We start from the raw sequence: 57671 nt of genomic DNA, 5'->3' as shown, positions 1-57671 counted from the left end.
GCAGGTGCTGCTGATGCAGGTGGCGATCGCCGCGGGGGTGGCGGTGCTCGCGACCGGGCTCTTCCTGGCACCGCTGAGCAAACAGCTGGACCAGGAGGCGGAGCGCCGGGCGCTGGCGATCGCGCAGACCACGGCACAGGACCCGCAGATCGCCGAGGGGGTCCTGACGACCCCGCCGACCAGTGACGGCCCGGTGCAGAGGGAGGCCGAGCGGATCCGCAGGGCCACGCACGCCGAGTACATCGTGGTGCTCGACCGGAACTGGGTGCGCTGGTCGCATCCCACCACCTCGCAGATCGGCAAGGAGGTCTCCACGAGCCCCAAGGACGCCCTGGGCGGCAAGGAGGTCATGGAGATCGACAAGGGCACCCTGGGCCGCTCCGCGCGCGGCAAGGTGCCGCTGTACGACGCCGGCCACCGCATCATCGGGGCCGTCTCGGTCGGTATCGCCTACGACAGTGTGCGGGCGCGGCTGATCGGCGCGATCCCGGGGCTGTTCGCGTACGCCGGCGGGGCGCTCGCGGTGGGTGCGCTGGCCGCCTGGCTGATCTCCCGCCGGGTCCAGCGGCAGACCCGGGATCTTGCCTTCTCCGACATCTCGGCGCTGCTCGCGGAGCGCGAGGCGATGCTGCACGGCATCCGCGAGGGCGTGGTCGCCCTGGACCGCGGCGGTCGTGTCCGTCTGTTCAACGACGAGGCGCGGCGGCTGCTGGGCATCGGCGACGAGGCCGTCGGGCAGACCCCTGACGAGGCGCTCGGCGCGGGCCGTACGACGGACGTCCTGGCCGGCCGGGTGAAGGGCACGGATCTGCTCACGGTGCGCGGGCAGCGCGTGCTGGTCGCCAACCGCATGCCCACCGACGACGGCGGCGCCGTGGCCACCCTGCGCGATCGCACCGAACTGGAACAGCTGGGCCGCGAACTGGACTCCACGCGCGGGCTGATCGACGCCCTGCGCGCCCAGGACCACGAGCACGCCAACCGCATGCACACCCTGCTCGGGCTGCTGGAGCTGGAGATGTACGACGACGCCGCGGAGTTCGTCGGCGAGGTGGTCGGCGACCACCGGGCCACCGCCGAGCAGGTCACCGAGAAGATCCACGATCCCCTGCTGGCCGCGCTGCTGGTCGGCAAGGCGACCGTGGCGGCCGAGCGCGGTGTCGCCCTGTGGGTGTCGGAGGGCACCCGGCTGCCGGACCGGCTGATCGATCCGCGGGGCCTGGTCACGGTGATGGGCAACCTGGTGGACAACGCCCTCGACGCGGTCGCCGGCACGCCGCACGCGCGCGTGGAGGTCGAGTTGCGCGCCGAGGGCCGTGCGGTCGTGCTCCGGGTGCGTGACACGGGCCCCGGAATCCCGGCCGGCCAACGGGAGTTGATCTTCACCGAGGGCTGGTCCACCAAGAAACCTCCCGCCCACGGCAATCGGGGCATCGGACTCTCACTGGTGCGCCGGCTCGCCGAACGGCAGGGCGGGAGCGCGACGGTGGACGCGGCGGACGGGGGCGGCGCCGAGTTCACCGTGGTCCTTCCGGAGGCCCTGAGGGAGCCGGAGCTGGAGCCCGCGGTACGAGGGGAATCCGTCGAGCCCACCGCCGTCGCCGAGGAGGAGGCGTGATGATCGAGGTCCTGGTCGTGGACGACGACACCCGCGTCGCCCGGGTGAACGCCGCGTACGTGGCGAAGGTGCCGGGATTCCACGTCGCCGGCGAGGCGCACAGCGCGGCCGAGGCGCTGCGCCAGGTCGAGACGCTGCCGCGGCTGGATCTGGTCCTCATGGACCACTACCTGCCCGACGACACCGGGCTCGCGGTCGTACGGGAGATGCGCCGGCGCGGCCACCAGACCGACGTGATCATGGTGACGGCCGCTCGGGACGTGTCGACCGTCCAGGCCGCGATGCGCCAGGGGGCGCTGCAGTACCTGGTGAAACCGTTCGCGTTCGCCGGTCTGCGCGCCAAGCTGGAGGCGTACGCGCAGCTGCGGCGCACCCTGGACGGCGGCGGCGAGGCCGAACAGGCGCAGGTGGACCGCATCTTCGGCGCCCTGTCCGCGCCGTCGGAGCCCGAGCTGCCCAAGGGACACTCCCCCACGACGGCCGGGCTGGTGCGCCAGGCGCTGATGAACGCCGGAGGGCCGCTGTCCGCGCAGGAGATCGCCGAGCGGACGGGGGTGAGCCGACAGACGGCCCAGCGGTATCTGAAGCTGCTGGAACGCACCGGCCGGGCACGGCTGACCCTCAAGTACGGCGACGCGGGCCGCCCGGAACACCGTTACGTGTGGGCGACCCGCGGCTGAGCGGACCTGTCTACTTGGCAGCGTTGACGAACTCGGTCGTGTACGTCCTGCTCAAATCGATCTTGGCGTTCTTGATGGTGGGGTTGAACGACTTGAGGACCTTCTCAACGGTCTCCGGGCCGCCCTGGGGCATCACGCCGTCGTCGGTGAACATCGGCAGGGTGCTCTTGATGGCCTGGGTGTAGAGCGCCTTGTTGCCCTGGGAGTAGTCGGCGGGCATCTTCGCGGCGATCTCGTCGGCGCTGTGGGTGGACATCCACTTGAGCGTCTTGACGAATGCATCGGCCAACTTCTGGACGGTGTCCTTGTGCCCGTTTACCCAGTCCGTCTGCATGTACAGACTTGACGAGGGGTACGGCCCGCCCAGCGCCTTCTGCGAGCCCTCGGGGGTGCGCATGTCGAGGAGGACCTTGCCCGCCTTCTTGTCGAGGATCGCCGCGACGGTGGGATCGGTGGTCATACCGGCGTCGATCGAGCCCTGCTGCAGCGCGGAGATGAAGGTCGGGCCCGCGCCGACGGCGACCGGGGTGAAATCGCTGATCTTCAGACCGTTCTTGACCGCCAGGTACTTGGTGAGGAAGTCGGTCGAGGAACCGAGGCCGGTGATACCGAGCTTCCTGCCCTTGAAGTCCTTCGGTGAGGTGATGTCCTTCGCCTGCTTGGCGGAGACGACCTCGACCTCGCCGGGCGCGTGCGAGAACTGCACGACGGACTCCACCGACTTCCCCTTCGCCTGCAGGTCGAGCGTGTGGTCGTAGAAGCCGACGGCGCCCTGGACCTGGCCGGAGACGAGCGCTGTCTCGGCCTGGACACCGGCGGGCTCACTGAGGAGTTCCACGTCGAGGCCCTCGGAGTCGAAGTAGCCGAGCCGCTGGGTCAGCAACGCGGGCAGATAGATGACCTTGTCCAGGCCACCGACCATGATCTTGACCTTCGTGCCCTTCCCGTCGCCCTTGCTGCCGGCACCGGCCGAAGTGCCGCTCGCCGCGTCATTGGCGCAGGCGGTGAGCGAGGAGAGGGCCAGCAGGCCGGAGGCGGCGAGCGAAACGTATCTGGCGGTCTTGCGCATGGCGGTTCACGTCCTTGTGCGAGGGCGGTACGGGGAGGTGGGGACTTGGAGCGTGAGGGCTTTGGAGCGTGGGTCCTCGGGGCGGCGCCCGGTGGGCCGGGCTCAGCCGGAGTGCGCCGGCTTCCACCGGAAGATGCGGCGCTCGGCGAAGGTCAGCAGACCCTCGGCTGCGAGGGCGACGACGGCGAGGATGACCATCGCGGCGTAGACGCCCGCGGCGTTGAAGTTGCCCTGGGACGCGGCGACGAGCAGGCCGATGCCCTTGGTGGCGCCGATGTACTCGCCGACGATGGCGCCGATGAGGGCGAAGCCGAAGCTGACATGAAGGCTGGTGAAGATCCAGGAGGTCGCCGACGGGATGACCACCTGAAGCGTCACCCTGCGATTGCTCGCGCCGAGGATCCGGGCGTTGGCGACCAGGTTGCCGTCGACTTCGCGGGCGCCCTGGAAGGCGTTGAAGAACACCGGGAAGAACACCAGCACCACGGCCGATGCGACCTTCGAGGCGGGGCCCAGGCCGAACCAGATCAGGAAGATCGGGGCCAGCACGATCCTGGGGATGGAGTTGAGCACCTTGACGTACGGACCGAGGACGTCGGCGAGGAAGGCGATCCGCCCCAGAGCGATACCGAAGAGCACGCCGGCGACGACACCGATGACCCAGCCGAGCAGCGCTTCCTGCAGCGTGGCCCAGATCTGCTCGCCCAGCGAGCCCTGCGCCGTTCCGTGCATCACCCAGGTGGAGATCTGGTCCCAGATCTGGGACGGCATCGAGAAGTTGAACGGATCGATGATCTTGGCTCGGGACAGCCCTTCCCACAGGCCGAGCACGGCCACCAGGAGGAGCACCCGCGCGGCGTTGACCACCAGCTTGCGTCTGCGGGCGGCCTGGGCGCGCGACCGGGCGCGGTCGGGGGCCTTGGCCGTGGTGGCGACCGGCGTGGTGATGACCTCAGGCGACATGAGCGGCACCTCTTTCGCGGGTGATGCGGACCTCTTCGCCCAGGGACTCCCAGATCTCGCGGTAGATCTCGATGAACTGCGGCTGCAGGCGCACCTCCTCGACCTTGCGCGGCCGGGGCAGGTCGATGTCGAAGACCTGCTTCACGGTCGCGGGTCCGGCGGTCATCACGACGACCTTGTCGGCGAGCGCGATGGACTCCTCCAGGTCGTGGGTGACGAAGACGACGGAGGCGCCCGTGCCTTCCCACAGCTCCAGCAGTTCGTCCGACATCAGTGCCCGGGTCTGCACGTCCAGAGCCGAGAACGGCTCGTCCATCAGCAGGATCTCGGGGTCGTTGACGAACGTGGCGGCGAGGGCGACGCGCTTGCGCTGACCGCCGGACAGCTGGTGCGGGTAGCGGTCCTCGAAGGCGGCGAGTCCGACGCGGGCCAGCCACTCCCGCGCCTTCTCCTTGGCCTCGGCCTTCGGTACGCCCCGGAAACGGGGGCCGGCCATGACGTTGGACAGGACCGTGCGCCAGGGGAACGTGGCGTCCTGCTGGAAGACGAAGCCGACCTTGTCGCCGACGCCGTCGACCGGCTCGCCGGCCACCAGCACCTCGCCCTCGGTGGGCTCCTCCAAGCCGCTGACCAGCGTCAGCGTGGTGGACTTGCCACAGCCGGTCGGTCCTACGACAGCCACGAACTCGCCGCGTTCGACGGTGAGGTCCAGACCGCGCACGGCCGTGTGCAGTCCCCCTGACGGGGTCCTGAAGGTCTTGCTCGCGCCCCGCAGCTCGATGGCGGGACTGGTGTGTGCGCTCATGGCCCGGGACGGTAGGTGTGTCCCCGGCCACAGCAGGAGTCTTGTGAGCACAAGCTGTTCTTTTGCTCGCAAGAACCTGTTGTGCTCATTTTGCTCGCGCTACAACTGCGGAGCACGAAACACGGGCTTAACGCTCGCCGGCCTGAGGAGAGGCCTGATGATTGACGTCCTGGTCGTGGACGACGACTTCCGCGTCGCTGAGATAAACGCCAAGTACGTGGGAAAGGTTCCCGGCTTCCGGGTGGCCGCCCGCGCGCACAGCGCCGCCCAGGCCCTGACCGCCGTCGAACGCGGCGGCATCGACCTGGTCCTGCTCGACCACTACCTGCCGGACGGGACCGGCCTCGACCTCGTCCACCGCATGCGGGAGCAGGGCCACGGAACGGACGTCATCATGATCACCGCGGCCAGTGATGTGACGACCGTCCAGCACGCCATGCGCCTGGGCGCCCTGCACTACCTGGTCAAACCCTTCACCTTCGCCGCCCTGCGCGCCCGCCTCGACTCCTATGCCGCCCTGCGCCGCACGGTGGACCGCGTCGGCGGCCGGGGCCTGAGCGGACAGGAGCAGGTCGACCGGATCTTCGGGGCGCTGCGCACGGCTGCGGCACCGTCCGCGCCCGGCCTGCCGAGTGGTCACTCGGAGCCCACGACCGATCTGATCTGCGGCGTCCTGCACCGCTCGGACCAGCCGCTGTCGGCCCACGAGGTGGCTGCCAGGACCGGCCTGAGCCGCTCCACGGCCCAGCGCTACCTCCGCCACCTGGAACAGGCCGGCCGTCTGCGGCTCTCTCTGAAGTACGGCGACACCGGGCGGCCCGAGCACCGGTACGCCTGGGTGGCGCCATAGGCCGGCCCCCGTACGGCCGTCCTGCCCCGGCCGGCTGTGCGGCTGTCCCCGGCTAGGCGGCCCCGGCGCCGGTCAGCGACCGTACCTCCGTCTCGGCGTACTTGGCCTCGTCCGCGACCTCGTCCGAGGTGACCGTGCCGAGCCAGCCGGCGAGGAAGCCGAGCGGGATGGAGACGATGCCCGGGTTCTGCAGCGGGAAGTACTGGAAATCGACGTCCGGGAACAGTGAGGCCGGGCTGCCGGACACCACCGGGGAGAGCAGCACCAGGCCCAGCGCCGGGATCAGCCCGCCGTACACGGCCCACACCGCACCGCGCGTGGTGAAGCCACGCCAGAACAGCGAATACAGCAGCACCGGAAGGTTCGCCGACGCGGCGACGGCGAAGGCGAGACCGACCAGGAAGGCGACGTTGAGGTCACGGGCCAGCAGACCGAGGGCGATCGCCACGGCGCCGATACCGACCGCCGCCCACCGCGCCACCGCCACCTCGCTGCGCGCCCTGCCCCGTCTCCTGCCGCGCGAGCGCCGCAGAGACGCGTACAGGTCGTGCGCCACCGAGGCCGACGAGGCGAGGGTGATGCCGGCGACCACGGCGAGGATCGTGGCGAACGCGACGGCGGCGACCACCGCGAAGAGAACCGTTCCGCCGGTGGAAGCCGCGCCACCGCCCAGTTCGAGCGCCAGCAGCGGCACCGCGGTGTTACCGGCCGCGTTCGAACCGCGCACGGCCCCCGTCCCCACCACGGCGGCCGCCCCGAAGCCGAGCACGATCGTCATCAGGTAGAAGCCGCCGATCAGCCCGATGGACCACACCGCGGAACGGCGGGCGGCCCGTGCGGTGGGCACGGTGTAGAAGCGGGACAGGATGTGCGGCAGTCCCGCCGTGCCCAGGACCAGGGCGAGTCCCAGGCTGATGAAGTCGAGGCGCGCGGTCCAGCTGCCGCCGTACCTGAGACCCGGCGCCAGGAACGCCCTTCCATGACCGCTGCGCTCCGCGGCCGTCAGCAGCAACCGGTCGACGTCGCCGTGGAAGCGCAGCAGGAGGAGCGCGGTCAGCGCGACCGTGCCGCTCAGCAGCAGGACCGCCTTCACGATCTGGATCCAGGTGGTGGCCCGCATCCCTCCCAGCGACACATAGACCACCATGAGCGCGCCGACCCCGATGACCGCCCAGGCCTGGGCCGCGCCGCTCGTCCGCCCCAGCAGCAGCGCCACCAGGCTGCCCGCGCCGACCATTTGCGCCACCAGATACAGAACGGACACCGTCACGGAGGAGGTTCCCGCGGCGATCCGTACCGGCCGCTCGCTCATCCGCGCGGCCACCACGTCGGCCAGGGTGAACCGCCCGCAGTTGCGGACCAGTTCCGCCACCAGGAACAGCACGACCAGCCAGGCCACCAGGAAGCCCACGACATACAGCATCCCGTCGTACCCGTACAACGCGATCAGCCCGGTGACCCCGAGAAACGAAGCGGCCGACATGTAGTCACCGGCGATGGCAAAACCATTCTCCATGGGAGAGAACAACCGTCCTCCCGCGTAGAACTCCTCCGCCGAACCCTGCCGGTGACGGCTCACCCAGGTCGTGATCCCGAGGGTGACGGCCACGAAGCCGCTGAACAGCAGCAGCGCCAGCGCCTGGTGGTGACCGGTCACGAGGCGCCTCCCCGTCCGCGGGTCAGTTCCTGGGTGTCCCAGCGCAGCTCCAGCGCTGCCCGGTCCCGGCGCAGCCGCGCATGCCGGGCGTAGGCCCAGGCGAACAGGAACGTGGTGAGGAACTGTCCGAGCCCGGCCAGCATGCCCACGTTGACCGCTCCGGCCACGGACCGGGCCATGAGTCCGGGTGCGGTCGTGGCGGTGACCAGATAACTCATGTACCAGCCGAGGAAGACGGCGACGCCGGGGACGACGAACCGCCGGTACCTGCCGCGCACCTCCTGAAAGGCCGCGCTGCGCTGCACCTCGACGTACACGTCCCGGGCGCTCGGGCCTGCTCCGCCCCACTCCCCGCGAGCGGGCGGCACGGCGGCCGCCGGCACACCGGTGCCGTCCAGCTCGCCCCAGCCGGAGGCCAGCGTGTCGTACCAAGGGTCCTCGTGCGTCGCCTCGCGGGAGGGCGGTACCCCACGGTCTTCCTGGTTCTGGGCCGAACTCTCGGGACCGTCCCCGGCTCCCCGGGGACGATCATTGCTTGACTGCATGCCCAAGGATGGACAGATCGGGAAGATCCCTGACTCTTCTTCCCTCGGCTCTTCACCCCATCAGGTGACTCACTGCGCGGGCGGCCGCACCAGCCCCTTGCTGTAGGCGTAACGCACCGCCTGGGCACGGTCCTTGAGGCCGGTCTTCGAGAAGAGGTTGTTGATGTGTGTCTTCACCGTCGCGGTCGAGACATGCAGCTTGCGGGCGATCTCCTGATTACTGAAACCTTCGGCGATCAGCAGCAGGACCTCGGTCTCCCGCGCGGTCAGTCCGTCGGGCGGCGCGTCGGCCGTCACCGGGGGGCCGGCCTCGGGCTGCGACAGCCGCTCCAGCAACCGGCGCTGGACGCTCGGCGACAGCCCCGCGTCCCCCGACAGCACGCTCTCCACGGCACGCACGATCTCGTCACCGCCCGCGTCCTTGGTCAGATAGCCCCGGGCGCCGGCACGCAGTGCGGGGAACAACGACTCGTCGTCCGCGTACGTGGTGAGCACCACGACCTGCGTCCCGGGGTACTGCGCCCGGATCCGCCGGGTGGCCTCCACGCCGTCGCAGCGGGGCATCCTGAGGTCCATCAGGACGACGTCCGGGGCCAGTTCCGCGACCAGTCGCACCGCCTCCTCGCCGTCTCCCGCGGCACCCACGACCTGAACCCCGGGCAGCAGCCCGAGCAGCATCACGATGCCCTCCCGGACCACGGTCTGGTCGTCGGCGACCACCACCCGTGCGGGCTTCTTCTCCCCCTCCGTCTCCGTCATACCGGCACCTTCAGCGTCACCACGAACCCTTCCTCGCCCGCCCCCGCGTCCAGAGAGCCGCCCAGCAGCTCGGCACGCTCCCGCATGCCCAGCAGACCGTACCCCCCTCCGGACCCCGTGAGTTCGCCCGGCCGGCCGCCCGAGTCCCTTACGTCCAGCGTCACTTCGTGCTCGCGGTAGTCGAGACGCAGCTGCACCTTGGCGCCCTGGGCGTGCTTGCGGACGTTCGTCAACGCCTCCTGTGCGACCCTGCGCACGGTCTGGGAGGCCTCGGCCGGCAGCGGCCTGCGCTCACCCGTCACGGTGACCTCGGCGCCGTCGCACCCGCTGACGAGTTCGCTCAGGAAGTCCTCCAGCGGGGTCATATCGCCCCGTAGCGCGGACAGTGCCTGTCTGGTCTCGGCGAGTCCGTCCCGGGCCATCCCCCGGGCGGCCACGACCCGCTCCAGAATCCGCTCGCGGTCCGCGCCGTTCTCGATCAGCAGCCGGGCCGCCTCCAGGTGCACCAGTTGCGCCGAGAGGCTGTGGGCGAGCACGTCGTGGATCTCTCGTGCGATCCGTGCTCGCTCGGCCAGTGCCGCGGACTCCGCCTCGGCCGCCCGGGCGGCCCGCTCCTGGGTGAGCAGCCGCTGTGCGTTGCCGCGAGCCTCCGCGTCCAGCCGCAGGACGTATCCGGCGAGAGCCATGCCCACCACCGAGGCGGCCGTGGTCAGCCACACGTCGTTGTTGAAAGCGGAGTACGCGGCCAGGCCCACCGACGTCACGGGAGTCGCGGCCGCGAGGGGCAGCCGCTCCAGGGCGGTGATCCCGCAGCCGCACCAGAGCACCAGGGCCAGTCCCCTGAACCCGGCGGCCTCGGCGCCGACCGCCAGGCCCATCAGCGCGGCCAGCAGTGTCAGGGAAGGCACCAGCCGGTGCTGGTAGGTGGTCCGGTAGAAGGCCCAGGCGAGGAGAGCGGCGGCGATGACCCCCGCCATCGCCGCGAGTCCGCTCCAGATACCGACGTGCTTCTGGTTGTACGCGCCCCACAGCAGCAGGACGATCACAAGGGCCCTGACGGCCCAGGCGATCATGCGCCGGCGCCGGCTGATTCCGGCACGGCCGAGCGCCTCTTGCGACGGCCAGCGAGTCCAGGCGTTCTCCGTCACGCGCGCTCCCTCCTGACCGACCGCATGTCGTCACCGTACGCCGGGGCGGGGCGGTTCACGGCGCCGAGGGGCTGGGCACGCCAGGCCAGGATTCCGCCGCGGACCAGCAGGGTGGCGGCGAGTCCGAGCATCAGGGCGGCGCTGTCCTGGTGCAGACCGAGCGCGTGGCCGATGCCGAAGACACCGATCCGCAGGGCGATGCCCACGACCCATACGGCGATGCTCGCCTTGGTGCTCTTGGTCCACACGACACCGTCCGGTTCGGTCCAGATACGGGTCGTCCAGGCCCATCCGGCGCCGGTGGCCAGACCGACGAGCAGCTCCGCCACGAGCAGTACGGCGGATTCCGTTCGGTGGTGGCCGTCGAGGATGCCGGGCTCGCGCAGCGCGACCACGCCGAGGATCACGGGGATCAGCCACCAGCGCCGGTCGGTGTCGATCGCGCGGGCGCGGAACTGCCGCGTGATCACTATGGCGGCGACGGCCACGATCACCAGCGCGTTGGCGAACCCGGGCATCAGAGCCTCCGTGAGCGAGAAGAAGGTGCCGGGAGCGGGCGCTGCCGACACCTACGAAGCTACGGAAAAGCGCAGGTCGGGAGATCGGCGCCGGGGTGGATCACGGGTGGAATCCTGCAGCGGTCCGTCTCCACCCACGGGTGGACAACCAGGTGGGGGACAGCTGGGGCGGAGGGAAGACAGGGCAAGGCCCCGCCGACCGGTACGGCTCGTGGTGGCCGGCGGACGCCCCGGGCGAGTGCGAGCCGCGCCCCCAGCCCCGCCGCAGGGACCCGCCCGGCCGGCAAGGACGGCCGGCGAGGACGGCCTCAGGCCGACGGAGAACGGCTCACCGTCGCCTTCGCCGGCTCCCCGGCCCCACGTGCGCCCGAGCCCGGCAGGCGCGACGCGGCCGGCGGGCACCCCGAGCCTGGCGGGCACTCCGAGCCCGGCGGGCGCGACGCGGCCGGCTCCGGGCCGACCCCGCTCGCGTCGGCCCGGGAAAGCCCTGCCCGACCCCCCGCGGGCAAACCCGTCGGCCGAAGCCCAGCGCGGCGGCTACGCGTCGATGCGCGACCGGTCCAGCGTGGCCGCCGAGTTGGAGATGAACTCCTTGCGCGGCGCCACGTCGTTGCCCATCAGCAGGTCGAAGACCTGCTCAGCGGCCTCCAGGTCAGCGAGGTTGATCCGCCGCAGGGTGCGGTGGCGGGGGTCCATCGTGGTCTCGGCCAGCTGGTCGGCGTCCATCTCGCCCAGACCCTTGTAGCGCTGGATGGAGTCCTTGTACCGGATGCCCTTGCTCTGGAACTCCATGAGCTTGTCGCGCAGCTCGCGGTCCGAGTACGTGTAGACGTACTTGTCCTGGCCCTTCTTCGGCTGGACGATCTCGATACGGTGCAGCGGCGGCACAGCGGCGAAGACGCGGCCGGCCTCGACCATCGGCCGCATGTAGCGCTGGAACAGCGTGAGCAGCAGGCAGCGGATGTGGGAGCCGTCCACATCGGCGTCGGTCATCATGATGATCTTGCCGTAGCGGGCCTGGTCGATGTCGAAGGTACGGCCCGAGCCCGCTCCTATGACCTGGATGATCGCGCCGCACTCCGCGTTCTTGAGCATGTCGGTCACGGACGACCGCTGCACGTTCAGGATCTTGCCGCGGATCGGCAGCAGCGCCTGGAACTCGGAGTTCCGCGCCAGCTTGGCCGTACCGAGCGCGGAGTCGCCCTCGACGATGAACAGCTCGCTGCGGTCGACGTCGTCGCTGCGGCAGTCGGCGAGCTTCGCCGGCAGGGACGAGGACTCCAGGGCGGTCTTACGCCGCTGGGCGTCCTTGTGCTGGCGGGCCGCGACGCGCGTACGGGCGGCGGCCACCACCTTCTCCATGACGACCCGGGCCTGGGCGGCGGCGTCCCGCTTGGTGGCGGTCAGGAACGCCTTCAGTTCCTTGGTGACCACGTTGTTCACGATGCGGCGGGCCGCCGACGTACCGAGGACCTCCTTGGTCTGACCCTCGAACTGCGGCTCGGCCAGGCGCACGGTGACGACGGCGGTGAGGCCCTCCAGGGCGTCGTCCTTGACGATGTTGTCCTCGGCCACGCGCAGCATCTTCTTGGCCCGCAGGACGTCGTTCAGCGTCTGGGTGAGGGCCTGTTCGAAGCCGGCGACATGGGTGCCGCCCTTCGGCGTGGCGATGATGTTGACGAAGGACCGGGTCGTGGTGTCGTAGCCGGTGCCCCAGCGCATGGCGATGTCGACGCCCAGCTCGCGGGTGACCTCGGTGGGGGTCATCTGGCCGTGCTCGTCCAGGACCGGAACGGTCTCCTTGAAGGTCCCCTGACCCGAGAAGCGCAGCACGTCGCAGACCGGCCTGTCGCCCGCCAGGTACTCACAGAACTCGCTGATGCCGCCGTCGAAGCGGAAGGACTCCTCGCCCTTGCTGCCGCCCTCGCCGAGGCCGAACTCGTCGCGGACGACGATGGTCAGGCCCGGCACCAGGAAGGCGGTCTGGCGGGCGCGCTGGTGCAGGTTCTCCAGGGAGAGCTTGGCGTCCTTGAGGAAGATCTGGCGGTCGGCCCAGTACCGCACGCGCGTGCCGGTGCGGGTCCTGGGGATCTTCTTGGTCTTGCGCAGGCCGCTCTTGGCCTCGAACTTCGCCTCGGCACCGTCGGCCCCGAAGGCGCCCGGCACGCCACGCCGGAAGCTGATGGCGTGCGTGTGGCCGCCGCGGTCCACCTCGACGTCGAGACGGGCGGACAGGGCGTTGACCACGGAGGCGCCGACGCCGTGCAGACCGCCGGAGGCGGCGTACGAGCCGCCGCCGAACTTGCCGCCCGCGTGCAGCTTGGTCATGACGACCTCGACGCCGGACAGGCCCGTCCTGGGCTCGACGTCCACGGGGATGCCGCGGCCGTTGTCGCGCACCTCCACGGAGCCGTCGTCGTGCAGGACCACCTCGATGCGGTCGCAGACACCTGCGAGGGCCTCGTCGACGGAGTTGTCGATGATCTCCCAGAGGCAGTGCATCAGACCGCGGCTGTCGGTCGAGCCGATGTACATGCCAGGGCGCTTGCGCACGGCCTCGAGGCCCTCGAGGACGAGCAGGTGCCGCGCGGTGTAGTTGGAACCGTCCCGGTCTGCTCCTGCCAGCAGCGCTGTGGACGGCACGGACGTGTCGGCGGTCACGCGGTTCGCTCCTCGCTGAATTTCAGTTGACCCCCTACTGGGTAAGGGGACGGCTTCGGTTGCCGCTCAGAGGGTACCGAGGCCTGGTAGAGCCGGTGTAACGCCACCCTCGTCGAGAACTCAGACTAGTCCACGCTCGCATGCGTGTTCGATCCCTCGATGGAGTGAAGTACACATCACGTTCCCTTGGAGGCATGAACCATTTAGGCTCCGGGCACGTCCTCATGAACAACAGGCAACCCGGCCTGGAGGACCGAGACACAACACTGCGCGAAACCGTAAGCACCACAGAGACGCACTACGGCACATTCGCCGCCAACCGGCAGCAAACAGCCGCCCCGGAAGAATTTTTTCGAGGAAATGCCACGAGCGGGAACGTTTTCGGGCTGGTTGGATGTTGACCCTGGTACGACAGCTCGTCGAGCTAGAGAAGAGGCGACGTGACTACTGTTCTGACCCCCGCGAGCCCGCTGACGGCCGCCGATCGCTGCGACCGCTGCGGCGCCCAGGCATACCTGCGCGTCGTCTTGCTGAGCGGCGGAGAACTGCTCTTCTGCGCCCACCACGGTCGCAAGTTCGAGCCGGAACTCAAGAAGATCGCCGCTGAGATACAGGACGAGACGGAGCGGCTGACGTCCCTTCCGGGCACCGCTGCTTCCGAAGAAGAGCGCTGAATCTCGCACACACGACGAGCCAGCCCCGGCGCAGGCCGGTGAACGGGCGGCCGCTCCTGCCGAGGAGCGGCCGCCCGTGCTCATGCCCCGTACGAGCGCCTCAGGAGCGCGCGTGGGGCCGTTTCTGGCTCCCTGAGGCCGCTCCCAGGCCTCGTACGACGTCGGACACGCGGGTGTAGACGCCGGGGTTGCCCGGCCTGCCGCAGCCGCTCCCCCAGGACACGAGCCCGACCAGCCGCCCTGCGGCAACCAGCGGGCCGCCGCTGTCACCCTGGCAGGCGTCCGGGCCGCCGGCGGGTTCGCCGGCACAGAGCATGCTGTCGGCGCGATAGGTGCCGTCGGGGCCACCCGGGTAGGCACGGGTGCAGAGGTCGTCGGCCAGCACACGCACCCGTGCGGCGTGCAGCGTACGCGGGTAGGCGCCCGCGCCGCTGGTGTCACCCCATCCGGAGACCAGGGCCTCGGTGCCCGGCGTGTAGGCCGGGTCGCCCGCACTCGCCATGGGGACGACCGCGCTCTGCGGCAGCTCCTTGGCGAGCGTGATCACGGCGAAGTCGCCGGCGTGGGTCTCGCTGTCGTACCCGGGGTTGATCCGGGCATCCCGTACGGGGATCTCCTGGCCTTCCGCAGACAGGAGGTCGGTGCGGCCCGCGATGACCTTCAGGTCCCGCATACGGCTGGGAGGGGCCCCGAGGACATCCTCACCGAGGCAGTGAGCCGCGGTGAGCACCGTCGTCCGGGCGACCGCCACACCCCCGCAGAACTGGCCCGCCCGCGTACCGCCGAACCGGTCACGGCTGGACAGGGCGACCGTCCACGGGGCCTGGGAGACATCTATGGGAAAGCCCCCGACCACCACGCTGTCGGCGGCCACGGGTGTTGCGTTGACCAGGGGTATGACGGTCATGGCGGCCGCCAGTGCAAGCGGCCGGATCAGTGACCGGGCAACGGAACGACGCATGCAGGCTCCTCACTCCGGGTGCTACTGGGAACACCCAGGGTGATCCACGACGTGGATGCGCGCAGCACGAAGGCCCGGCTCCCACAGGGGAGCCGGGCCTTCGCCGTCGTACGACCGCGACCTAGTCGAGGTAGTCGCGCAGCACCTGGGAACGCGACGGGTGACGCAGCTTCGACATGGTCTTGGACTCGATCTGGCGGATGCGTTCCCGCGTCACGCCGTACACCTTGCCGATCTCGTCGAGGGTCTTCGGCTGACCGTCGGTGAGACCGAACCGCATGGAGACGACGCCGGCCTCGCGCTCGGACAGGGTGTCCAGAACGGAGTGGAGCTGCTCCTGCAGGAGCGTGAAGCTGACGGCGTCGGCCGGGACGACGGCCTCGGAGTCCTCGATGAGGTCACCGAACTCGCTGTCGCCGTCCTCGCCCAGGGGGGTGTGCAGCGAGATGGGCTCGCGGCCGTACTTCTGGACCTCGATGACCTTCTCCGGGGTCATGTCGAGTTCCTTGGCCAGTTCCTCCGGGGTGGGCTCGCGGCCCAGGTCCTGGAGCATCTGGCGCTGCACGCGCGCGAGCTTGTTGATGACCTCGACCATGTGCACCGGGATACGGATGGTGCGGGCCTGGTCGGCCATGGCGCGGGTGATGGCCTGACGGATCCACCAGGTGGCGTACGTGGAGAACTTGTAGCCCTTGGTGTAGTCGAACTTCTCGACCGCGCGGATCAGACCGAGGTTGCCCTCCTGGATGAGGTCCAGGAAGAGCATGCCACGGCCGGTGTAGCGCTTGGCCAGGGACACCACCAGACGGAGGTTGGCCTCCAGCAGGTGGTTCTTGGCGCGGCGGCCGTCCTCGGCGATGATCTCCAGCTCGCGCTTCAGCTTCGGCGCCAGCTTGTCGGCGTTGGCCAGCTTGTCCTCGGCGAACAGACCCGCCTCGATGCGCTTGGCCAGCTCGACCTCCTGCTCGGCGTTGAGCAGGGGGACCTTGCCGATCTGCTTCAGGTAGTCCTTGACCGGGTCGGCGGTGGCGCCGGCCGCGGCGACCTGCTGCGCGGGCGCGTCGTCCTCGTCCTCGTCGGACAGGACGAAGCCCGCGCTCTCGGCGCCCTCGGGCTCGTCGGCGACCTTGGTGTCCTCGAGAACCTCGTCCTCAAGAAGCTCGACGTCGTCCTTCTTGGCCGTGGTCTTCTTGGCGGCCGTCTTCTTGGCGACGGTCTTCTTGGCGACCGCCTTCTTGGCGGCCGTCTTCTTGGCGGCGGCCTTCTTGGCGGTTGCGGCTTCCTCGGAGGAATCGGCGGTGACCGGAGCGGCGGACGCCGTGGGGGCGGCCGCGGTGGCGGTGGTGGCCTTCCTGGTCGTCACCGTCTTAGCCGCGACCGTCTTGGTGGCGGTGCGCTTCGCCGGACTCTTCGCTGCGACGCTCTTGCGGGTGCGCTTGGGCTCTGCGGCACTGACCATCAGCGTCACACCCTCTTCCTCAAGGATCTGGTTGAGGCTGCGCAGTACGTTCTTCCACTGAGTGGCCGGAATCTGGTCAGCTTCGAAGGCCCGACGCACATCGTCGCCGGCGATCTGCCCCTCAGCCTTTCCCCGCTCAATGAGAGCCATGACAGAGACGGACTCGGCGATCTCCGGCGGGAGCGTACGGGATGTGCTGGCCGACACGAACAACCTCTCGGAACGTTGGAAAACGGCTTCCGGCACCGTCCACTGCGGACAGGAGCCGACCACCGGCCTGGGGATGGCCGACGGCGCGGGCGGGGGCCGGGGAGATGCACAGCGCCTGTCATGGCGTCCGTATTCCCTCCGCGGCTGTCACCTCTTAGGTCATCGCGCTGTTTCCGCGAGCGTTACGCCCAATCTGCGTGGCCCGAGTCACACCCCATAAGTGATCAAAAGCGTTCAGAAATAGACAAATGGTTCAGTCTTGGCGGTCTTGCCCGGTCGCGCGCATGACCGCGGCGGCCCGTCGCACCGCTGGACCCCGCCGGACCGCACAGGGTCCGGCGGGGTCCGGCGACGTCCGGCACCGAGCCCGGCGCCGCCACGAGCACCACGAGGACGCCACGCACCGGCGACCGCACCGCCTAGGCCGCGGGGGTCAGTGCTCGCGCGGGGCGGGCACCACGCGCTCGACCTCGGGGTGGACCGTGAGCAGTTGACGCATGGCCGCCTCGGCCGCCGCGCCGTCGCCGGTGCCGAGCGCGTCGACGATCCGCGCGTGCTGCGCGAGGGACGCCTCGTTCGGCCGGTCACAGGACGTGACCGGGCCGCCGGAGACCTGCAGGGCCGCCGAGACGATCCCGGAGAGGTGCTCCAGCATGCGGTTGCCCGCGATCTGGATGAGCAGGCCGTGGAACTCGCTGTCGGCGCGCGAGTACGTCAGCGCGTCGCCCTGCGCCATGGCATGGCTCATGATCTCGACCATGTCGCAGAGGCGCTGCTGCACCTCCTCTCGCCCGTGCCCGGCGGCGAGGCGGGCGGCGAGCGGCTCGATCGTCCAGCGCAGCTCGCTCAGCTCGCGGCGCTGGTCGTCGCGCTGGGGGCCGAAGGCCCGCCACTCGATGATGTCCGGATCGAGCAGGTTCCAGTCGCTGACGGGACGCACGCGCGTGCCGACGTTCGGGCGGGCACTGACCAGGCCCTTGGCTTCGAGGACGCGGAGGGACTCGCGGACGACGGTGCGGGAGACCTCGAAGCGCTGGCCGATCTCCTCGGGCACCAGCGGACGGTCCGCGCCGAGGTCTCCGGAGACGATCATCTGGCCGAGCTGCTGAACGAGTTGGCCGTGCAGTCCACGTCCGCGGCTGCCCGCGGCACGCCGGCCGACGCGACCCAGGTCGGGCTCCGCGCCTTCCCAGGTGGGCGCTGCGACGCGATCGCCCACCTGGGACTCTGCGTAGGGGTAGCGGTCGAGGTCGCCCGGGCCGGCCAGACCGGAGTCGGTGGAACGGGCGGCGGTCATCATGGTGTGCGCAAGGGTACTCACGGATCCTTTGTCGGCGTCGCTTCCAACTCCCTTGAGGTCTTTGGTGAAAAGCACACGAAAGGGTGATCGCTCACCCCGTCGCAATTGACGCCTTATCGGAAAGAAATGGGCTTTCCGCGGGGGAGTTGTGCACAGCGCGGGACCGGATGTGCACGCATGCTCGTCACTGGAACCGGGCGCGCAGCGTCGTGAACAGATACGCGCACAGCAGTGCCGACAGTGACAACGCCAGGGCTGCGCCCACGGGTTGGGCGAGCACGCGTGCCAGTCCGAGCAGGTAGCGTTCACCTCCGAACGGCCACTGCAGCAGGTAGACCTCCCGCATCCGCACCGGGAACCCGGCCGCCGTGCGCAGGGCTGACCCCTGCGTCACCTTGTCCACGAGGGGAACGACGACAACGGGCACGGCCAGTACGGCCGCCAGGCCACCCGTGGTGGACCGGAACACACCGGCCGCCAGGACGCCGGCCCAGGCGCAGCCGACGACCAGGCCGAACCAACTGGCGCTCAGCGAAAGCCAGTCGGCGGGAACTTGTGTCAGCTCCCGTCCGTAGACGATGTAGAGCGCTTCGGCGTCGCAGCCCATGGTGAGAAAGGCCAGCAGCACCGCGGTGGCTCCTGAGACGAGCAGTTTCGCGGTGAGCAGCCCCAGCCGGCGGGGCACGGTGCCGCGGTCCGCCGCGAGCGCGGGGTGGCGGAACTCGTCCCCGAAGGCCAGCGCACCGAGCAGTCCTGCCGCGAGCGCAGCGGGCGGCAGCGGCAGCTGCCGCGGCCACGCGGCGAACAGCCGCGCCTGCGGGGTGTGGCCGAGCCTGCCCAGCAGTACGGCGGTGAGCGCGGACACCACCAGTACGGCGCCGCAGGTGACGAAGCCGACGCCGATCCCGGTCGCGCGCCGGATCTCGTAGCGCAGGGGACGCAGGGGGCTGGGGGCGGGACGCACGGCGATGGGGGGTGGGAGCGGGGGCAGGGTGTCGAGGCCACCGGCACCGTCAGGACGGGACCTCTGCGGGGAGTCCGGCTGACGGCTGCAGGGATTCCTGGCGCCGGGGAGCCGGATACGGAGGGCGGGGATACGGAGGGCGGGGATACGGCCTGCCAGGGCGTTCGGGAGGCCGTCCCGCGGCCCCCGGGCCGCCGAGACCGCGTCGCGCGCGGCGCTCGCCGTGGCCGCGGCTTCGCCGGTCCTCGCGGCCCGGGCTCCCGCCAGCACCTCGGCGGGCACGTCTCCGGCTCCACCTCCGTCCGGAGCGTCCTCACCTGGGGGCGCGTCGTGGCCGTCAGGGGCGTCGTGACCGTCGCGCACGCCTTCGCCGGATGCGACGTCACCGGGCGCGTCCTCTCCGAGCGACCCGCCCATGCCTTCGCGCGCCTCCACGCGGTGGGTCCCGTCCGTTCGGTCGGGCGTGTCCACCCCGTCAGGCATCTCCACGCCGTCCGGCTCGGCGCCGGCGTGCGCCGGTCTGCCGGTTTCCGTGCCGGTGCCGGCAGGCGACGCGCCCTCGGCCGACACCGGACGAGTGGTCTCGGTGTGCTCGGTACCCGAGTGGGGTCCGGGCGCCTCTCCGCGCGACGGCACCTCACCGTCGACGGCCTGCGCCGACTCCCGCGCGAAGGGCCCTTCGCCCGAGGAGAGGCGGGACCCCTCTCCGAGCGACGCCGCCTCGGCGCCGGGAGCCCGCTCGCCCTGACCCGACGGCGTTTCCCGCCCCGCCGACGGTTCTCCCCGCCGGGAGCCGCCGGGCGCATCCCGCTGCGGCGACGAGGTGTCTGACGGGGCGCTCTCGCGATTCCCCACCGTGAAGCCGAACGGCATGGCGCTCCGGTCCCGCGCGGGGGTGTCCGGTGGCGTGACGCCCGGCTCTCCCGACAAGAGGCCTGATGCTTCGACGGCCGGCTCCGCCTCGGACGAGCCGAGCGGCGGCGCATCCGGCTCCGCCACCGACCACCCAGGCGCCGCAGGGCCCGGCAGCGAAGCGGCCCCGCCGACCCACGAGGCGCCGGACTTCACCGCCGGGAGGCCGAGCACGGCCCTCTCGGGCATCAGCAGGCCGCGGACGGTCGCCGCGTCGCCCCTGTCTGCCGCCGGCTCCTTCGACGCCATCACGCCCGCGTCCTCCGCCGAGGGGACGTCGGGTCCGGCACCGGCACCCGGCCCGCCGCCGGCCCACGAGGCATCCGGCTCCCCCGCCGCCGAGCCGCCGACGGGCGGCCTGGGCTCCGCCGACGACGCGCCGGCGTCTCCCCCGTCTGCCGCGGGGCCCTTCGACGCCACCACACCCGCGTCCCCCGACGAGAGGGCGTCGGATCCGGCACCGGCACCCGGCCCCATGTCACCGACCTCGTCGGCCAGTTGGTGGATGAGGATGCCATGGCGGAAGGCCGCGTCGCCGATGTCGGCGGTCGTGGAGCCGTACACCGAGAGACGATTGCCGCCCTCGCGCACGACTTCGACAGAGCGGCGGGTGGTGCGGGCCTCCTTGGTGAGCAGAGCAGCGAGACGCGCCGCGTGCGGGCTGCGGACCGCCACGCGCGGACGCAGCCGGGTACGGGCGAACTCCCGCGCCTCCTGGTCGGCCACGAGTCTGCCGCGGTCGAGGGTGACGACCCGGTCGGCGTTGCGTGCGGCCTCCTTGGGATCGGCGGAGGTGTAGAACACCGTGCCGCCTTGGTCGGCGTGGGCCCGCAGCATGCCGTGCAGCCACTGCGCCTCACGGGCCGAGAGTCCGTCGGCGGGTTCGTCCAGGACGAGCGTGTGCGGGTCGGGCAGCAGGGCGCAGGCCAGGCCGAGTCTGCGGTCCATCCCGCGCGAGAGCGTGCCGAGCCGCTCCTCGCGGAGGCTGACGAGGCCCACCGCTTCGAGAACCTCGTCGGCCCGTCGCGCGGGGACCCCCGAGGCCGCGCACAACATGCGTAGATGGCCCCGGACCGAGCGGGCCGGATGCCCTGGTACGTCGCCGAGGAGCACGCCGACTTCCCGCGCCGGGTGGGCGATCCGGTGCAGGGGCCGCCCCTTGAAGTAGGTGATGCCGCGCCCCTGTTGAAGCTCGAGCATCAGTCTGAGCGCCGTCGTCTTGCCCGCGCCGGCACCTCCGAGGAGCACCGTGACATCTCCCGCGCGTGCTTCGAAGGAGACGTCGTCGACGGCGGGCGGGTGCGCCTTGCGGGGATTGCTGGTCAGTCCGAAGGCATGGATCACCTGCAGCAAGATAGCGCGTAATGTCCGGTTTTTCGTGTATAACCCGATCTGTCAACGCCTGCAATGTGAGTCGACCCGCTTGGCGTCCGCCGTTCGACGGAACCGGCCTCGGCATGCCCGGTCGGCACGCCGGACGGTCCGGGCGGCCCGCGAACCCGTACGCCTCAGACCTCGGGGCGCAGCATCGGCGGATTGAGCAGGGTGGCGCCGCCGGCCCTGAAGAGCTGCGCCGGTCGTCCCCCCTGGCGCGTGGTCGTACCTCCGGTGGGGACGAGGAATCCGGGGGTCCCGGTGACCTTGCGGTGGAAGTTGCGCGGATCGAGGGCCACCCCCCACACCGCCTCGTACACCCTGCGCAGCTCGCCGACGGTGAACTCGCTCGGGCAGAACGCGGTGGCCAGCGACGAGTACTCGATCTTGGACCGGGCCCGCTCCACCCCGTCGGCGAGGATCTGCGCGTGGTCGAAGGCGAGCGGTGCCACAGGCTCGCCGTCGCGGTCGTAACCGCCCTGCTGGAGCAGTTCCTCGACGGGCGCCCAGCGGGCGTTGCTGGCATCGCCTCCCGCCCGCGGCGCGGGCAGATCGGGCGCGAGCGCGAGGTGCGCGACGCTCACCACGCGCATCCGCGGATCCCGCTCGGGATCGCCGTAGGTGGCGAGTTGTTCGAGGTGGGCACCGTTGTCCTGGGCCGGGGCCGCGGGGCCGTGTGCACACAGCCCGGTCTCCTCGGCGAGCTCGCGCGCGGCCGCCTGGGAGAGGTCCTCGTCGGCCCGTACGAAACCACCGGGCAGCGCCCAGCGCCCCTGGAACGGCGGCTCGCCCCTGCGGACCGCCAGCGCGCACAGGGCATGGCGGCGCACGGTCAGCACGACCAGGTCCACGGTGACGGCGAAGGGCGGGAAGGCTGACGGGTCGTAGGGCATGCGGCGATCATAGTCGTCTTCCTGACGATAAACACTCCCCTCGCCGACCGCATCGATCGTGGTTCCACTTCGTCCCGGGGCGGGCCACGGGGCCGGCTCCCGCCCCCGTCCCCCTCTTCATGCGAGGTCACACTCCCAGTTGCAGGCCGTCCGCCGCCTCCTCGACCATGGCGAGCCCCAGCCGGCTGACCCGCACGGCGAACGGCGCACCGGCGACGCGCAGCCCCGTCAGACCGAGTTCGCCGAGCGGTGCGCTCCGCACGGGGCACAGGGTGACCGTGCGGGCGGGGGCGTCCGGGCGGATGCCCGCGAGCGAGGTGAGCATCATGATCACGGAGGCCGCCGCGGTGGCCGCAGGCCGACAGGCCGCGGGGTGCGGCAGGGGAGCGCTCCCGCCAGAGCGCTGCTCTCCGCCGAACATCTCCGGCAGCCGGTGCCCGAAGTGTTCCGCCGCTTCCAGCAGCCCTCTCAGCAGGCCGGCGGATTCCTTCTCATAGCCGGCGGCGGACAGTCCGGCGACGGCGAGTGCGGTGTCGTGCACCCGGACGGCTCCGGTCCGGTGGCCGAACGGGTTGTGTCCCGCCTCCTTGGCGCCGAGGCCGCGCAACCCCCAGCCCGCGTCCATGGCGGGGGTGCCGAGCAGCCGGGCGAGCTGTTCGGTCTGCACGGGGTCCAGCAGGCCCGGGGCGAGCCGGCCGGAGCCGAGCAGGCCGGTGTCGAGGAGGTGGACGGCGGTGGAGCCGAGGTGCGGCACGGGTCGGCCGTCGGGTGCCAGGGCCGCGGCGGGGCGTCCGCCGCCGCGGTCCGCGACCCAGAAGTCGGCCCGGAAGGCCGTCTGCAGGGCCTGGGCCCACTGCCGTAAGCCGTCGGCACCGGGACGGTCGTACGCGTCCAGGAGATCGGCGCCGAGCAGGGCGGCCCGATACGCGTGGGCCTGTGTCTCGCAGCGGGCCGGACCTCCGGGTTGCGGGTCGTGGAGGTAGGTGCCGTCGCCCACGGTACTGCGCAGCCAGGTGAGACAGCGTTCCGCCGCGGGCAGCAGCTCTGTCGTCTCCTGCTCGGGCAGGCCCCAGCGACGGGCCTCGGCGAGCAGGACGGGGAAGAGCAGGGTGGCCTCCGTGCCCGTGCATCCGGGCGGCAGGAGTGGGCCGGCGTCGCGTCGTGGTCCGGGGATCATGCCGGGCCGTGGGCTGCGGTCCGGGAGCTGGGTGCGGGCCAGGGTGCGCAGTGTTCCCGCGGCGAGCCGGGTGCCGAGCGGCAGTGTCATGCGGGCCGCCGCCAGTGCGTCGGCGGGGGCCATGCCGCAGCGCCAGGGCGCGCCCGCCGCGAGGTGGGTGTCGGCGGGGTGGGCGGGGTCGCGCAGGAGCAGGGCCTGGAGGTCGGTCACCGCCGCGTGCAGCAGCGGGGCCACCCGGGAGTCGTCGCCGGTCACCCTGGCGGGAGCGAACGGACTGGTCGTGGCCTGGCCCGCCGCCCGCAGCGGGCCGGCGCCGTCCAGCCGCACGCGGAGCTCCACCGCCGCCGTGCCGCCCGCAGGCACTTCCAGTTCCCAGCGCAGCAGTCCGGCCGAGGCGAGGGCGTCGGAGGGCGGCGGGTCCGCGGTGACGGAGGCGGCGGCTCCGGCCGTGGCCCAGCGCAGGCCCGAGTCGTGGACGGTCGCCTGGAGTTCAGGCCCTGCCCTGCCCGAGGCGATGGTGCCGAGTTCGGCGAGGTCCGTGCCGAGGGCGACCTCGACGGGCAGCCTGAGCGGTCGCGCGGCAGCGTTGCGAAGGATGATCCGTTCGGTTCCGTCGGCACGGCGGATCCGCTCGACCAGGACATCCGGATCGGGGCCCGCCGACGGAGAAGCGTGCAGTGTCCCCACGAAACGGGCACTGTCGGCGCCGGTCATCCTGGCCTGCACGGCCAGCGGTTCGCGGCCGGCCACGCGGACCTGACACCGTGAGAGCAGGCGCCTGCCACCTCGGTAGAACCCGTCCAGTCCCCGGCCGGCCAGCTGTCCCTCACCGGAGATGGCGAGACCGGGCAGGGCGACACAGATCAAGGCGGTGTGCGTCGGCGGCAGCTCGGGCGCCGGACGGCTGCCCTGCGGTGTGCGCACCGACGGGGCCGCGGTGGTCCGGCGGCCCCGGTCCGGGACCGGTGGCCTCCCGTGGCCCGCCGAGCCGTTCGGCCCGGGGTTCCTCGGCGAGGGCCGAGCGACGGTCTGCCGCGCCGTGGCGGCACCGTCCGGCGGGAACCAGTCGCGCCTGTCCCAGGGCGGGCGTTCCTCATCGACGGTGGAGGGCGGAGTCGGCTGCTGGTGCATGGAGTGGCTTCCTCTGCGCTCGGTGCGCCTCTGCCCCGCCGGGCGACCGGAGGGGCGCCCCGCAGGACACGGGTCGTACGGCGGCCGGGCCTTTGCGGGCGTTCCGCCACTCAGGTGAACGGAGTGAGGCTCGTCCGGGTCACGGCTCGCCTCGGTGAAGCCGACCGTGGGCCGGGATGCGGAGGCGGCGCTGCCGGGCAGGCCGGCGGTGAGCCGCCGCCACCAGCGGACGTGCGGTGGGCCCTCGCATACGACCCGAGCGGTCGGGTGTGTCCGGGCGCCCCCGCCGGTCGAGCGGGCCAGAAGGGTGCCGTCGGCGCAGCAGTCGCACCGGCTCCCGCGAGACCGCTTGCGCAGCGAGCTCCAGGGCCGTGCCCCGCATCCCGAGGCTTCCGCCAAGGGGACCCGCGGCTTCCTCCCGCAGACCTGCTGGAGCGGGGATCCGCCCACGCGCACCCGTACGACGCTCACCCCTCCTCCTCGGACTTGCCGCGGTCCTTCCCCGGCGGAACCGCGCTGGTCGTGGTGCCACCCGGCTCCGCCGCCCGCGGGCGCGTGCCGTCCTGGCCGCGGCTGCCGGGGCGCGAGGGCACGGCTGCCGGGGAGCCGGGGCGGGAGCCGGCCGGCCTCCTCCGGCCGCCGGTGGACCGAGCCGCGCGCGGGGCATCGCCGGCGGCGGAACGCACCCGGCGCCGTCGGCGTGTGCCCGTTCCCCGGCCCGGCCCGGCGTCCTTGCCGTCCGAGACGGCGCTCGTCGCGGGCGTCGACTCTTCACCGGCCGCGAGCGCCGCGGGCGCCGCCTTCTGCTCCGGATGCGGCTGTGCGGTGTGGCCCGCCGGTGTACGCCCCGCGCGCTCGGCGCGCAGGCAGCGGCGGACCGATTCCGGATCGATGCCTTCGTTGCAGGCCTGGTGCAGCAGCCGGGCGAAGAGGTAATCGGGATCCGCGCCCAGCGCCATGGCCAGCGCCTCACGGGCCTCCAACTCGTCACCGGTCGACCAGGCGACCCAGCCGGCCAGGGTCAGCGGGGCCGCGGCGTGCTCGCCGTAGGGGCCGACGCAGCGGCGGGCCAGGGCACGCCAGAGCCGGAGAGCCGGACCCGCCTCGTCGCCCTCCATCCACACGGCCGCACGGTCGCGGGTAGTGCGGTCCTGGAGTCCGAGGATGAGCGTCGCCGCCTCGTCGTGTGCCAGCAGGCCGTCGTCTCGCAGGTCGGCGGGATGCGTGCCGGACACCGGAGCCGCGGCGGCGAAGCGGCGGATGACCCGCTCCGCGAGGCCCAGGGTCTCCTCCGCCACTGTCGCGCGGGACCCCTCGTCGAGAATGCGGGGCACCAGACTCATCCCGGCCGCGTCCAGGGCGATCTCCTGCTCCAGGGCCGCGGTCGTCTCCCGGGGCTGCAGCCTGGCGCGCAACTCGCGGAGCGTGCCACGCACTTGGATGCCGGCGTAGGTGGCCGCGGCGGCCAGCACGGAGGTGCCGGGAAGGCCCATCGGCGAGCCGTCCCCGGGGCAGCAGCCCTCGGCCGGGCAGCAGTACGACCAGAAGCGCCCGTCGGAGATGCACAGCGCCTCGATGACCGGCACGTCGAGGTCGCCGCACTGGGTGCGCAGGAGGTGGGCCAGCCGCTCGAGCCGTCGTTTGACGTCGCGGCCGGACTCTCCCGGGGAGGGTTCCTGGCAGATGTAGGCCACCATCTGCTCGGGCCGGGCGCCCCGTCGTTCGCTGCCGGTCACCAGTCCGTGGGCGAGCTGGCGTGCGGCCGCCTCCCAGTCCTCCTCGTTCGCGGGGATGCCGAGGCGGGCCCGGCCGCCGAAACGGCCCCGACTCTCGCGGTCGTGCAGGGCCACCAGCACCATGCTGTCCTCCGGGCGGTAGCCGAGGAGGTAGGGCAGGGCGTCGGCCAGTTCGGCGGGGGTGCGCAAGGTCACCTGTGTCTCGTGGGCGGACAGGCCGGCGGACGGCTCCTGTCCGGAGATGTCGCTGTTTTCGAACGGTCCGGCGGTTTCGCTGTGATTCGTCATGCGCCGACGATCTCGCGGATCTTGAGATTCCGGTTGGGCCTGTGGATAAGTCGGGTCAGGGACACAACAACAGCGTCCCGGCTGTCCACAGCCCGCGCCGGGCACCGCCCGCTTGTCAGTCCTGTCCTGTTGTATGGGATGCATGGAGCACACGAGCAACGCGGATCTCCGGGCACAGGCGGACGCCGTCCTCGCCCGACTCGTCGGGGATGCCACGGGCGCGGCCCGGCTGCGCGAGGACCAGTGGCGGGCGATCGAGGCACTGGTCGCCGAGCGGCGCCGGGCCCTGGTGGTGCAGCGCACGGGATGGGGCAAGTCCGCGGTGTACTTCGTCGCGACCTCGCTGCTGCGGGCCAGAGGGAGCGGCCCCACGGTCATCGTCTCGCCCCTGCTCGCGCTCATGCGCAACCAGGTGGAGGCCGCAGCTCGGGCCGGCATCCACGCCCGCACCATCAACTCCGCCAACACCGAGGAGTGGGACGCCGTCCAGGCCGAGATCGCGGCCGGCGCGGTCGACGTCCTGCTCGTCAGTCCGGAGCGTCTGAACAACCCGGACTTCCGCGACCAGGTCCTGCCCAAGCTGTCCGCCGCGACGGGCCTGCTGGTCGTGGACGAGGCCCACTGCATCTCCGACTGGGGTCACGACTTCCGCCCCGACTACCGTCGGCTGCGCACCATGCTCGCCGACCTCCCGCCCGGTGTCCCCGTGCTGGCCACCACCGCCACGGCCAATGCCCGCGTGACCGCGGATGTCGCCGAGCAGCTGGGCACCGGCGGCACGTCGGACGCCCTGGTGCTGCGCGGACCGCTGGACCGGGAGAGCCTCAGTCTCGGCGTGCTGCGGCTGCCGGACGCCGCGCACCGGATGGCCTGGCTCGCCGACCACCTCGACGACCTGCCGGGCTCCGGCATCGTCTACACGCTCACCGTCGCCGCCGCCGAGGAGGTCACCGCGTTCCTGCGGCAGCGCGGGCACACCGTCGCCTCGTACACCGGCAAGACGGAGAACGCCGAGCGCCAGCAGGCCGAGGACGATCTGCTCGCCAACCGGGTCAAGGCGCTGATCGCCACCTCGGCGCTCGGCATGGGCTTCGACAAGCCGGATCTCGGCTTCGTGATCCACCTCGGCTCTCCTTCCTCCCCCATCGCCTACTACCAGCAGGTCGGCCGCGCCGGCCGCGGGGTGGAGCACGCCGAGGTACTGCTGCTGCCCGGCAAGGAGGACGAGGCGATCTGGGAGTACTTCGCGTCGCTCGCCTTCCCCTCCGAGGAACTGGTCCGGCGCACCCTGGACGTCCTCGCCCGGGCGGGCGGCCCGATGTCGCTGCCCGCGCTGGAACCCCTGGTCGAGCTTCGCCGCTCCCGCCTGGAAACCATGCTGAAGGTCCTGGACGTGGACGGAGCGGTCCGCCGCGTCAAGGGCGGCTGGATCGCCACGGGGCAGCCCTGGTCGTACGACACCGAGCGCTACGACTGGGTGGCCCGGCAGCGCGCGGCCGAGCAGGAGGCGATGCGCGCCTACGCGTCCACCACCGAGTGCCGGATGGAGTTCCTGCAGCGTCAGCTGGACGACGAGGGTGCCAAACCCTGCGGCCGCTGCGACAACTGCGCCGGCCCGCGCTTCGCCGCCGACTCGTCCGCGGCGGCGGTGGACGCGGCGCGCAGCGACCTGGGCCGTGCCGGCGTCGAGGTGGAGCCCCGTCGTATGTGGCCGACGGGCCTGCCGGCCATCGGCATCGACCTCAAGGGACGCATTCCGGCCGGTGAACAGGCCTCACCGGGGCGGGCTCTGGGGCGACTGTCGGACATCGGCTGGGGCAATCGGCTGCGTCCGCTCTTCGGCCCCCAGACGCCGGACACCGCTGTGCCGGACGACGTGGCGCGGGCCGTGGTGGGTGTTCTGGCCGACTGGGCGAAAGGGCCCGGCGGCTGGGCGTCCGGCGCGTCCGACGCCCAGGCCCGGCCGGTGGGTGTCGTCACCGTGGCCTCCCGGACCCGGCCGCTGCTGATCCGGTCCCTGGGCTCCCGGATCGCGGAGATCGGACGGCTGCCGCTGCTCGGTTCCGTCGAGTACGCCGAGGACGTGTCGCGGGTCCCCCGCAGCAACAGCGCGCAGCGACTGAAGGCCCTCGACGGTGCGTTGACGGTGCCGCCCGCCCTCGCATCGGCGCTCGCCGAGGCGGGCGGCCCGGTGCTGTTGGTCGACGACTTCACGGAGACGGGCTGGACCCTCGCGGTCGCGGCGCGTCTGCTCAGAAGGTCCGGCGCGCAGGGGGTGTTGCCGCTGGTCCTGGCCGTCCAGGGGTGAGCGCGCACCGGCCTGCGGCGCCCTGCGGGCCAGGCCCCCCCGTGCCCAGGCATCATGGGGCCGACCTTTGGGTAGGGATATAAGCCACGCACCGCCAGATACCAGTCGGTGACCCCAATTGCTCGTTGCCGCATCCCAGTTCGGCAGGAAGAATTGAGGTCCGCTCCCCGCACGGCTCGTCCGCGATCAGGTAGGGCTTTGCTGCGGTGCGCGGTCCCTCGAATCCGACCTCGCCCGCAGTATGGGCGCGTAGCCGAAGGGAGGAACGTGACCTTCGGATTCGCCTCGTCCTCGGCGGCCCCCTTGTCGACGTCCGCGTCCGCCGCTTCCGCCAGTCGCCTGCTCGAGCCCGCCGAATGGGCCGCCGCCGGAATCCCTCTGCTGCGCAACCCGCGTGAGGTCGTCAGCGGGCTGCACGCCCGCCATGCGCCGGGGCTCTCCACGGCGATCGTGGCCGTGCTCGATCCGGAGGAGCGGCTGTGCGCCAGCGCGTCGTTCACGCGGCGTCCGGCCCCGGCCGACGGCTGGATGTACCGCAACGCGCTGCTCTCACAGCTGCGCCGGGTCATTCCGCACGACCTGCGGCGCCGCACCCCGGTGCGCACGGCCGTACTCGTCTACTGCCGTGAGGGCGACGCGCATTGGACGGAGGAGGACGGCGCCTGGATGTGGGGCCTGCGCGACGCCTGCACACTGCACGGGCTGCGGTGCGGGGCGTACATCACGCTGACCCACGACGGCTGGCACGTGCTCGGCGAGGGGCGCAGCGGACGCCGCCCCAACGCCGACAGCGCGCCGGAGCCCCTCGCCATGTCCGAGGCCCCGCCGCTCGTGCCGCGCACCGGTGGCCCCGTCTCCGAGGTGCTGCGCCGCGCGGCGGCCCGCTGAGGGACAGGGCAGCGGGTCGAGCTCGCGCACGACGGTCTCCGGCGTCCTCGACCGGGCCGTGCGGTCAGCGAGCGGCCGCCCGCCGTTCGGGCTGCCAGGCCGCCGCGCGGACGAGGCGCACGCCGCACCTGGGAGAGGTACGTCGCCCGGGACGGCGCGGCCTGTGTCGCGCCGGGAACCGACCGGCACAGGCGCCGCGTGCGGCGGTCGTGCGAGCCGTAGGAGACCGACTCGCCGCATGCCTCGGCCTGACTGCGCGGCCGTCTCTCACGAGCCGGCCCGGGCAGCCACGGCGACGGGTACGGGGTCGATCGCCGTCGCCGATGTCGACATCCCGGCATCCAGCCGGCATCCGAGGACGTCACCGGGATCGGCCCTCCTCCTGGACGACCACCGCTGTGCACCCGGCGTCACGGGGAGGCCGCCCCGGGAAGGGAACGGCCGTCCCGTCGCCCGGGCATGCCGAGGACGACGCCGTGCGGATGCCGCCGGAGCGGCTCCTTCGCCGCCCCGGTTGCCCCGAGGTGCCGGACTCGGCTCAGACGCCGGCGCCCAGCACCGAGTTGATCTGCTGCGGGTCACCGCAGACGATCAGCAGGGCACCGGCCCGGGCATGGGCGAGCGGAAGGGCCGAGGCGGCAACGGAAGCGGGGCCTCCGTTGACGGCCACGACGACCACGGGGCGGGTCGCGGCCCGGGAGACGGCGGCGGCGTCGGCATAGAAGACGTCGTCACCGGCATCGTGCTGCGACCAGTAGGAGGCTTCGCCGAAGGACAACTCGTGTTCCGCCCACGGGTGCTGGGACCCGGTGGTGAGCACGAGCACGTCGCCGGGGGCGCGGCCCGAGTCCAGGAGCAGGTCCACCGCCTCGTCGGCGGCGTCGACCGCTCCCTCGGCCGAGGCCGGGATCAGCTGGATCTGCGGGCCGGCCGTCGCGGCGGCAGGAGCGGCCGGGCCCGACGGGCCCGGGTTGGCCGGAGCCACGTCACGCGGTGTGCGCTGTACCGGCGGCGCCGGCCGCGGAGGGCCGGGGCGACCGGGGCGGGACGGAGCCGCGGGGCGGGGGCCGGGTACGGGGCGGGGGGTCGGCGCGGTACGGCCGCTGGCGGGCGTGGCGCGGGGACCCTGGGCACTCTCGTGAATCTGAGGCTCCTCGGGAATGAGAGGCATGAGCTGATATTTATCAAACATTGGTGCGGCGCGGGTGGCCGGGTGGCACATCAGTGCGAGCAGAACCGTCAGAAATCGAAGCCGAGCTGACCCTCGATTTCCGGAACGCTTCCGTCCGCCCAGCTGCGGACCTTCTTGAGGTGCCGCCACTGAGGCAACGCATCAAGATACGCCCACGACAAGCGGTGGTGCGGGGTGGGCCCCCACTCCGCCAGTGCGGCCTTGTGCACGGGCGACGGATAGCCGGCGTTGTCCGCAAATCCGAAGTCTGCATGGTCGATACCCAGTTCGGCCATCATTTTGTCGCGCTGAACCTTGGCTATCACCGACGCCGCAGCGACGGCCACACACGACCGGTCGCCCTTGATCACCGTGCGAACCTTCCAGGGAGCGCCGAGGTAGTCGTGCTTCCCGTCGAGGATCACGGCGTCGGGGCACATCGGCAGGCCGTCCAGAGCACGGACCGCGGCAAGCCGCAGGGCGGCCGTCATCCCCAGGTCGTCGATCTCGTCAGGGGAAGCATGCCCCAGCGCGTATCCCGTCACCCACGTCCGAAGGATCGTGGCCAGTTCCGTGCGCCGCTTGATCGTGAGCAGCTTGGAATCGGTCAGCCCCTCGGGCGGACGGCGGAGCCCGGTGATCGCGGCACAGACGGTGACAGGTCCGGCCCAGGCGCCGCGCCCCACCTCGTCGATACCGGCAATGACCTTCGCTCCGGTCGTGGCGCGCAGGGAGCGCTCGACGGTGTGGGTAGGTGGTTCGTACGGCATGGCGCCCTTAGCGTACGCCGCCGGGATCGTCACCGGACACCCCGGTCGCCCGACCTCCGCACGGGTCGCGCCGGTATGCGCGCTCAGCCTCCATGGGGCCGGAGCAGCGGAAGCATCAGCTGATCGATCATCTCCTCAAGATCCTGGTCGATCCATTCGCTGGCGCACATCTTCGAGCGGTACATCATCATCGCCGGGATGACATCGAAGACATAGCCGTTGGCCGCGTCCGATCGCACCTCTCCCCGCCTTATTCCACGGATGATGACCTCACGGAGAAGCTTGACGGTCGGCTCCACCACTCCTCCGACGATCACTTCATGGAAGCGCTCCGCCTGAGTGTGATCGCACTCGTGAATGACGGAGCGGAGCGCGACACCAGGTCGCGAGTACATGATCTGCCGCACCTGCCGGCACAGAGCGAGAAGGTCCTCGCGCACGCAGCCGAGGTCCGGGGCCTCCTCGACCCGGGGCAGTCCGGCCACCAGCGCGTCCGCCACGAGGTCCTCCTTGCAGGGCCAGCGGCGGTACACCGCGGCCTTGCCGGTCTGGGCGCCGGCTGCGACACCTTCCATGGTCAGCCCTTTCCAGCCGACCTCACCGAGCTGTTCCAGCGCGGCATCGAGGATCGCGCGCTCCAGCACCAAGCCGCGCCGACGGGGGGAAGCCGCCCGGTCCGGTGCGGCCGTCCAGCGCGAGGTAACCATCTGTGTCTCTCCAACATGCAAGGGAAGCGGGGATTCCGGGGCGGGGGGCGCCGCGCTGCAGCAACAGGGGGACGCGAGGCGGGGCGCGGGATCAAGTGAACGCTTGCGTTCACTGTTGGGGACTCACTACCGTGAACGCGACAGTGAACGCGATCGTTCACTAATGTCTTCAGGGGGGACCCATAGTGACGACCTCTCAACTGCTTCAGGACCCGAAACCGGGCGTGGCCCGCCGGGAGGGGCACCCCGGCATCGCACTCACCGTCATCGCGGCCTGCCAACTCATGGTGGTACTCGACGCGACGATTGTGAACATCGCGCTCCCGCACATTCAAGACGCACTCAGGTTCAGCACCACGGACCTCACTTGGGTGGTCAGCGCCTACACGCTCACCTTCGGCGGCCTGCTGCTGCTCGGCGCGCGGGCCGGGGACATCCTCGGCCGCCGCCGGGTGTTCATGACCGGCATCCTGCTGTTCACCTTCGCCTCGCTGCTGGGCGGTCTCGCCCAGGAACCCTGGCAGCTGCTGGCCGCGCGGGCCCTGCAGGGTGTGGGCGGCGCCATCGCCTCGCCCACGTCGCTGGCGCTGATCACCACGACGTTCCCCGAAGGCCCGGAGCGCAACCGGGCCTTCGGCGTGTTCGCCGCCGTGTCCGCGGGCGGTGGCGCCATCGGACTGCTGGCGGGCGGCATGCTCACCGACTGGCTCGACTGGCGCTGGGTGCTGTTCGTGAACGTGCCGATCGGCGTGCTGATCGCGTCGCTCGCGCCGCTGTACATCAGCGAGTCCCAGCGGCATCCGGGCCGCTTCGACATCACGGGCGCACTGACCTCGACGGCGGGTATGGCCCTGCTGGTCTACGGATTCATCCGCGCCTCGGAGAACGGCTGGCGGAACGGCCTCACCCTCGGCTCCTTCGGCGCGGCCGCGGTACTGCTGCTCGCCTTCGTCCTCACCGAGATGCGGGCGAAGGAACCGATCACCCCGCTCAGGATGTTCTCGGACCGCAACCGCTGGGGCACGTACGTGATCATGCTGAGCCTCGCCGCGGCGATGTTCGGCATGTTCTTCTACATCGTGCTGTTCGTGCAGGACGTGCTCGGCTACAGCGCCATCAAGGCCGGCCTGGCCTTCCTCCCCGTGACGGTCGCGATCGCGGTCGGTGCGGGACTGTCCCAGCGCTTCCTTCCGAGGCTCGGCCCCAGGCCGTTCATGATGGCCGGCTCGGCGCTCGTGCTGATCGGGCTGGTCTGGCAGACCTTCATCCGGCCTGACAGCTCCTACGTCGGCGGCGTGCTCGGGCCGATGCTGGCGTTCGGCTTCGGCATGGGTCTGAACTTCGTCACCGCCACCGTCACGGCGGTGTCCGGCGTCGCCCAGCACGAGGCGGGCGCGGCGTCCGGACTTCTCAACGCCATGCAGCAGGTGGGCGGTTCGCTCGGACTGTCCATCCTGACGACCGTGTTCGGCTCGGCGGCCAAGGACGAGGCGAAGAAGCAACTGCCGAAGTTCCTCGCCAACGGTTCGCCGGAGCAGAAGGCCCACTTCGCCAAGACGCACCAGCTGCCCGCGCCTTGGGGACATGAGGTGCTCGCCCACGGCATCTCCACCGCCTTCGTGCCCGCTGCCGCGATGGCCGGCGTGGCGTTCGTCACCGCCTGGCTGGTGATCAGGGTCCGCAAGAGCGATCTCGACTCCCTCGCCGGCGTGGCCGGCCCGGGCCTCGGCTGATCCCGCCCGCCCCGCGCGCAGCCGCGGTCGGCCGGACTGCCCCCAGAGGGCGAACGGCCCCCGCGGCGGTCCGGCCGGCCGCCTCAGACCCGCCGGCGCCCGCCCGAGAACCAGCACGGCCGGCAACACGGCGACCGGCACGGCAAACAGCACCAGGACAGGCACCACGCGTGCCATCTCCGCACCCCCTCCGACCGTCGCGCTCTCGGCTGTCGGTTGCACGCAGCCGCACGCCGAGGCGTGCGGCTGCGTGCAACCGACACAGGAGGAACGGGCAGGAGTCACGGAGAGTTCCCGGCGAACACGGAGAGTCCTGGAGGTGACCCGATCCGCGCCCGTGCGTCCGGACAGCGCGTGCACAGGCACGGCCCAGGGGCCGGCCGGCCATGCGGCCCGTCAGGGCCCCGTCGGCACCCACTCCGGCAACGCCTCGACCCGTTCCACCCACTCGGCGGGCGGAGTCCCCGCCTTTCCCGAGGCGAGCACACCGCCCACGATCGCGCAGGTCGTGTCCACGTCGCCGCCCACCCCTGCCGTCGTCCAGAAGGCCGCCTCGTAGTCACCGAGACGCCGTGCGGCGGACCAGAGGGCGAACGGAACGGTGTCGTGGGCGGTCGTACGCCGTCCGCATCCGAGCACGGCCGCGACGGTGCCGGCGTCGCCGTAGTCGAGCATGTCCCGGGCGCGCCGGAGTCCCTGGCCGACGGCGCTCTTCGGTACCAGGGCGATGACGCCGTCGAGGAGTGATTCGGGGCTGGGCGGCCCGTCCGGCGAACCGGCCAGTGCCGCCGCCGCGGCCACGGCCATGGCTCCGACGACGGCCTCACGGTGCTGATGGGTGGGGTAGGCCGAGATCTCCGCCTGGTGGGTCGCCTGCTCCGGATCGTCCGCGTACCAGGCGCCCAGGGGTGCGATGCGCATCGCGGCTCCGTTGCCCCAGGACCCCTGTCCGTTGAACAGCCCGGCGGCCAGCTCACGCCAGTCCCCGCCCTCCCGGACGAGTCTCAGCAGGCGGTTGACGGCGGGGCCGTAGCCCCGGTCGAAGTCGTGGTGCTCGGCGAAGGAGCGGGCCAGCGCGTCCTGGTCGATACGGTGCTCGGCGGCGAGTACGGCGACCACGGAGGACGCCATCTCGGTGTCGTCCGTCCACTGCCAGGGCCCCTCGGGCAGCTCGCGTCGCTTCAGCAGGGGGTAGTGCGCCGGAACGAAGAACTGGGAGCCCAGGGCGTCCCCCACGGCCAGTCCGCGCAGGCTCGCCAGGGCGCGCTCAAGGCGCCCGGAGGAAGAGGAGTCAGCGGTCATCGCTCTGCCACTCTATCCGTTCACCCAGTACGGCACCGGCTCCCGCCAGCGCCCGAAGGGCCGGTCGAGCGTGTACCTGCCGTCCTCTCCGAGAACGAGCATCCGCATCTCGGCGTTCCCGGGGTTCGACAGCGACTCGAATTCCGCGACCGTCCAGTGGAACCAGCGCATGCAGAACAGCCGCATCGCGAGTCCGTGCGTCACCAGGAGTACGTTCGGCGGATGGTCCGGGGCCTCGAAGCTGCGGAACAGGCTCTCAAGAAAACCGCCGACCCGGTCGTACACGTCGGCGCCGGACTCGCCCTGCGGGAACCGGAAGAAGAAGTGGCCGTACGCGTCGCGGTAGGCCTTCTGCAGGCGCACGTCGTCGCGGTCCTGCCAGTTGCCCCAGTCCTGTTCGCGAAGCCTGGGCTCCTCCCGGACGCGTATGAGGTCGGGGTCGAGGTGGAAGGCGCGCAGCGTGTCGTGCGTCCGCCGGTACGGGGAGACGTACACGCTCACACGTTCTCGGCCGAAGACCTCCCGGAGCTTCTTGCCGGTCTCCTCTGCCTGCCGCCGGCCGCGCTCGGTCAGCGCGAGCGCGTGGTCGGGTTCGCGCTCGTACACGGAGTCGTCAATGTTGCCCGTTGACTCGCCGTGCCGGACAAGGACGATGCGCCGTGGTCGTGCCATGCCAAAACCCTAGATCGAACGGGGGAAAGTCGAGCACTCGTACGGGCCCCATACAGCGTAGGTCACACGAATCGCACCTCTCGGACCCCTCCTGGACGCACTGCGCGCACTTTCAGGGTGCACGTTTGGTTTTCAAACGCACACCTGTGGCCTCAGACCGTCCAGGACGGTTCGAGATCCACGATGTCGCCGGAGAGCGCCGCCACGTCGGCCTCGGTCTGCGCGCGCAGCGCGAGGCGCTCCACGCGTTCGGTGCGGTACTTGCCGTGCTCGGCCGCCGACCGCCACATCGACAGGACCAGGAACTCCTGCTCGGGCGCCTCGGCGAACATGCCGCGGATCATTCCCGGCGAACCGGCCATCGCGGGGTTCCAGACCTTCTCCTGCATCAGCGTGAAGTGCTCGACGCGCTCCTCGTGGATCCGGCACAGGGCCACGCGGATCAGATCGGTGTCGGTGAACCGCGGCTCGAACCCCGTCTTCACATCGAAGCGGTACTCGAAGAGCTTGACCTGGGCGTCCTTGAACGTGCCGGACTGTGCGGTCGCCAGGCGGTCGTGGGAGCGGGCCATGAAGGAGTCGTAGAAGGCGCGGCTCTCCCAGAAGGCGAAGAGGTGCGCCACGCCGGGCCGCTGCCGGCTCCAGCCGCCACCCTGCCCCCGAAAACCCGGCTCCCCCAGAAGCCCCGCCCATTTCCGCTGCCCCCGCTCGAAGCCGCGGCGGTCCACCACGGTGCAGCGAATCCACTTGACCAGCACCGCGCCATCGTAAGGCCACCGGGCGTGGCGTCGGTCACGCTCTGGCGGAGATCACCCGGGCCTGCGCTCCGGCGGGCGTGGCACGATGGACAAGGAGCCCTGACTTCACCGGAGTTGGGGCATGGCAACCACAGGGGGAAGGGGAAGCCCGTTGACCGGCTTCAGCAAAGGACTGCGCAAGGTCGAGGTCGGGCTCAAGTGGGACCCCAGTCCGGCGGGCCGGCCGCCCACCGACCTCGACATCGTCGCGGCGACGTTCGTCTCGGGCGACGCCTACGGGGATCCGGCCTACCTGGTGCACTTCGACAGCCGCTCACCCGACGGGACGATCTTCCTCAACCGGGACAGCGCGGACGGCAGGGGCTTCGGCTGGGACGAGGTCATGGCGCTGGAACTGGACCGGCTCGATGCCCGGTACGCGCGCGTGGTCGTCGGTGTCGTCATCCAACAACGGTCCGGGCACACGGTGTTCGCCGACGTGCTGAATCCGGCCATGCGCGTCCGCGAGGGCTACACCGTGCTCGCCGAGGACGACTTCGGCTCCGTCCTCGGGGCGACGGCGGCCACGATCGCCGAGTTCGTGCGTGACGACTCCGGGCAGTGGACCTTCCGGCCCGGCGTGCACGGCTTCGAGGAGGATCCGGTGGCCTTCACCCGGGTCATGGGCAGGGCCCGGTGACGGCGAGGGGCGCCGGCCACGGCCGGCGCCCCTCGCTTCACCTGTGGACCGTCAGCTGCAGCCGCTGGTCGAACCGCAGCCCTCGCAGATGTAGCAGGAACCGGCCCGCTGCATCTTCGTACCGCAGGAGAAGCACAGCGGGGCGTCGGCCTGGATGCCCAGCTGCATCTCCACCAGCTCGGCGCTGGTGTGGGCCTGCTTCGGGGCGGGCTGGGCCGCCTCGGTGCCGGCCTTCGGCGCGGCGACCGCCTTCAGCTCCTGGGCGCGCGGCGCCGACTGGGCGAGGCCCTCGACGTCGACCTCGTCGTCGGCGGGCTCGTAGGAGCCGGTCTCCAGGTGCCGCTGGCGCTCCTCGGCGGAGTGGATGCCGAGCGCGGAGCGGGTCTCGAAGGGAAGGAAGTCCAGCGCCAGGCGGCGGAAGATGTAGTCGACGATCGACTGCGCCATCCGCACGTCCGGGTCGTCGGTCATGCCGGCCGGCTCGAAGCGCATGTTGGTGAACTTCGAGACGTACGTCTCCAGCGGCACGCCGTACTGGAGGCCCACGGAGACCGCGATGGAGAAGGCGTCCATCATGCCCGCGAGCGTCGAGCCCTGCTTGGACATCTTCAGGAAGACCTCGCCGAGACCGTCGTCCGGGTAGGAGTTGGCGGTCATGTAGCCCTCGGCGCCGCCGACCGTGAAGGACGTGGTGATCCCGGGGCGGCCCTTGGGGAGGCGCTTGCGGACCGGGCGGTACTCGATGACCTTCTCGACCGTCTCGCGGATGGTCGCCTCGGCCTTCTCGGTGACCTCGGCCTTCTCCTTCTCCTTGGTCTTCGCGGAGAGCGGCTGGCCGACCTTGCAGTTGTCGCGGTAGATCGCGAGCGCCTTGACGCCGAGCTTCCAGGCCTCGAAGTAGATCTCCTCGACCTCCTCGACGGTCGCCGTCTCCGGCATGTTGACCGTCTTGGAGATGGCGCCCGAGATCCACGGCTGGATCGCGGCCATCATGCGGACGTGGCCCATCGGGGAGATGGCCCGCTCGCCCATGGCGCAGTCGAACACCTCGTAGTGCTCGTTCCTGAGGCCGGGAGCGTCGATCACATTGCCGTTCTCGGCGATGTGGGCGACGATCGCCTCGATCTGCTCCTCCTGGTAGCCCAGGCGGCGCAGGGCCTGCGGGACGGTGCCGTTGACGATCTGCATCGAGCCGCCGCCGACCAGCTTCTTGAACTTCACGAGCGCCAGGTCGGGCTCGACACCGGTGGTGTCGCAGGACATCGCGAGGCCGATGGTGCCGGTCGGGGCGAGGACGGACGCCTGGGAGTTACGGAAACCGTTCTTCTCACCGAGACGGACGACGTCCTGCCAGGCCTCCGTGGCGGCGGCCCACACCGGGGTGTCCAGGTCGTCCATGCGCACGGCCGTGCCGTTGGCGTCGGCGTGCTGCTTCATGACCCGGTTGTGGGCGTCGGCGTTGCGGGCGTAGCCGTCGTACGGGCCGACGACCGAGGCCAGCTCGGCGGAACGGCGGTAGGCCGTACCCGTCATGAGGGAGGTGATGGCGCCGGCCAGGGCACGGCCGCCGTCGGAGTCGTAGGCGTGGCCGGTGGCCATCAGCAGGGCGCCGAGGTTGGCGTAGCCGATGCCGAGCTGGCGGAACGCGCGGGTGTTCTCGCCGATCTTCTGGGTCGGGAAGTCCGCGAAGCAGATGGAGATGTCCATCGCGGTGATGACCAGCTCGACGACCTTCTGGAAGCGCTCGGTCTCGAAGGACTGGTTGCCCTTGCCGTCGTCCTTCAGGAACTTCATCAGGTTCAGCGAGGCCAGATTGCAGGACGTGTTGTCCAGGTGCATGTACTCGCTGCACGGGTTCGACGCGGTGATCCGGCCGGACTCGGGGCAGGTGTGCCAGTTGTTGATGGTGTCGTCGTACTGGATGCCCGGGTCGGCGCAGGCCCACGCGGCCTCGGCGATCTTGCGGAAGAGCGCCTTGGCGTCGACCTCCTCGATGACCTCGCCGGTCATCCGGGCCCGCAGGCCGAACTGGCCGCCGCCCTCGACCGCGTTCATGAACTCGTCGTTCACGCGGACCGAGTTGTTGGCGTTCTGGTACTGGACGGACGTGATGTCGTCGCCGCCCAGGTCCATGTCGAAGCCCGCGTCGCGCAGGACGCGGATCTTCTCCTCCTCGCTGACCTTGGTCTGGATGAAGTCCTCGATGTCGGGGTGGTCGACGTCGAGCACGACCATCTTGGCGGCGCGGCGGGTGGCACCACCGGACTTGATGGTGCCGGCGGAGGCGTCGGCGCCGCGCATGAAGGAGACGGGACCGGAGGCGTTGCCGCCGGAGGACAGCAGCTCCTTGGAGGAGCGGATGCGGGAGAGGTTCAGGCCGGCACCGGAGCCGCCCTTGAAGATCATGCCCTCTTCCTTGTACCAGTCGAGGATCGACTCCATGGAGTCGTCGACGGACAGGATGAAGCACGCGGAGACCTGCTGGGGCTGCGACGTGCCCACGTTGAACCAGACGGGGCTGTTGAAGCTGAAGATCTGGTGCAGGAGGGCGTACGCCAGCTCGTGCTCGAAGATCTCCGCGTCGGCGGGCGAGGCGAAGTACCTGTGGTCCTCACCGGCCTTCCGGTACGTCTTCACGATGCGGTCGATCAGCTGCTTGAGGCCGGTCTCGCGCTGCGGGGTGCCGACGGCACCGCGGAAGTACTTGCTGGTGACGATGTTGACCGCGTTCACCGACCAGAAGTCGGGGAACTCGACGCCACGCTGCTCGAAGTTGACCGAGCCGTCGCGCCAGTTGGTCATGACGACGTCACGGCGCTCCCACGACACCTCGTCGTACGGGTGCACGCCGGGAGTGGTGTGGATGCGCTCGATACGCAGCCCCTTGGTGGCCTTGGCGCCCTTGGCTCGGGAACCTCGTGCCGGACCGCTCGCCGTCTCTGTCATGCCGCCTCCCTGTACGGGCGAAAACGCCCAGAAGTGCCCCGTTTGTTCCCGTGGCACGGTGTTCTGTCTTGTGTTGCGGGCACCCTCAGCCGCCGCCCGCAACAGGTCTTCGGTCGCCGCCTTCCGGCCGGAACCCGGTCTCCTCCCGGGCGCCGGCCCGCCGGTCAGTCGGCGGCGCGGACGGGCACGGGGACCTGAGTGGTCCCGACGGGCCCGCGATGGTCTTCCTGGCTCCCCGCTCCCGCGTCTTCCTCGTCCGCGGCGGGGCCTCGCGGCGCCTCCCTCAGCTCCGCGATCGCGGCCTCGAAGTCCTCGAGCGAGTCGAACGCCCGGTAGACGGAGGCGAATCGCAGATAGGCGACGAGGTCGAGCTCCTGCAACGGGCCGAGTATGGCCAGCCCCACATCGTGGGTGGTCAGCTCGGCGCTTCCGGTGGCCCGCAGCGCCTCCTCGACCCGCTGGCCGAGCTGGGCGAGTGCGTCCTCGGTGACAGGCCGTCCCTGGCACGCCTTGCGCACGCCGTTGATGACCTTGACACGACTGAAAGGCTCGGTGACCCCCGACCGCTTGATCACCATCAGCGAGCACGTCTCCACGGTCGTGAAACGACGGGAGCAGTCAGGACACTGACGGCGCCTGCGGATCGACGTGCCGTCGTCGGTCGTACGACTGTCGACCACACGGCTGTCGGGGTGCCTGCAGAAGGGGCAGTGCATGATCTCCAACCCTCCTCACAGCAGACTCAACAACCTCACCGGACCTCATGGGCCCCGCGAAGCAGCCCTAAGCATAGGCGATCGCGGAGCAGTCTCAGACCGGGGGGACCACAACTTGTGGGCTGCTGTAGCCATCCAACCACTAGATGTGGGGATTGGCTCATACACCGAGGCGGACACGCGTGTCGCACCGGAAGGGCGGCGGACATCCCGCACACAGGTGACGGCGGGGACACGCGGCGCGGAGCCGTATCGCTGTGATGCTTACGGAGATACCGTGGGCGCCGCACGGAGGACGCGTGGGACTCCGGCACAGAAGGGACCCGAGGCCCGGACGCCCGGCTTCCGGATGGCAGACTGGGACGGCGGCCCACGGGGTCGGCAACCCCGGCGGTGAAGAGTACAACAATGGGCGCTTTTGCCCGCCAGGTAGCGCGTCAGCAATACACCCAGACACGCGATCACGTCCGGTGAATCGCACTTTTTCACTCGAACGTGTGTTTGGCGCAACCTTTCGAAAGCAACTACCGTTGTCCAGCAGGGAGACCATCGAGAGGGGCCGACGTGACCACCACCGCAGACAGTGCCACCATCACTGCCCAGGACCGCTCCCAGGGCCGAGTCGAGCCGGTACACGTGATGAACGAAGCCGCGCATCCCGAAGGGCACAAGCGCTCCCTGCCGGGCCGACCTCCAGGAATCCGGGCGGACAGCTCCGGACTCACCGACCGGCAGCGTCGCGTGATCGAAGTCATCCGTGACTCCGTACAGCGGCGCGGCTATCCGCCGTCGATGCGGGAGATCGGTCAGGCCGTCGGCCTCTCCAGCACCTCCTCGGTCGCGCATCAGCTCATGGCACTGGAGCGCAAGGGCTTCCTGCGCCGTGACCCGCACCGCCCGCGCGCGTACGAGGTGCGCGGCTCCGACCAGGCCGTGACCGTGCAGCCCACGGACACCGCCGGCAAGCCCGCCGCGTCCTACGTTCCGCTGGTCGGCCGTATCGCCGCCGGTGGCCCCATTCTCGCGGAGGAGTCCGTCGAGGACGTCTTCCCCCTCCCCCGCCAGCTCGTCGGCGACGGTGAACTGTTCGTCCTCAAGGTCGTCGGCGACTCCATGATCGAGGCCGCGATCTGCGACGGCGACTGGGTCACCGTGCGCCGTCAGCCGGTCGCCGAGAACGGCGACATCGTGGCGGCCATGCTCGACGGCGAAGCCACCGTCAAGCGCTTCAAGCGCGAGGACGGCCATGTCTGGCTCCTCCCGCACAACGCGGCCTACGAGCCGATCCCCGGCGACGACGCGACCATCCTGGGCAAGGTCGTCGCGGTGCTGCGGCGCGTGTGACGCCCGCGGGCGGCCCGCACGGCTGCTCGCTCCCTGACCGGGCCCCGGAACCCCTGCGCCGGTTCCGGGGCCCAGCTGCGTCCAGAGCGTCCCAGCGCCTTGGTCTCCCGGACGCCTCCTCGCGGCTTGCGCCTCGTGGGATGGCCCGACCGGTGCCGGTCGGGCCACCCCACGATCACTTCGCCTCCGCCTGCCGCGCCTCCGCCTCCCGGGCCGCCGCGTCGATCGCGGCGAGCGACTTGCGGACCTGGTTGCGGTCCGTGGTGAACCAGAAGTCCGGCAGTGACGTCTTCAGGTAACCGCCGTACCGCGCGGTGGCCAGCCGCTGATCCAGTACGGCGACCACACCCCGGTCCCCCGAGGCACGGACCAGCCGGCCGGCGCCCTGCGCCATGAGCAGCGCCGCGTGGGTGGCGGCCACCGCCATGAAGCCGTTGCCGCCCGCGTCCTCCACCGCCTTCTGCCGGGCGCTCATCAGGGGATCGTCGGGGCGGGGGAACGGGATCTTGTCCATGACGACCAGCTGGCAGCTGGGGCCGGGGACGTCGACGCCCTGCCACAGGGACAGCGTTCCGAACAGGCACGTCTTCGGGTCGGCCGCGAAGTTCTTGATCAGCTCACCCAGGGTCTCCTCGCCCTGGAGCAGGATCGGGAACTCGGGGATCCGGGAGCGCAGCTCCTCCGCCGCGAGCTGCGCGGCCCGCATGGACGAGAACAGACCGAGAGTACGGCCCCCCGCCGCCTGGATGAGCTCGGTCAGCTCGTCGAGCATGTCGGAACGCTCACCGTCGCGCGCGGGCCGCGCGAGGTGCTTGGCGACATAGAGGATGCCCTGCCTCGGGTAGTCGAAGGGCGAGCCGACATCGACGCCCTTCCACGCCGGCAGGTCCTCGCCCTCCTTCCCCTCGGGGCCGAGGCCCAGCGACGCGCCGACGCCGTTGAAATCGCCGCCCAGCTTGAGGGTCGCGGAGGTGAGGACGACAGCGCGGTCGGCGAAGAGCTTCTCCCTGAGCAGGCCCGAGACCGACATGGGAGCGACCCGCAGGGACGCGCCGAAGCGGTCGTGGCGCTCGTACCACACGACGTCCCACTCCGAGCCGTTCAGGACCCGCTCGGCCACGTCGTGCACCGTCTCCACCGAGGCGAGCGCCTGCTTGCGGACCGCGTCCTCGTCCTGCACCGACTTGTCGCGGGTCGAGCCGAGCGCGGTGATGACCGTACGCGCGGCGTCCCGCAGTGCCATGAGGGCGTAGCCGAGGTCTTCCGGGATCTCCTCCAGGCGGCCCGGCAGGGCCAGCTCCATCAGCCGCTCGAAGCCCTCGGCGGCGGTCTGGAGCTGATCGGCGGCCTTCTCGTTGACGAGCTTGGCCGCCCGGCGCACCGCTCGATTGACCTGGCCGGGGGTGAGTTCGCCGGTCGCGACACCGGTGACCCGGGAGACGAGTTCATGCGCCTCGTCCACGATCAGCACCTCGTGCTGCGGCAGCACCGGCGCGCCCTCGATGGCGTCGATGGCGAGCAGGGCGTGGTTCGTGACCACGACATCGGCGAGCTTGGCACGCTCCCGGGCCATCTCGGCGAAGCACTCCGCGCCGTACGCGCACTTCGACGCGCCCAGGCACTCCCGCGACGACACCGACACCTGCGCCCAGGCCCGGTCCGAGACACCCGGAGTGAGATCGTCCCGGTCGCCGGTCTCCGTCTCGTCCGACCAGTCGCGCAGCCGCAGGAGGTCCTGGCCCAGCTTGCTGGTGGGCGCGGCGGCCTCGAACTGGTCGAAGAGGCCGTCCTCCTCGTCCTGCGGCATGCCCTCGTGCAGGCGGTGCAGGCACAGGTAGTTCGACCGGCCCTTGAGCATCGCGAACTCCGGGCGGCGGCGCAGCAGCGGATGCAGGGCGTCGACCGTGCGGGGCAGGTCGCGCTCCACGAGCTGGCGCTGCAGCGCGAGCGTGGCCGTGGCGACGACCACTCGTTCCCCGTGCGCGAGCGCCGGCACGAGGTAGCCGAGCGACTTACCGGTGCCGGTGCCGGCCTGCACCAGCAGGTGGGATCCGTCGTCGATCGCCTCGGCGACCGCTTCGGCCATGGTCACCTGGCCAGGGCGCTCCGTACCACCGACAGCTGTGACGGCGGCGTGGAGGAGTTCGGGGAGTGAGGGCTTCGTCATAGCCCGACCACCCTACGGCCCGGCACTGACAACGGGGGGATCAAGGCGGGTGGGGAGGGCGGGATCACGGCCTGGCTCCTGGCGGGTGGCGGGGCGGGCTGAGCGGCACACCAAGGGTGACGGTGCCGTCGCAGTGGGCTACAGCACATCCCTCAGGACGCGGTCCCGGATCATGAGGGCGGACCGCTTGCCGGGCAGGTCGACCTCGTCGGCGAACCGGAAGCCGGCGCTCAGGAACGCCGCGACGGAGGGGGCGTTGTGCAGGGCGGGTTCCGCCACGACCCGTGCGCACGTCGGGCGCCGGTCGAGGACCAGGTCGGCCACGGCACGGAGCAGCACGGATCCCAGCCCTCGTCCTCGGTCCGCGGCCGCACCGACGAGGAGGTGGATGCCGGTGTCATGAGGGCGGGCCGGATAGTGGCGGGCCAGCGGGTCCAGGTCCGCCCGGTAGATCTCCCAGTAGCTCATCGGTGTGCCGTCCAGCACGCCGAGACACGGCACGCTGCGTCCGTCGCCGTCGAGCTGGGTGCGCAGGTGCCCCTCCGCCCGGGTCCGGGGCCCGGCCAGCTCCCAGAACGCCGCGACGGCGGGGTCGTTCATCCAGCGGTGGATGAGCGGCAGGTCGTCCTCGATGCGCACGGGCACCAGCTGGAAGGAGCCGACGCGGGTGAGCACGGTGCCCCACGTGTGCAGCTGGTCCAGGAGACAGGTGGCCCCGCCGGCGAAGAGGCGCAGGAAGTCCGCGGGCAGCTGCAGGTCCAGCGTGTCCTCGCAGTCCGTGTCGTCGTCCTCGACGGCGAACCCGGCGAAGGGGGCGCCCCGGGTGGCCGCGCCGTCGCCTCGTGGGTCGGCGGAGCCCCGGTGAGCCGGGACGCCCGGGGCGACGGGGGCGCCCGGTCGGGCGGGGCCGGGGCCCGGGTCGGCGTTCGCGTCGGTGGGAGGCAAGATGCGCTCCTCTCAGGAGACGAGGTGGTTCATGTTCCTCGGAAGTGCCGGGAGACCGTGCGGTGCGTTCAGGGGTGAAGGGGGTTGGCGATGGTGACGTAGACGGACTGGGTGTCGACCGGGCCGACGAGTTCGTCCAGGCCGTGCAGGCGGGTCAGCAGGTTGGCCTTGCAGCGCAGGACGGGTGCGTCGAGCAGGAGGCCGGGAAGGGGGCTGCGCAGTGCGGTGGGCCCGGTGGCGGCGTCGGTGAGGAAGCGGCGGAAGGCCGCGAGGAGGAGTCGCTCGTCGACGAGGCGCTGGGAGCCGAACGCGCCGATCAGGCCGAGCACGTTGTTGATGGCGAGGTAGTAGGCGAAGCGTTCGTCGGTCACCTCGTCGGGGACGAAGGTGTCGCTGTGCTCACCGATACCGGGCAGCCGGGAGCTCAGTTCGGCTCGCCGGGACGTGCGGAAGTAGTAGCCCTGGTTGTCGCGGTAGCGACCGCCGGCGGGCCAGCCGTCGCCGTCGAGCAGGAGCAGGGTGTTCTGCTGGTGGGCTTCGAGGGCGATACCGGCCTCGCCGTCCAGCCAGAGCACGGGTCGCACGACCTGTTCCAGGTAGCGGAGGAACCACTCCGCGGCAACGGCCGCGAGCGGCCGGCCGGTGCGCGCGGCGAGCCGTTCGACGAGCTGGGCCAGCCGGGAGCGCATGGGCCGGGTCCCGTGGTGGGGCGAGGAGTCGCCGCCCGGTTCGGGCACGGGTCGCGGCGAGACGAGTCCGGCGACACAGCCGACGTCGTCGGTCGGGGCGAACGGGTTGTGCCTGATCACCACGTCGAGTCCGGGCACAGGCAGGCCGTCCGGGGTGTCGACGGCGAGCCAGGCCGGGTCGCGGACGATGTCGAAGCAGGGGTGTGCGGCCTGCCATCGCCGGGACAGGCCGGTGCGCAGCAGCCGGTGCACCTCGACTCCGCGGTGGAGTTCCTTGCGCAGGTTCTCGCGGCGGGAGTTGGTGATGCTCAGGCCGAGCGACAGCTTGAGCATCGCGGGGGCGCCCGACCGGTACACCGTGCGGACGGAGGAGGTGGGATGCCAGGCGGTGCCGAGAGGCCCGAGGTCACGCAGGAGTCCGGAGTCGAGGAGGGCGGCGACGGGTTCGCGGTGGCGCAGTTCGCGGGCCTGCCACGGGTGCAGGGGGAGGGCGGCGTAGTCCTCGGGCACCGGAAGGCCCGTTCCGGCGAGGCGCCGGACGAGGTCGGCGGCAAGAACGGGTCGGCCCCGCTCGGTCCAGGACGAGTCGGTGGCGAGCAGCGAGGGCGCGACGGCCATCCAGTGCAGGGCGAAGGAGCCGCGCAGCTCCGGTGCGTACAGCCGGGCTTCGGAGTCGGTCAGGCCTTCCCGGCTCTTGGGGGTCGGGTGCAGGGGGTGTCCGAGGAGGAGGGCCTGCTCGGCGGAGAGGAACAGGTCGGGGGGATCGTCGGGGTGCTCGCGCCGGTCGTGGAGGAAGGTCGCGGTGCGGCGCTGGGAGTCCGCCACCCTGGCCACGAGATCGCCGTGGCCGACACCGGTGGGTTCCTCGGCGGAGGCCGTGCCGCCGGTGTCACCGGCCGTCTCCCGGACGAGCAGGGCCGCCAAGGTGACGGCGTCGACCGCGGGAGCGGCCGCCGGGGCGCCGATCAGGCGGGGTGGGCCGAAGCGGTGCAGGCCCGTGGCCGACCAGTAGCGGACCGGCACGAGCAGGGAGGTGCCGCTGGCCGGCAGCGAGAGGCAGAGGGTGCCGCTGTGGGGGGCCGCGAGGTTGCTCTCCCGCACCCAGCAGCGCAACAGGTTGTCCACGGCGGCGGCCTGGGCCGCGGTGCGCGGGTCGGGATGCTCCAGCAGGTCGGCGCCGGGCTCGGTCACTCGGCTGAGATCGACGGTGCGCCTCTTCTGCTGGGGAACCGCCTCGGCGAGCGGCACAGGGGAGGCCGGGATGCCGGAGTCCCCCTGTTCGTCGGGAGCACCGGAGTTGCCGTCGGGAGTGGGGTTGGCGTTCATGACGGCTCCTCGTGGCCGGCTGGATGGTGCGGTGTTCGCGCTGTCACTCGCTCGCCGCTGCCCTGTGGCCGGCGGTCGGCCTCGCCGCGTCGACGGTTGCGCGGGCGGTGCCGGAGGGCCGCGTCGGCGCTGGGAGCGGGCGTGAACGAGAGGGCTGTGTGTCGTGGGAGGCCGCTGTCGGACCGAATGTCCTTACCGGGGACAGCGGTTGGATGGGCAGGGGTCAGGGAGGCTGGTGCCGGCCTCGGCGGCCGGGCGGTGTCGGTGCGGCTGTCAGCCGGTGCGCTGGTCAGGGTCGTGGTCCCGGCCGCGGTGCGGGCCGTGTTCCTCGTGGGTGCGGGCCACCGCTGCCACCGCGTCCGCCAGCCGGTCCAGTACGGCTGCGGCCTGTTCGTCGCTGATCGTGAGCGGGGGAAGCAGCCGGACCACGGCCGTGTGCCGGCCGCCGAGTTCGACGATCAGCCCTCGCTGGAGGCACTCCCGCTGTACGGCCGCGGCGAGTTCGGGCGCGGCCCGGCGCGGAGCGGAGCGGGGCTCCGGACCGGCGGACGCGGGAGGGGTCCCGCCGGGCCCGGCTCCGGTGCCGTCGGGGTCGACCAGTTCGACCCCGATCATCAGCCCGCGTCCCCGCACCTCTCCGACGCACGCGAACGAGCGGGCCAGTTCCCCGAGTTGGTCCAGCATGCGGGCGCCGAGGCCGGCGGCTCGTTCGGCGAGGCCGTTCTCCCGGACGTGGCTGAGGGTCGCGGTGCCCGCGGCCATGGCGAGCTGGTTGCCGCGGAAGGTTCCCGCGTGGGCGCCGGGTGGCCAGACGTCGAGATCCTCGCGGTAGACGATCACGGCCAGCGGGAGGCTGCCGCCGATGGCCTTGGACAGGACCATGACGTCGGGGCTGATGCCGCTGTGGTCGACGGCCCAGAAGGCGCCGGTCCGGCCCACGCCGGTCTGGATCTCGTCGGCGATCAGCGGGATGGACCGGTCGGCCGTGAGCAGTCGCATACGGCGCAGCCAGTCGTCCGGCGCGGGAATCACCCCGCCCTCGCCCTGCACGGGTTCGAGGATCATGCCCGCGGGCAGGGGCACTCCGGACTTGGGGTCGTCCAGGAGGGACTCGGTCCAGCGGGCGGAGAGCGCGGCCCCGCGCGGTCCGCCGACACCGAAGGGGCAGCGGTAGTCCTGCGGATAGGGCAGGCGGGCGACCTGGACGTCCCGGGCACCGCCGGAGGCGGCCAGGGCACCGGCGGTCATGCCGTGGTAGGCCCCGGTGAAGGCGAGGACGCCGGTGCGGCCGGTCGCGGCCCGGACCAGCTTGAGCGCGGCCTCGACGGCATCGGTACCGGCCGGTCCGCAGAACTGGACACGGGCACGGTCGGCGAGGCCGGTCGGGAGGGTACGGAACAGCTCGGTGATGAAGGCGTCCTTGACGGGGGTCGCGAGGTCCAGGACGGAGAGCGGAGCGCCGGAGTCCAGGACCCTGCGGATGGCTTCCAGGACGACCGGGTGATTGTGGCCGAGGGCGAGTGTGCCCGCGCCGGAGAGGCAGTCCAGATAGCGGCGGCCGTCGGCGCCCTCGATGGTGAGCCCTCGGGCCCGGACCGGCACGATCGGCAGGGCGCGGGCGTAGGTACGGGCGGAGGACTCGCGCGCCGACTGGCGTCTGAGGATTCCCTCGTGCACAGCCTGCTCTTCCCCGTGCAGGCCTCCGGCCATCGACTCCGTTACGGCCACGGCGCGCTGTCCTCCCCGCTGCTTAGAGGCGTGTTGATCCACGGGGACCGGATGCAGGCAGCTGGCCCCCCACCGCTACAACCCCGCAGTGTTCGACGGGTTACGGCTTTCCTCAAGATCATTGCCAGGAGCGGACGGGCACGGTGGGCGAAGAGGGACCGCGATCCACCGGACGTTCGTGGTGAGTGAACGTCAAACCGGGAGATCTCCGGATGATCGGCCAGGTCAGACGGCTTGTAGCCGAACCGTTGCCGTTCCATCGGAACTCCCCCACAGGGACCGCATAGTGTGTGATGCCGTTCCCATACGGCCGTGGGACCGGCGTGAACTCCCTGTGGGTTCACGGCCGGTGTCACGGCCGAAGCGCCGAGTACCTTCACCACACGGGGAGTCACCAGCATGCGATCCATACGACCGTCGTTCACCGCTCAGCGAGGGAGGGGCCCCCGCCGTAGCTCCCCCGCACTGGCGGCGGTCGCCCTCGCCTCAACGCTGGCGCTGACCGCCACCGCCTGCAACGGCGACGACAACGCCGGCGGCAGTCCGTCCGCCTCGGCGACCGCGGTCAGCACCGGCGACGGAAAGATCAGGATCCCTGACGACCTGAAGCAGAAGCTCAAGGAACACGGGATCGACGTCGACAAGTGGAAGAACGGCGCCTGGAAGAACTGGAACAGGAAGGACTGGCTGCGCGAGGCCAACGACTTCATCAACCCGATCATCAAGGGCCTGTGGGACCCGAGCCGGATGCGGCACGCCAACGACCCGAACAAGGGTGTCAACGACAACGACATCTCCGGTGACCAGGGCGTGACGGACCCGACCCCGCAGCCCGTGAAGGCCCAGGCGGTGGCGTCGCCGTACCACACCAACGCGCCCGCCTCGGGCAAGGTGTTCTTCGACTCCCCCGAGGGTCACATGGTGTGCTCGGGCACGGTCGTGGAGGACCCGGCCCACCCGGGCAAGTCCAACCTGGTCTGGACGGCCGGTCACTGCGTGCACGCCGGCAAGAAGGGCGGCTGGTACCGCAACATGGCCTTCGTGCCGTCGTACAACAACTCCGCCGAGCCGGCCGACCAGCTGCAGAAGGCCACCAGGTCGGAGATCGCCCCGTACGGCGTGTGGTGGGCGGACGCGGCGCAGACCTCGCAGCAGTGGATCGACCAGGGCGGCGAGACCGGCGGCAACGGTGCCTCGTACGACTACGCGGTGATCCATGTGACGCCGGAGCAGGGCGGCAGCGGCAAGTCGCTGGAGGAGACCGTCGGCGGGGCGCTGCCGGTGAACTTCAACGCTCCGGCGGTGCCGAAGGTCAGCAGCATCACCGCGTCCGGGTACCCGGAGGCGGCTCCGTTCGACGGTCAGTCGCTGTACCAGTGCAAGGACAAGCCCGGGCGGCTGTCCCTCGCCCAGGCGGAGCCGACGATGTACCGGATCGGCTGCACGATGACCGCGGGCTCCTCCGGAGGCGGCTGGGTGGAGACCGGTGCCGACGGCAAGCCGGCGCTGGTGTCCAACACCTCCATCGGCCCGGTGACTTCGGGCTGGCTGGCCGGTCCTCGGCTGGGGCCCGTGGCCAAGGGCGTGTACGAGTCGGTGAGCAAGAAGTTCGCCGGGCGGTAAGGCTGGCCGCAGCGCCGCACCCCTTCGAGGATGCGTGAAGGCCCGCTCCCCCACCGGGGAGCGGGCCTTCGGTACAGCCTTGGGATCAGGCCGCGGACGCCGGTGTGTAGGGCGCCAGGTCCGCCGCCAGCTCCTCGTGCACCCGGACCTTGAGCAGGGTGCCCTCCGCGGTGTGCTCCTCGGAGATCACCTCGCCCTCGGTGTGGGCGCGGGCGACGAGCTTGCCGTGGGTGTACGGCACGAGGGCCTCGATCTCGACCGACGGGCGCGGCAGCTCGTTGTCGATCAGGGCGAGCAGCTCGTCGATGTTCTGGCCGGTACGGGCCGAGACGGCGATCGAGCGCTTCTCGACCCTGAGCAGGCGCTGCAGGACCAGCGGGTCCGCGGCGTCCGCCTTGTTGATCACGACGATCTCGGGCACGTCGGTGGCTCCGACATCCCGGATCACCTCGCGCACGGCGGCGAGCTGCTCCTCCGGGTCCGGGTGCGAGCCGTCCACCACGTGGAGGATCAGGTCGGAGTCACCGACCTCCTCCATGGTGGAGCGGAACGCCTCGACCAGGTGGTGCGGCAGGTGCCGGACGAAGCCGACGGTGTCCGCCAGCGTGTACAGCCGGCCGCTCGGGGTCTCCGCGCGGCGGACGGTCGGGTCCAGGGTCGCGAACAGGGCGTTCTCGACCAGGACGCCGGCGCCGGTGAGGCGGTTGAGCAGGGAGGACTTGCCGGCGTTGGTGTAGCCCGCGATGGCGACGGACGGCACCTTGTTGCGCCGGCGCTCCTGGCGCTTGATCTCGCGGCCGGTCTTCATCTCCGCGATCTCCCGGCGCATCTTCGCCATCTTCTCGCGGATCCGTCGCCGGTCCGTCTCGATCTTGGTCTCACCGGGGCCACGCGTGGCCAGGCCGCCACGACCGCCACCCATCTGCCGGGACAGCGACTGACCCCAGCCGCGCAGCCTCGGCAGCATGTACTGCATCTGCGCGAGCGCGACCTGCGCCTTGCCCTCTCGGGACTTGGCGTGCTGGGCGAAGATGTCCAGGATCAGGGCCGTACGGTCGATGACCTTGACCTTGACGACGTCCTCCAGCTGGATCAGCTGGCCCGGGCTGAGCTCACCGTCGCAGACGACCGTGTCGGCGCCCGTTTCGAGGACGATGTCACGCAGCTCCAGGGCCTTGCCCGAGCCGATGTACGTGGCCGCGTCGGGCTTGTCGCGGCGCTGGATGACGCCGTCGAGCACGAGCGCGCCCGCCGTCTCCGCGAGGGCGGCCAGCTCCGCGAGGGAGTTGTCGGCGTCCTGCGCGGTGCCGGTGGTCCACACCCCGACGAGCACGACCCGCTCCAGGCGGAGCTGTCGGTACTCGACCTCGGTGACGTCCTCCAGCTCGGTGGACAGACCCGCTACACGGCGCAGGGCCGCGCGCTCGGAGCGGTCGAACTGGTCGCCGTCCCGCTCGCCGTCGATCTCGTGGCTCCAGGCGACGTCCTCTTCCATCAGGGCATCGGCCCGAAGACCTTCGGGATAGGCGTGCGCGAGGCGCTGGGTGTCCTGGGAAGGGGAAGAAGAGGAGGTCATTGGATCCTTACGTCGATGGGATGCCGTTTCGGCGTCGATACGACGGTCCTACGGGACCGTATGTGTGGTCAACGCACGAGTACCCCGGGAGATTCCCGTGTCCCGCCTCGCGCCGACCCGAAGATGGTCGCACGAGGCGGCACGTCTCGTCACCGTGTTATCGCGGGGTACGCGGCTCGGCCGCCTTCGGCGACCTGACCGGCCCGGACCCCCTCCGGTCATGCTTCCCCTGCCTGACCGGCCCGGGCGCCTTCCGGTGCGGCTTGCCCGCCTTCTGCGAGCCGGACGCCTTCCGGTGCGGCTTGCCGGACTTCTCGGGGCTGGACGCCTTCCAGTCGGGGTGGCCGGGCATCGGCGGGGTCTTCACGCCGTACAGCCACCCCTGGAAGAAGCCGCTCAGGTCGCGGCCGGAGACCGTCGAGGCCAGCTGGACGAAGTCGGCGCTGGTGGCCGTGGAGTCCCGGTGTTCCCGGACCCATTCCCGCTCCAGCCGCTCGAAGGCCGGCCGGCCGATCTCCTGCCGCAGGGCATAGAGCACGAGCGCCGCGCCGTCGTAGATGTTGGGCCGGAAGATGCCGATCTTCTGGCCGGGGGAGGGCGGCTCGGGCCGGCCGGGCGGGCCGCCGGCCGCGCGCCAGCTGTCGGAGGCGGCGTACGCGGCCTTCATGCGGTTCTCCAGCGACCGCTGCGCGGACTCCTCGGCGTACAGGGCCTCGTACCAGGTGGCGTGCCCCTCGTTCAGCCAGACGTCGGACCAGGTGCGGGGGCTGACGCTGTCGCCGAACCACTGGTGGGACAGCTCGTGCACCATGATCGACTCCTTGTACCAGGCGGGGAAGGAGGACTCGGTGAACAGGTTCTTCTCGAAGAGCGACAGGGTCTGTGTCTCCAGTTCGAATCCGGTGGAGGCCTGTGCCATGAGCACGCCATAGGTCTCGAACGGGTACGGGCCGACCTTGCTCTCCAGCCAGGCGATCTGGTCGGGCGTCCTGGCGAGCCACGGTTCGAGGGCCTTGGCGTCGGCGCTGGGCACGACGTCACGGACGGGCAGCCCGTGCGGCCCCTCCCGGTGCAGCACGGCGGACCGGCCGATGGACACCTGGGTGAGCTCGGTGGCCATGGGGTGCCGGGTGCGGTAGGTCCAGGTGGTGCTGCGGCCGGCCCGGTCCACACCCGCGGGCAGACCGTTGGCGACGACGGTGTAGCCGTTCGGGGCGGTGACGTGGAAGGTGAACATCGCCTTGTCGGACGGGTGGTCGTTGCACGGGAAGACCAGGTGGGCGGCGTCGGCCTGGTTGGCCATCGCGAGGCCGTCGGTCGTGCGCACCCACCCCCCGTCCTCGTCCTTCGCGGCGGCGGGATCGCTGGTGTGCTTCACCCTGATCCTGGTCCAGCTGCCCTCGTCGAGGGAGTGGTCGGGAGTGATGACCAGGTCCTCGCCGACGGTGGCGAAGTCCGCGCGGTGCCCGTCGACCTCGACGGACTGCACGGTGCCGTGCGCGAAGTCGAGGTTGATCCGGTCCAGGTCGGCGGTGGCCCTGGCCTCGATGGTGGTGACGGCCTGGAGCGGCTTCTCGTTGGTGCCGGGGTACGTGAGGGAGAGGTCGTACGACGCCACGTCGTAGCCCGGGTTGCCCAGGTACGGATAGAGCCGGTCACCGACCCCGAGGGGCTCGGGCGGGGCCGCGGCTGCGAGGAGACAGACGGAGACGGCGGAGGCGAGCAGGGCGGCCTTGCGGTGCCGGGAGGTGCGGGCCCGGAACGGGGAGCCGGCGCGGCGGCTGAGGCGGGGGCTGAGCGGCATGCACCACCGCTACCAGTGCGCTCTGCCACCACGACGGCGACGCGCGTCCGACCCACCCGAACGGGTTGGCTCCGGGAGCCTTCTGCGCACGGGCGGGCGGTGTTCCGGCCGAGTGGCGCGCCGGGGCACCGCGCGGGCCTGCGCACCGGCTCGCGCGATCTACCGACCACCCCGCGCGGCCTGGCGCCCTCCGTCACGCTCCGGCGTCTGTCAGGGGGCCGCCGGTCTGGTGCTGGGCGCGGGCCACGTCGTAGACGCCCGGGACGTCGCGCATGGCGCGCATCAGGGCGGGGAGGCGGGCGGCGTCGGGGAGTTGGAGGGTGTAGGTGTGCCGCACGCGCTGCTGGCTGGGCGGTTCGACGGTGGCGGAGACGATGTCGACACCCGCCGAGGCGATCGCCTCGGTGAGGTCGGCGAGCAGATGGGGGCGGCCGAACGATTCAGCGACCAGGGTGACGCGGCACTCGGTGGTGTCCCCCCAGCGCACGCCGACCTCCGTGCGCCCGCGGCCCTTCATGTGCGCCACCGCCGCGCACTCCGCCCGGTGCACGGTCACCACTCCCCCGCGTACCGCGAAGCCGGTGATCGCGTCCGGCGGCACGGGCGTACAGCACCCGGCGAGCCGTACGGCGGCCTTCGGCAGGTCCGCGAGCACGTCGGCGCGCCGGGGCCGGGTCGCGGCGGCGCCCCCGGCAGCGGCGGCGGCCGGGCGAGGTGCGGCGGGGGGGTCGGCCGGATGCGGCGGGGCGGTGCCGTCGGCGGGTGCGGCGGTGGGGGCGCGGTGGGGTGCGGGGATGCCCTCGGCGGGTTCGGCACGTGCGCCGGTCATCTCGTCCGCTCCGGCGCCGCCGCCGGGATGGGTCGCCAGCCAGCGCTGGATGGCGATGCGGGCGGCGGGCGTGTGGGCGTGCTCCAGCCACTCCCTGGACGGCTCGGAGGCCGGGTCCTGGCCCATGAGGAGCTGGACGGTGTCGCCGTCCCTCAGCACGGTGCTGAGGGTGGCTAGGCGGCCGTTGACGCGGGCGCCGATGCAGGCGTGGGCGTCCTCGCCGTACTGGGCGTAGGCGGCGTCCACGCAGGTGGCGCCCTCGGGCAGGCCGAGCGTGCCGCCGTCGGGGCGGAAGACGGTGATCTCGCGGTCCTGGGCCAGGTCCTCGCGCAGGGTGGACCAGAACGTGTCGGGGTCGGGCGCGGCCCGCTGCCAGTCGAGGAGGCGGGAGAGCCAGCCGGGGCGGGTGGGGTCGGCGCGCTCGCCGTCGGCGGGGTGCTCGCAGGCACCGGAGGCGGGGGTGTCGGAGGCGGGGGCGTACGGGTTGCCGAGCGCGACCACGCCGGCCTCGGCGACCTTGTGCATCTGGTGGGTGCGGATGAGGACTTCGACGACCTGGCCGTCCCGACGGGCGACGGCGGTGTGCAGCGACTGGTACAGGTTGAACTTCGGTACGGCGATGAAGTCCTTGAACTCCGAGACCACCGGCGTCATGCAGGTGTGCAGTTCACCGAGGACGCCGTAACAGTCCGCGTCCTCTCCCACCAGCACCAGCAGGCGGCCGAAGTCGGTGCCGCGCAGCTGTCCGCGTTTGCGGCCCACCCGGTGGACGGAGACGAAGTGCCGCGGCCGGATGAGGACTTCGGCCTGGAGGCCGGCCTCGCGCAGCACCCCGCGCATCTCGTCGGCGACCTCGGCCAGCGGGTCGCCGGGGCGGGCGGCGTTGTCGGCGATGAGCCGGCGTGTGTGCTCGTACTCCTCGGGGTGCAGGATGGCGAAGACCAGGTCCTCCATCTCGGTCTTCAGGGCCTGCACGCCGAGGCGCTCGGCGAGCGGGATGAGGACGTCGCGGGTGACCTTGGCGATCCGCTCCTGTTTCTCGGGGCGCATCACACCGAGGGTGCGCATGTTGTGCAGGCGGTCGGCGAGTTTGATCGACATCACGCGCACGTCGCTGCCGGTGGCGACGAGCATCTTGCGGAAGGTCTCGGGCTCGGCGGCGGCTCCGTAGTCGACCTTCTCCAGTTTCGTGACGCCGTCGACGAGATAGCGGACCTCCTCGCCGAACTGCTCGCGCACCTGATCCAGCGTCACATCGGTGTCCTCGACGGTGTCGTGGAGCAGCGAGGCCGTCAAGGTCGTGGTCTCGGCGCCGAGTTCGGCGAGGATCAGGGTCACCGCGAGCGGGTGGGTGATGTACGGCTCACCGCTCTTGCGCATCTGGCCGCGGTGTGAGGACTCCGCGAGGACGTAGGCGCGGCGCAGGGGGTCGAGGTCCGCGTCGGGATGATGGGCGCGGTGCGCCTCCGCGACATGGCTGATCGCGTCGGGCAACTTGCCGCGGACGGCGGGGCCGAGCAGCGCGGCCCGGCCGAGCCTGCGCAGGTCGATCCGTGGCCGGGACTTCCTGCGGTCCGCCCGGGGCACCGCGGGGGCGGCGGCCGCCGCGGACGCTGTGGGCGCCACCGGGCCAGGGGTCGCAGGATTCGTGGCCTCCGCACTCATGGGCACCTCCGGCTCGTGGACCGGCGGACGGGGCCCCAGGGCGTACGCGGCTCAGGGATGGCGACGTTCCCCCGTCCGTGCCGGTGCTTGATGCTATCGAGCCCACCACGTGCGACTGACCGCCTCTCGGCGAGCGTGAAACGGATCACCCATTCGAGCGACGGAAAGGAGGTTTAGGGTTTGCGCCACTCGCCCGTGGTCGCCCGCGATGACGGGACGCCCTCGGTCGCCGGAAACCGCTGATCCGGGAGCCGAAGGGCGTTCTCCCCGACTTTGCGCCGGGTCAGCGGAGCGCGTTTTCCAGCCATTCGCCGTCGATCTCGCCCTCGGCGACGATCACGGCGGGTCCGGTCATCTCGATCTGGCCGTCGGGTCGCTCGGTGATGACCAGGCGGCCGCCGGGCAGGTCCACGGTGTACGTGGCCGGGGTTCCGGTGACGGCTGGGTCGGTGCCGTCGCGCCGGGCGGCGGCCACGGCGACGGCGCACGCGCCCGTGCCGCACGAGCGGGTCTCGCCGGAGCCGCGCTCGTGCACGCGCATGGCGACGTGCCGGGGGCCGCGGTCGACGACGAACTCGACGTTCACCCCGTCCGGGTAGGTGTCCGCCGGGGTGACCGGCGGCGGGGTGTACAGGTTGCCGGCGTCGGCGAGGTCCTCGACGAAGGCGACCGCGTGCGGGTTGCCCATGTTCACGTTGCGCGCGGGCCAGCTGAGCTCGCCGACGCCGACCGTGACGTCGCCCTCCGGCAGGCGGGCGCGGCCCATGCCGACGGTGATGTCACCGTCCTTCGCGATGTGGACCGTCTTCACGCCCGCGCGCGTGGCGATCGCTAGGTCACCTTCGCCCACATGACCCGCGTGCTGGAGGTAGCGCGCGAACACACGAACTCCGTTGCCGCACATCTCGGCGACCGAGCCGTCGCCGTTGCGGTAGTCCATGAACCACTCGGCCTCGGCCGCCATCGGCAGGGC

The 57671-nt window shown here is 71.4% G+C and carries 42 protein-coding genes (2 of these 42 only partly in view); 10 read left to right on the top strand and 32 right to left on the bottom strand.

Going from position 1 to position 57671, the window contains the following annotated elements:
* Together IO33_RS0117445 and IO33_RS0117440 are read left to right on the top strand one after the other, a co-directional pair.
* Positions 1 to 1618, top strand: partial view of an ATP-binding protein gene (locus tag IO33_RS0117445; protein WP_031165755.1) — the 3' portion only. Its footprint begins 59 nt before the window's first position; only the last 1618 of its 1677 coding nucleotides appear in the window; its start codon lies beyond the left edge, outside the window; its stop codon occupies positions 1616 to 1618.
* Positions 1618 to 2298 (top strand): response regulator, encoded by a 681-nt coding sequence (locus tag IO33_RS0117440; RefSeq protein WP_031165753.1) that lies wholly within the window; start codon positions 1618 to 1620, stop codon positions 2296 to 2298. Before IO33_RS0117445 ends, IO33_RS0117440 begins: the two co-directional genes overlap by 1 nt.
* Positions 2299 to 2308: 10 nt before the next feature.
* On the opposite strand, the gene IO33_RS0117435 is transcribed toward IO33_RS0117440, so the two are convergent.
* The 3 genes from IO33_RS0117435 to IO33_RS0117425 all read right to left on the bottom strand — a co-directional run bounded on the left by IO33_RS0117435 (position 2309) and on the right by IO33_RS0117425 (position 5135).
* On the bottom strand, positions 2309 to 3367 hold the full coding sequence (locus tag IO33_RS0117435) for an ABC transporter substrate-binding protein (RefSeq protein WP_031165750.1): 1059 nt from the start codon (positions 3365 to 3367) through the stop codon (positions 2309 to 2311).
* A 102-nt stretch (positions 3368 to 3469) separates the two neighbouring features.
* Positions 3470 to 4330 (bottom strand): ABC transporter permease, encoded by an 861-nt coding sequence (locus IO33_RS0117430; protein ID WP_031165748.1) that lies wholly within the window; start codon positions 4328 to 4330, stop codon positions 3470 to 3472.
* Positions 4320 to 5135 (bottom strand): ABC transporter ATP-binding protein, encoded by an 816-nt coding sequence (locus IO33_RS0117425; RefSeq protein ID WP_031165746.1) that lies wholly within the window; start codon positions 5133 to 5135, stop codon positions 4320 to 4322. The genes IO33_RS0117430 and IO33_RS0117425 overlap by 11 nt, the downstream gene beginning before the upstream one ends.
* 157 nt (positions 5136 to 5292) lie before the next feature.
* Between IO33_RS0117425 and IO33_RS0117420 the strand changes: the two genes are divergently transcribed.
* Positions 5293 to 5985, top strand: a complete 693-nt coding sequence (locus IO33_RS0117420; protein WP_031165744.1) for a response regulator — start codon at positions 5293 to 5295, stop codon at positions 5983 to 5985.
* A 52-nt stretch (positions 5986 to 6037) separates the two neighbouring features.
* Here IO33_RS0117420 and IO33_RS0117415 read toward each other — a convergent pair whose 3' ends face one another.
* The 6 genes from IO33_RS0117415 to IO33_RS0117390 all read right to left on the bottom strand — a co-directional run bounded on the left by IO33_RS0117415 (position 6038) and on the right by IO33_RS0117390 (position 13273).
* Entirely contained in the window at positions 6038 to 7642 is a 1605-nt protein-coding gene (locus IO33_RS0117415) for a solute symporter family protein (protein ID WP_031165742.1), read from the bottom strand.
* The gene (locus IO33_RS44265; protein WP_031165740.1) at positions 7639 to 8187 is read right to left on the bottom strand and encodes a DUF485 domain-containing protein; all 549 of its coding nucleotides are present in this window, start codon (positions 8185 to 8187) and stop codon (positions 7639 to 7641) included. Before IO33_RS44265 ends, IO33_RS0117415 begins: the two co-directional genes overlap by 4 nt.
* A 69-nt stretch (positions 8188 to 8256) precedes the next feature.
* Positions 8257 to 8946, bottom strand: coding sequence for a response regulator transcription factor (locus IO33_RS0117405; protein ID WP_031165738.1), 690 nt, complete (start codon positions 8944 to 8946; stop codon positions 8257 to 8259).
* Positions 8943 to 10094: a sensor histidine kinase gene (locus IO33_RS0117400; protein WP_031165736.1), complete on the bottom strand. Its 1152-nt coding sequence runs from the start codon at positions 10092 to 10094 to the stop codon at positions 8943 to 8945. The genes IO33_RS0117405 and IO33_RS0117400 overlap by 4 nt, the downstream gene beginning before the upstream one ends.
* Entirely contained in the window at positions 10091 to 10612 is a 522-nt protein-coding gene (locus tag IO33_RS0117395; RefSeq protein ID WP_031165733.1) for a DUF1453 family protein, read from the bottom strand. The genes IO33_RS0117400 and IO33_RS0117395 overlap by 4 nt, the downstream gene beginning before the upstream one ends.
* Positions 10613 to 11149: 537 nt before the next feature.
* A complete protein-coding gene (locus IO33_RS0117390) occupies positions 11150 to 13273 on the bottom strand; it encodes a DNA gyrase/topoisomerase IV subunit B (RefSeq protein WP_031165731.1) in 2124 nt (707 codons plus the stop codon).
* Positions 13274 to 13713: 440 nt separating this feature from the next.
* Here IO33_RS0117390 and IO33_RS0117385 point away from each other — a divergent pair, with 440 nt between their 5' ends.
* Positions 13714 to 13947, top strand: a complete 234-nt coding sequence (locus IO33_RS0117385) for a DUF7455 domain-containing protein (protein WP_031165729.1) — start codon at positions 13714 to 13716, stop codon at positions 13945 to 13947.
* Between the two features lie 100 nt (positions 13948 to 14047).
* Here the strand turns inward: IO33_RS0117385 and IO33_RS0117380 are convergent, their stop codons facing one another.
* The 7 genes from IO33_RS0117380 to IO33_RS0117345 form a co-directional block, all read right to left on the bottom strand.
* Positions 14048 to 14908 (bottom strand): serine protease, encoded by an 861-nt coding sequence (locus tag IO33_RS0117380; protein WP_031165727.1) that lies wholly within the window; start codon positions 14906 to 14908, stop codon positions 14048 to 14050.
* Between the two features lie 121 nt (positions 14909 to 15029).
* Positions 15030 to 16574: an RNA polymerase sigma factor gene (locus IO33_RS0117375; RefSeq protein ID WP_031165725.1), complete on the bottom strand. Its 1545-nt coding sequence runs from the start codon at positions 16572 to 16574 to the stop codon at positions 15030 to 15032.
* Between the two features lie 436 nt (positions 16575 to 17010).
* Positions 17011 to 17898 (bottom strand): FadR/GntR family transcriptional regulator, encoded by an 888-nt coding sequence (locus IO33_RS0117370; RefSeq protein ID WP_031165723.1) that lies wholly within the window; start codon positions 17896 to 17898, stop codon positions 17011 to 17013.
* Between the two features lie 163 nt (positions 17899 to 18061).
* A complete protein-coding gene (locus tag IO33_RS52535; RefSeq protein ID WP_037685611.1) occupies positions 18062 to 21097 on the bottom strand; it encodes an ATP-binding cassette domain-containing protein in 3036 nt (1011 codons plus the stop codon).
* A gap of 164 nt (positions 21098 to 21261) precedes the next feature.
* Complete coding sequence (locus tag IO33_RS0117355; RefSeq protein WP_031165721.1) at positions 21262 to 22020, bottom strand: NUDIX hydrolase; 759 nt, start codon at positions 22018 to 22020, stop codon at positions 21262 to 21264.
* A gap of 127 nt (positions 22021 to 22147) precedes the next feature.
* Complete coding sequence (locus IO33_RS0117350) at positions 22148 to 24328, bottom strand: glycogen debranching N-terminal domain-containing protein (RefSeq protein WP_245235829.1); 2181 nt, start codon at positions 24326 to 24328, stop codon at positions 22148 to 22150.
* 467 nt (positions 24329 to 24795) lie between these two features.
* Positions 24796 to 26352, bottom strand: coding sequence for a DUF4192 domain-containing protein (locus IO33_RS0117345; protein WP_031165718.1), 1557 nt, complete (start codon positions 26350 to 26352; stop codon positions 24796 to 24798).
* A 142-nt stretch (positions 26353 to 26494) separates the two neighbouring features.
* On the opposite strand from IO33_RS0117345, the gene IO33_RS0117340 reads away from it, so the two are divergent.
* Both IO33_RS0117340 and IO33_RS0117335 read left to right on the top strand, forming a co-directional pair.
* Positions 26495 to 28660, top strand: a complete 2166-nt coding sequence (locus IO33_RS0117340) for a RecQ family ATP-dependent DNA helicase (RefSeq protein ID WP_031165716.1) — start codon at positions 26495 to 26497, stop codon at positions 28658 to 28660.
* Positions 28661 to 28927: 267 nt separating this feature from the next.
* Positions 28928 to 29548: a hypothetical protein gene (locus IO33_RS0117335; RefSeq protein WP_031165714.1), complete on the top strand. Its 621-nt coding sequence runs from the start codon at positions 28928 to 28930 to the stop codon at positions 29546 to 29548.
* Between the two features lie 538 nt (positions 29549 to 30086).
* On the opposite strand, the gene IO33_RS0117330 is transcribed toward IO33_RS0117335, so the two are convergent.
* From IO33_RS0117330 to IO33_RS0117320, 3 genes are all read right to left on the bottom strand, one after another.
* Positions 30087 to 30719, bottom strand: a complete 633-nt coding sequence (locus IO33_RS0117330) for a hypothetical protein (RefSeq protein WP_078963723.1) — start codon at positions 30717 to 30719, stop codon at positions 30087 to 30089.
* Positions 30720 to 30787: 68 nt separating this feature from the next.
* Positions 30788 to 31489 (bottom strand): ribonuclease HII, encoded by a 702-nt coding sequence (locus IO33_RS0117325; RefSeq protein WP_031165709.1) that lies wholly within the window; start codon positions 31487 to 31489, stop codon positions 30788 to 30790.
* An 83-nt stretch (positions 31490 to 31572) separates the two neighbouring features.
* On the bottom strand, positions 31573 to 32196 hold the full coding sequence (locus IO33_RS0117320) for a TetR/AcrR family transcriptional regulator (protein ID WP_031165708.1): 624 nt from the start codon (positions 32194 to 32196) through the stop codon (positions 31573 to 31575).
* Between the two features lie 185 nt (positions 32197 to 32381).
* Here IO33_RS0117320 and IO33_RS0117315 point away from each other — a divergent pair, with 185 nt between their 5' ends.
* Entirely contained in the window at positions 32382 to 33929 is a 1548-nt protein-coding gene (locus tag IO33_RS0117315) for an MFS transporter (protein WP_031165705.1), read from the top strand.
* A 396-nt stretch (positions 33930 to 34325) separates the two neighbouring features.
* On the opposite strand, the gene IO33_RS0117310 is transcribed toward IO33_RS0117315, so the two are convergent.
* The 3 genes from IO33_RS0117310 to IO33_RS0117300 form a co-directional block, all read right to left on the bottom strand.
* Positions 34326 to 35231 (bottom strand): ADP-ribosylglycohydrolase family protein, encoded by a 906-nt coding sequence (locus IO33_RS0117310; RefSeq protein WP_031165703.1) that lies wholly within the window; start codon positions 35229 to 35231, stop codon positions 34326 to 34328.
* A 12-nt stretch (positions 35232 to 35243) separates the two neighbouring features.
* Entirely contained in the window at positions 35244 to 35903 is a 660-nt protein-coding gene (locus IO33_RS0117305) for a histidine phosphatase family protein (RefSeq protein ID WP_031165700.1), read from the bottom strand.
* A gap of 152 nt (positions 35904 to 36055) precedes the next feature.
* On the bottom strand, positions 36056 to 36661 hold the full coding sequence (locus IO33_RS0117300) for a YdbC family protein (protein ID WP_031165698.1): 606 nt from the start codon (positions 36659 to 36661) through the stop codon (positions 36056 to 36058).
* A 151-nt stretch (positions 36662 to 36812) separates the two neighbouring features.
* On the opposite strand from IO33_RS0117300, the gene IO33_RS0117295 reads away from it, so the two are divergent.
* Positions 36813 to 37340: a TerD family protein gene (locus IO33_RS0117295; protein WP_031165696.1), complete on the top strand. Its 528-nt coding sequence runs from the start codon at positions 36813 to 36815 to the stop codon at positions 37338 to 37340.
* 51 nt (positions 37341 to 37391) lie between these two features.
* On the opposite strand, the gene IO33_RS0117290 is transcribed toward IO33_RS0117295, so the two are convergent.
* Positions 37392 to 40286, bottom strand: coding sequence for a vitamin B12-dependent ribonucleotide reductase (locus IO33_RS0117290; protein WP_031165694.1), 2895 nt, complete (start codon positions 40284 to 40286; stop codon positions 37392 to 37394).
* Between the two features lie 164 nt (positions 40287 to 40450).
* Positions 40451 to 41002, bottom strand: a complete 552-nt coding sequence (nrdR, locus tag IO33_RS0117285; protein WP_031165692.1) for a transcriptional regulator NrdR — start codon at positions 41000 to 41002, stop codon at positions 40451 to 40453.
* A gap of 564 nt (positions 41003 to 41566) precedes the next feature.
* Here nrdR and lexA point away from each other — a divergent pair.
* Entirely contained in the window at positions 41567 to 42346 is a 780-nt protein-coding gene (lexA, locus tag IO33_RS0117280; protein WP_031165691.1) for a transcriptional repressor LexA, read from the top strand.
* Between the two features lie 175 nt (positions 42347 to 42521).
* Here the strand turns inward: lexA and IO33_RS0117275 are convergent, their stop codons facing one another.
* From IO33_RS0117275 to IO33_RS0117260, 4 genes are all read right to left on the bottom strand, one after another.
* Positions 42522 to 44513 (bottom strand): ATP-dependent DNA helicase, encoded by a 1992-nt coding sequence (locus IO33_RS0117275; RefSeq protein WP_031165688.1) that lies wholly within the window; start codon positions 44511 to 44513, stop codon positions 42522 to 42524.
* Positions 44514 to 44651: 138 nt separating this feature from the next.
* The gene (locus IO33_RS0117270; protein ID WP_031165686.1) at positions 44652 to 45458 is read right to left on the bottom strand and encodes a GNAT family N-acetyltransferase; all 807 of its coding nucleotides are present in this window, start codon (positions 45456 to 45458) and stop codon (positions 44652 to 44654) included.
* Between the two features lie 68 nt (positions 45459 to 45526).
* Positions 45527 to 47473 (bottom strand): IucA/IucC family protein, encoded by a 1947-nt coding sequence (locus tag IO33_RS0117265; protein WP_031165684.1) that lies wholly within the window; start codon positions 47471 to 47473, stop codon positions 45527 to 45529.
* 273 nt (positions 47474 to 47746) lie between these two features.
* Entirely contained in the window at positions 47747 to 49201 is a 1455-nt protein-coding gene (locus IO33_RS0117260; RefSeq protein WP_425347967.1) for a diaminobutyrate--2-oxoglutarate transaminase family protein, read from the bottom strand.
* 399 nt (positions 49202 to 49600) lie between these two features.
* Here IO33_RS0117260 and IO33_RS0117255 point away from each other — a divergent pair, with 399 nt between their 5' ends.
* Complete coding sequence (locus IO33_RS0117255) at positions 49601 to 50824, top strand: trypsin-like serine peptidase (protein ID WP_031165679.1); 1224 nt, start codon at positions 49601 to 49603, stop codon at positions 50822 to 50824.
* An 85-nt stretch (positions 50825 to 50909) separates the two neighbouring features.
* Here the strand turns inward: IO33_RS0117255 and hflX are convergent, their stop codons facing one another.
* The 4 genes from hflX to dapF all read right to left on the bottom strand — a co-directional run.
* Positions 50910 to 52400, bottom strand: coding sequence for a GTPase HflX (hflX, locus tag IO33_RS0117250; RefSeq protein WP_031165677.1), 1491 nt, complete (start codon positions 52398 to 52400; stop codon positions 50910 to 50912).
* Positions 52401 to 52557: 157 nt separating this feature from the next.
* Positions 52558 to 54204 (bottom strand): M1 family metallopeptidase, encoded by a 1647-nt coding sequence (locus IO33_RS0117245; protein WP_078963720.1) that lies wholly within the window; start codon positions 54202 to 54204, stop codon positions 52558 to 52560.
* A gap of 193 nt (positions 54205 to 54397) precedes the next feature.
* Entirely contained in the window at positions 54398 to 56698 is a 2301-nt protein-coding gene (locus IO33_RS0117240; RefSeq protein ID WP_031165673.1) for a RelA/SpoT family protein, read from the bottom strand.
* Between the two features lie 283 nt (positions 56699 to 56981).
* Positions 56982 to 57671 carry the 3' portion of a diaminopimelate epimerase gene (gene dapF, locus IO33_RS0117235; RefSeq protein WP_031165671.1) on the bottom strand. 180 nt of this gene lie beyond the right edge of the window, so 690 of the gene's 870 nt are visible here — the last part of the coding sequence; the start codon falls outside the window, past its right edge; it ends in the stop codon at positions 56982 to 56984.

It is taken from the genome of Streptomyces durhamensis, from assembly GCF_000725475.1.
Lineage (GTDB): Bacteria > Actinomycetota > Actinomycetes > Streptomycetales > Streptomycetaceae > Streptomyces > Streptomyces filipinensis.
The sequence above is the reverse complement of the archived record's forward strand: the minus strand, read 5'-3'. Positions and strand labels throughout refer to the sequence as shown.

What these genes read in the sequence shown, in the direction of transcription:
- IO33_RS0117440 (WP_031165753.1), top strand. Translation starts at nt 1,618, where the DNA reads ATGATCGAGGTCCTGGTCGTGGACGACGACACCCGCGTCGCCCGGGTG.
- IO33_RS0117435 (WP_031165750.1), bottom strand. Translation starts at nt 3,367, where the DNA reads ATGCGCAAGACCGCCAGATACGTTTCGCTCGCCGCCTCCGGCCTGCTG.
- IO33_RS0117430 (WP_031165748.1), bottom strand. Translation starts at nt 4,330, where the DNA reads ATGTCGCCTGAGGTCATCACCACGCCGGTCGCCACCACGGCCAAGGCC.
- IO33_RS0117425 (WP_031165746.1), bottom strand. Translation starts at nt 5,135, where the DNA reads ATGAGCGCACACACCAGTCCCGCCATCGAGCTGCGGGGCGCGAGCAAG.
- IO33_RS0117420 (WP_031165744.1), top strand. Translation starts at nt 5,293, where the DNA reads ATGATTGACGTCCTGGTCGTGGACGACGACTTCCGCGTCGCTGAGATA.
- IO33_RS44265 (WP_031165740.1), bottom strand. Translation starts at nt 8,187, where the DNA reads ATGCAGTCAAGCAATGATCGTCCCCGGGGAGCCGGGGACGGTCCCGAG.
- IO33_RS0117405 (WP_031165738.1), bottom strand. Translation starts at nt 8,946, where the DNA reads ATGACGGAGACGGAGGGGGAGAAGAAGCCCGCACGGGTGGTGGTCGCC.
- IO33_RS0117395 (WP_031165733.1), bottom strand. Translation starts at nt 10,612, where the DNA reads ATGCCCGGGTTCGCCAACGCGCTGGTGATCGTGGCCGTCGCCGCCATA.
- IO33_RS0117380 (WP_031165727.1), bottom strand. Translation starts at nt 14,908, where the DNA reads ATGCGTCGTTCCGTTGCCCGGTCACTGATCCGGCCGCTTGCACTGGCG.
- IO33_RS0117355 (WP_031165721.1), bottom strand. Translation starts at nt 22,020, where the DNA reads ATGCCCTACGACCCGTCAGCCTTCCCGCCCTTCGCCGTCACCGTGGAC.
- IO33_RS0117350 (WP_245235829.1), bottom strand. Translation starts at nt 24,328, where the DNA reads ATGCACCAGCAGCCGACTCCGCCCTCCACCGTCGATGAGGAACGCCCG.
- IO33_RS0117345 (WP_031165718.1), bottom strand. Translation starts at nt 26,352, where the DNA reads ATGACGAATCACAGCGAAACCGCCGGACCGTTCGAAAACAGCGACATC.
- IO33_RS0117340 (WP_031165716.1), top strand. Translation starts at nt 26,495, where the DNA reads ATGGAGCACACGAGCAACGCGGATCTCCGGGCACAGGCGGACGCCGTC.
- IO33_RS0117330 (WP_078963723.1), bottom strand. Translation starts at nt 30,719, where the DNA reads ATGCCTCTCATTCCCGAGGAGCCTCAGATTCACGAGAGTGCCCAGGGT.
- IO33_RS0117325 (WP_031165709.1), bottom strand. Translation starts at nt 31,489, where the DNA reads ATGCCGTACGAACCACCTACCCACACCGTCGAGCGCTCCCTGCGCGCC.
- IO33_RS0117320 (WP_031165708.1), bottom strand. Translation starts at nt 32,196, where the DNA reads ATGGTTACCTCGCGCTGGACGGCCGCACCGGACCGGGCGGCTTCCCCC.
- IO33_RS0117310 (WP_031165703.1), bottom strand. Translation starts at nt 35,231, where the DNA reads ATGACCGCTGACTCCTCTTCCTCCGGGCGCCTTGAGCGCGCCCTGGCG.
- IO33_RS0117305 (WP_031165700.1), bottom strand. Translation starts at nt 35,903, where the DNA reads ATGGCACGACCACGGCGCATCGTCCTTGTCCGGCACGGCGAGTCAACG.
- IO33_RS0117290 (WP_031165694.1), bottom strand. Translation starts at nt 40,286, where the DNA reads ATGACAGAGACGGCGAGCGGTCCGGCACGAGGTTCCCGAGCCAAGGGC.
- nrdR (WP_031165692.1), bottom strand. Translation starts at nt 41,002, where the DNA reads ATGCACTGCCCCTTCTGCAGGCACCCCGACAGCCGTGTGGTCGACAGT.
- IO33_RS0117275 (WP_031165688.1), bottom strand. Translation starts at nt 44,513, where the DNA reads ATGACGAAGCCCTCACTCCCCGAACTCCTCCACGCCGCCGTCACAGCT.
- IO33_RS0117265 (WP_031165684.1), bottom strand. Translation starts at nt 47,473, where the DNA reads ATGAACGCCAACCCCACTCCCGACGGCAACTCCGGTGCTCCCGACGAA.
- IO33_RS0117255 (WP_031165679.1), top strand. Translation starts at nt 49,601, where the DNA reads ATGCGATCCATACGACCGTCGTTCACCGCTCAGCGAGGGAGGGGCCCC.
- hflX (WP_031165677.1), bottom strand. Translation starts at nt 52,400, where the DNA reads ATGACCTCCTCTTCTTCCCCTTCCCAGGACACCCAGCGCCTCGCGCAC.
- IO33_RS0117245 (WP_078963720.1), bottom strand. Translation starts at nt 54,204, where the DNA reads ATGCCGCTCAGCCCCCGCCTCAGCCGCCGCGCCGGCTCCCCGTTCCGG.
- IO33_RS0117240 (WP_031165673.1), bottom strand. Translation starts at nt 56,698, where the DNA reads ATGAGTGCGGAGGCCACGAATCCTGCGACCCCTGGCCCGGTGGCGCCC.